Origin of the sequence: Streptomyces prunicolor NBRC 13075, from assembly GCF_000367365.1 — a bacterium.
In the GTDB taxonomy this organism is placed as follows: domain Bacteria; phylum Actinomycetota; class Actinomycetes; order Streptomycetales; family Streptomycetaceae; genus Streptomyces; species Streptomyces prunicolor.
Genome location: NZ_BARF01000038.1, coordinates 55,766 through 111,531, shown reverse-complemented (window position 1 = coordinate 111,531; position 55,766 = coordinate 55,766). Strand labels below are relative to the sequence as shown.

General features: G+C 69.4%; 54 protein-coding genes, 2 tRNA genes and 1 riboswitch (1 of these 57 cut by a window edge). Of the genes, 30 read left to right on the top strand and 26 right to left on the bottom strand.

Annotation, left to right across the window (positions count from 1 at the left end; translation table 11 throughout):
• Window positions 1-128: the end of a class I SAM-dependent methyltransferase gene (locus SPR02S_RS17815; RefSeq protein WP_026150647.1), read on the top strand. The gene continues 493 nt to the left of window position 1, outside the view; only the last 128 of its 621 coding nucleotides appear in the window; its start codon lies off the left edge, out of view; its stop codon occupies window positions 126-128.
• Between the two features lie 95 nt (window positions 129-223).
• Here SPR02S_RS17815 and SPR02S_RS17810 read toward each other — a convergent pair whose 3' ends face one another.
• Window positions 224-481 carry a mycoredoxin gene (locus tag SPR02S_RS17810; RefSeq protein WP_019058343.1) on the bottom strand — a complete coding sequence of 86 codons (258 nt, stop codon included), beginning with the start codon at window positions 479-481 and terminating at the stop codon, window positions 224-226.
• Between the two features lie 184 nt (window positions 482-665).
• Between SPR02S_RS17810 and SPR02S_RS17805 the strand changes: the two genes are divergently transcribed.
• The 5 genes from SPR02S_RS17805 to SPR02S_RS60245 all read left to right on the top strand — a co-directional run bounded on the left by SPR02S_RS17805 (window position 666) and on the right by SPR02S_RS60245 (window position 4,560).
• Window positions 666-2,861 carry an ATP-dependent DNA helicase UvrD2 gene (locus tag SPR02S_RS17805; protein WP_019058342.1) on the top strand — a complete coding sequence of 732 codons (2,196 nt, stop codon included), beginning with the start codon at window positions 666-668 and terminating at the stop codon, window positions 2,859-2,861.
• Between the two features lie 168 nt (window positions 2,862-3,029).
• On the top strand, window positions 3,030-3,347 hold the full coding sequence (locus SPR02S_RS17800) for a hypothetical protein (protein ID WP_019058341.1): 318 nt from the start codon (window positions 3,030-3,032) through the stop codon (window positions 3,345-3,347).
• 173 nt (window positions 3,348-3,520) lie between these two features.
• A complete protein-coding gene (locus SPR02S_RS17795) occupies window positions 3,521-3,889 on the top strand; it encodes a WhiB family transcriptional regulator (RefSeq protein ID WP_019058340.1) in 369 nt (122 codons plus the stop codon).
• Window positions 3,886-4,215, top strand: coding sequence for a putative WhiB-interacting protein (locus SPR02S_RS17790; RefSeq protein WP_019058339.1), 330 nt, complete (start codon window positions 3,886-3,888; stop codon window positions 4,213-4,215). Before SPR02S_RS17795 ends, SPR02S_RS17790 begins: the two co-directional genes overlap by 4 nt.
• Window positions 4,216-4,350: 135 nt before the next feature.
• On the top strand, window positions 4,351-4,560 hold the full coding sequence (locus SPR02S_RS60245) for a hypothetical protein (RefSeq protein ID WP_078622924.1): 210 nt from the start codon (window positions 4,351-4,353) through the stop codon (window positions 4,558-4,560).
• A gap of 75 nt (window positions 4,561-4,635) precedes the next feature.
• On the opposite strand, the gene SPR02S_RS17780 is transcribed toward SPR02S_RS60245, so the two are convergent.
• A complete protein-coding gene (locus SPR02S_RS17780) occupies window positions 4,636-6,024 on the bottom strand; it encodes an ABC1 kinase family protein (protein ID WP_019058337.1) in 1,389 nt (462 codons plus the stop codon).
• A complete protein-coding gene (locus SPR02S_RS17775) occupies window positions 6,017-7,243 on the bottom strand; it encodes a TOMM precursor leader peptide-binding protein (protein ID WP_019058336.1) in 1,227 nt (408 codons plus the stop codon). The genes SPR02S_RS17780 and SPR02S_RS17775 overlap by 8 nt, the downstream gene beginning before the upstream one ends.
• A 218-nt stretch (window positions 7,244-7,461) precedes the next feature.
• On the opposite strand from SPR02S_RS17775, the gene SPR02S_RS55880 reads away from it, so the two are divergent.
• From SPR02S_RS55880 to SPR02S_RS17755, 4 genes are all read left to right on the top strand, one after another.
• Entirely contained in the window at window positions 7,462-8,058 is a 597-nt protein-coding gene (locus SPR02S_RS55880; protein ID WP_043258340.1) for a M48 metallopeptidase family protein, read from the top strand.
• 113 nt (window positions 8,059-8,171) lie between these two features.
• Window positions 8,172-9,827 carry a TerD family protein gene (locus SPR02S_RS17765; RefSeq protein ID WP_019058334.1) on the top strand — a complete coding sequence of 552 codons (1,656 nt, stop codon included), beginning with the start codon at window positions 8,172-8,174 and terminating at the stop codon, window positions 9,825-9,827.
• An 11-nt stretch (window positions 9,828-9,838) separates the two neighbouring features.
• Window positions 9,839-10,519: an AIM24 family protein gene (locus SPR02S_RS17760; RefSeq protein ID WP_019058333.1), complete on the top strand. Its 681-nt coding sequence runs from the start codon at window positions 9,839-9,841 to the stop codon at window positions 10,517-10,519.
• A 16-nt stretch (window positions 10,520-10,535) separates the two neighbouring features.
• Window positions 10,536-11,291 carry an AIM24 family protein gene (locus SPR02S_RS17755; protein WP_019058332.1) on the top strand — a complete coding sequence of 252 codons (756 nt, stop codon included), beginning with the start codon at window positions 10,536-10,538 and terminating at the stop codon, window positions 11,289-11,291.
• 76 nt (window positions 11,292-11,367) lie between these two features.
• Here the strand turns inward: SPR02S_RS17755 and SPR02S_RS17750 are convergent, their stop codons facing one another.
• Entirely contained in the window at window positions 11,368-11,889 is a 522-nt protein-coding gene (locus SPR02S_RS17750; protein WP_019058331.1) for an NUDIX hydrolase, read from the bottom strand.
• A complete protein-coding gene (locus tag SPR02S_RS17745; protein ID WP_019058330.1) occupies window positions 11,886-13,325 on the bottom strand; it encodes a zinc-dependent metalloprotease in 1,440 nt (479 codons plus the stop codon). The genes SPR02S_RS17750 and SPR02S_RS17745 overlap by 4 nt, the downstream gene beginning before the upstream one ends.
• Before the next feature lie 192 nt (window positions 13,326-13,517).
• Between SPR02S_RS17745 and SPR02S_RS17740 the strand changes: the two genes are divergently transcribed.
• From SPR02S_RS17740 to SPR02S_RS17725, 4 genes are all read left to right on the top strand, one after another.
• On the top strand, window positions 13,518-14,630 hold the full coding sequence (locus SPR02S_RS17740) for an SDR family oxidoreductase (RefSeq protein WP_019058329.1): 1,113 nt from the start codon (window positions 13,518-13,520) through the stop codon (window positions 14,628-14,630).
• 114 nt (window positions 14,631-14,744) lie between these two features.
• Window positions 14,745-15,203, top strand: a complete 459-nt coding sequence (locus SPR02S_RS17735) for a molybdenum cofactor biosynthesis protein MoaE (protein WP_019058328.1) — start codon at window positions 14,745-14,747, stop codon at window positions 15,201-15,203.
• Window positions 15,204-15,389: 186 nt separating this feature from the next.
• Window positions 15,390-15,554 (top strand): hypothetical protein, encoded by a 165-nt coding sequence (locus SPR02S_RS63980; protein WP_169389425.1) that lies wholly within the window; start codon window positions 15,390-15,392, stop codon window positions 15,552-15,554.
• 53 nt (window positions 15,555-15,607) lie between these two features.
• Window positions 15,608-16,705, top strand: a complete 1,098-nt coding sequence (locus SPR02S_RS17725; RefSeq protein WP_019058326.1) for a YlbL family protein — start codon at window positions 15,608-15,610, stop codon at window positions 16,703-16,705.
• A gap of 122 nt (window positions 16,706-16,827) precedes the next feature.
• Here SPR02S_RS17725 and SPR02S_RS17720 read toward each other — a convergent pair whose 3' ends face one another.
• The gene (locus SPR02S_RS17720) at window positions 16,828-17,370 is read right to left on the bottom strand and encodes a PPA1309 family protein (RefSeq protein WP_019058325.1); all 543 of its coding nucleotides are present in this window, start codon (window positions 17,368-17,370) and stop codon (window positions 16,828-16,830) included.
• A gap of 153 nt (window positions 17,371-17,523) precedes the next feature.
• On the opposite strand from SPR02S_RS17720, the gene SPR02S_RS17715 reads away from it, so the two are divergent.
• From SPR02S_RS17715 to SPR02S_RS17700, 4 genes are all read left to right on the top strand, one after another.
• On the top strand, window positions 17,524-20,490 hold the full coding sequence (locus tag SPR02S_RS17715; protein ID WP_078622923.1) for a UPF0182 family membrane protein: 2,967 nt from the start codon (window positions 17,524-17,526) through the stop codon (window positions 20,488-20,490).
• Window positions 20,491-20,562: 72 nt separating this feature from the next.
• A tRNA-Met gene (locus SPR02S_RS17710) sits at window positions 20,563-20,636 on the top strand.
• Between the two features lie 205 nt (window positions 20,637-20,841).
• Window positions 20,842-22,692 (top strand): tetratricopeptide repeat protein, encoded by a 1,851-nt coding sequence (locus SPR02S_RS17705; protein WP_019058323.1) that lies wholly within the window; start codon window positions 20,842-20,844, stop codon window positions 22,690-22,692.
• A 319-nt stretch (window positions 22,693-23,011) separates the two neighbouring features.
• A tRNA-Met gene (locus SPR02S_RS17700) sits at window positions 23,012-23,085 on the top strand.
• 50 nt (window positions 23,086-23,135) lie between these two features.
• Here SPR02S_RS17700 and SPR02S_RS17695 read toward each other — a convergent pair.
• The 6 genes from SPR02S_RS17695 to hisN all read right to left on the bottom strand — a co-directional run bounded on the left by SPR02S_RS17695 (window position 23,136) and on the right by hisN (window position 28,016).
• Window positions 23,136-24,281: an ABC transporter substrate-binding protein gene (locus tag SPR02S_RS17695; RefSeq protein WP_026150645.1), complete on the bottom strand. Its 1,146-nt coding sequence runs from the start codon at window positions 24,279-24,281 to the stop codon at window positions 23,136-23,138.
• Window positions 24,278-25,141 (bottom strand): ABC transporter permease, encoded by an 864-nt coding sequence (locus tag SPR02S_RS17690; RefSeq protein ID WP_019058321.1) that lies wholly within the window; start codon window positions 25,139-25,141, stop codon window positions 24,278-24,280. The genes SPR02S_RS17695 and SPR02S_RS17690 overlap by 4 nt, the downstream gene beginning before the upstream one ends.
• On the bottom strand, window positions 25,138-25,905 hold the full coding sequence (locus SPR02S_RS17685; protein ID WP_019058320.1) for an ABC transporter ATP-binding protein: 768 nt from the start codon (window positions 25,903-25,905) through the stop codon (window positions 25,138-25,140). The genes SPR02S_RS17690 and SPR02S_RS17685 overlap by 4 nt, the downstream gene beginning before the upstream one ends.
• 173 nt (window positions 25,906-26,078) lie before the next feature.
• Window positions 26,079-26,495, bottom strand: a complete 417-nt coding sequence (locus tag SPR02S_RS17680; protein WP_019058319.1) for a Fur family transcriptional regulator — start codon at window positions 26,493-26,495, stop codon at window positions 26,079-26,081.
• A 98-nt stretch (window positions 26,496-26,593) separates the two neighbouring features.
• Window positions 26,594-26,986 carry a CBS domain-containing protein gene (locus SPR02S_RS17675; RefSeq protein WP_026150644.1) on the bottom strand — a complete coding sequence of 131 codons (393 nt, stop codon included), beginning with the start codon at window positions 26,984-26,986 and terminating at the stop codon, window positions 26,594-26,596.
• A gap of 229 nt (window positions 26,987-27,215) precedes the next feature.
• The gene (gene hisN, locus SPR02S_RS17670; protein WP_019058317.1) at window positions 27,216-28,016 is read right to left on the bottom strand and encodes a histidinol-phosphatase; all 801 of its coding nucleotides are present in this window, start codon (window positions 28,014-28,016) and stop codon (window positions 27,216-27,218) included.
• A gap of 260 nt (window positions 28,017-28,276) precedes the next feature.
• Here hisN and SPR02S_RS17665 point away from each other — a divergent pair, with 260 nt between their 5' ends.
• The gene (locus SPR02S_RS17665; RefSeq protein WP_019058316.1) at window positions 28,277-28,882 is read left to right on the top strand and encodes a TetR/AcrR family transcriptional regulator; all 606 of its coding nucleotides are present in this window, start codon (window positions 28,277-28,279) and stop codon (window positions 28,880-28,882) included.
• A 67-nt stretch (window positions 28,883-28,949) separates the two neighbouring features.
• Here the strand turns inward: SPR02S_RS17665 and SPR02S_RS17660 are convergent, their stop codons facing one another.
• The 4 genes from SPR02S_RS17660 to SPR02S_RS17645 all read right to left on the bottom strand — a co-directional run bounded on the left by SPR02S_RS17660 (window position 28,950) and on the right by SPR02S_RS17645 (window position 32,560).
• A complete protein-coding gene (locus tag SPR02S_RS17660; RefSeq protein WP_019058315.1) occupies window positions 28,950-29,273 on the bottom strand; it encodes a DMT family transporter in 324 nt (107 codons plus the stop codon).
• Window positions 29,274-29,360: 87 nt separating this feature from the next.
• A complete protein-coding gene (gene rsgA / locus SPR02S_RS17655; protein ID WP_019058314.1) occupies window positions 29,361-30,371 on the bottom strand; it encodes a ribosome small subunit-dependent GTPase A in 1,011 nt (336 codons plus the stop codon).
• A gap of 12 nt (window positions 30,372-30,383) precedes the next feature.
• On the bottom strand, window positions 30,384-31,712 hold the full coding sequence (gene aroA / locus SPR02S_RS17650; RefSeq protein ID WP_019058313.1) for a 3-phosphoshikimate 1-carboxyvinyltransferase: 1,329 nt from the start codon (window positions 31,710-31,712) through the stop codon (window positions 30,384-30,386).
• 125 nt (window positions 31,713-31,837) lie between these two features.
• Window positions 31,838-32,560, bottom strand: a complete 723-nt coding sequence (locus tag SPR02S_RS17645; RefSeq protein ID WP_019058312.1) for a M50 family metallopeptidase — start codon at window positions 32,558-32,560, stop codon at window positions 31,838-31,840.
• Window positions 32,561-32,610: 50 nt separating this feature from the next.
• On the opposite strand from SPR02S_RS17645, the gene SPR02S_RS17640 reads away from it, so the two are divergent.
• The 10 genes from SPR02S_RS17640 to SPR02S_RS17595 all read left to right on the top strand — a co-directional run bounded on the left by SPR02S_RS17640 (window position 32,611) and on the right by SPR02S_RS17595 (window position 42,782).
• A complete protein-coding gene (locus SPR02S_RS17640) occupies window positions 32,611-33,426 on the top strand; it encodes an SOS response-associated peptidase (RefSeq protein WP_026150643.1) in 816 nt (271 codons plus the stop codon).
• Between the two features lie 19 nt (window positions 33,427-33,445).
• Window positions 33,446-34,075 (top strand): alpha/beta hydrolase family protein, encoded by a 630-nt coding sequence (locus tag SPR02S_RS17635; RefSeq protein WP_019058310.1) that lies wholly within the window; start codon window positions 33,446-33,448, stop codon window positions 34,073-34,075.
• 236 nt (window positions 34,076-34,311) lie between these two features.
• Window positions 34,312-34,995: an RNA polymerase sigma factor SigR gene (gene sigR, locus SPR02S_RS17630; protein ID WP_019058309.1), complete on the top strand. Its 684-nt coding sequence runs from the start codon at window positions 34,312-34,314 to the stop codon at window positions 34,993-34,995.
• Entirely contained in the window at window positions 34,992-35,294 is a 303-nt protein-coding gene (rsrA, locus tag SPR02S_RS17625) for a mycothiol system anti-sigma-R factor (RefSeq protein ID WP_019058308.1), read from the top strand. The genes sigR and rsrA overlap by 4 nt, the downstream gene beginning before the upstream one ends.
• A gap of 133 nt (window positions 35,295-35,427) precedes the next feature.
• Window positions 35,428-36,735 (top strand): HD-GYP domain-containing protein, encoded by a 1,308-nt coding sequence (locus tag SPR02S_RS17620; protein WP_019058307.1) that lies wholly within the window; start codon window positions 35,428-35,430, stop codon window positions 36,733-36,735.
• A gap of 4 nt (window positions 36,736-36,739) precedes the next feature.
• Window positions 36,740-37,990, top strand: coding sequence for an HD-GYP domain-containing protein (locus SPR02S_RS17615; protein WP_019058306.1), 1,251 nt, complete (start codon window positions 36,740-36,742; stop codon window positions 37,988-37,990).
• Window positions 37,991-38,094: 104 nt separating this feature from the next.
• Window positions 38,095-39,075: a tetratricopeptide repeat protein gene (locus SPR02S_RS17610; RefSeq protein ID WP_019058305.1), complete on the top strand. Its 981-nt coding sequence runs from the start codon at window positions 38,095-38,097 to the stop codon at window positions 39,073-39,075.
• Window positions 39,076-39,369: 294 nt separating this feature from the next.
• Window positions 39,370-40,020, top strand: coding sequence for a peptide deformylase (gene def, locus SPR02S_RS17605; protein WP_019058304.1), 651 nt, complete (start codon window positions 39,370-39,372; stop codon window positions 40,018-40,020).
• Window positions 40,021-40,317: 297 nt separating this feature from the next.
• On the top strand, window positions 40,318-41,415 hold the full coding sequence (cyc1, locus tag SPR02S_RS17600; protein WP_026150642.1) for an epi-isozizaene synthase: 1,098 nt from the start codon (window positions 40,318-40,320) through the stop codon (window positions 41,413-41,415).
• Window positions 41,412-42,782, top strand: a complete 1,371-nt coding sequence (locus SPR02S_RS17595) for a bifunctional albaflavenone monooxygenase/terpene synthase (RefSeq protein ID WP_019058302.1) — start codon at window positions 41,412-41,414, stop codon at window positions 42,780-42,782. Before cyc1 ends, SPR02S_RS17595 begins: the two co-directional genes overlap by 4 nt.
• Before the next feature lie 16 nt (window positions 42,783-42,798).
• On the opposite strand, the gene SPR02S_RS17590 is transcribed toward SPR02S_RS17595, so the two are convergent.
• Complete coding sequence (locus SPR02S_RS17590; RefSeq protein ID WP_026150641.1) at window positions 42,799-43,761, bottom strand: GlxA family transcriptional regulator; 963 nt, start codon at window positions 43,759-43,761, stop codon at window positions 42,799-42,801.
• An 87-nt stretch (window positions 43,762-43,848) separates the two neighbouring features.
• Here SPR02S_RS17590 and SPR02S_RS63145 point away from each other — a divergent pair, with 87 nt between their 5' ends.
• Window positions 43,849-44,013, top strand: a complete 165-nt coding sequence (locus tag SPR02S_RS63145) for a hypothetical protein (RefSeq protein ID WP_019058300.1) — start codon at window positions 43,849-43,851, stop codon at window positions 44,011-44,013.
• Here SPR02S_RS63145 and SPR02S_RS17580 read toward each other — a convergent pair.
• The 9 genes from SPR02S_RS17580 to SPR02S_RS17540 form a co-directional block, all read right to left on the bottom strand.
• Complete coding sequence (locus SPR02S_RS17580) at window positions 43,991-44,449, bottom strand: hypothetical protein (RefSeq protein WP_019058299.1); 459 nt, start codon at window positions 44,447-44,449, stop codon at window positions 43,991-43,993. The genes SPR02S_RS63145 and SPR02S_RS17580 overlap by 23 nt on opposite strands.
• Before the next feature lie 127 nt (window positions 44,450-44,576).
• Window positions 44,577-46,661 (bottom strand): putative Ig domain-containing protein, encoded by a 2,085-nt coding sequence (locus SPR02S_RS17575; protein ID WP_019058298.1) that lies wholly within the window; start codon window positions 46,659-46,661, stop codon window positions 44,577-44,579.
• Between the two features lie 324 nt (window positions 46,662-46,985).
• Window positions 46,986-47,999, bottom strand: coding sequence for a ribonucleotide-diphosphate reductase subunit beta (locus SPR02S_RS17570; protein WP_019058297.1), 1,014 nt, complete (start codon window positions 47,997-47,999; stop codon window positions 46,986-46,988).
• Window positions 47,999-50,443 carry a ribonucleoside-diphosphate reductase subunit alpha gene (locus SPR02S_RS17565; protein WP_026150640.1) on the bottom strand — a complete coding sequence of 815 codons (2,445 nt, stop codon included), beginning with the start codon at window positions 50,441-50,443 and terminating at the stop codon, window positions 47,999-48,001. The genes SPR02S_RS17570 and SPR02S_RS17565 overlap by 1 nt, the downstream gene beginning before the upstream one ends.
• A 125-nt stretch (window positions 50,444-50,568) precedes the next feature.
• A riboswitch (cobalamin riboswitch) is annotated at window positions 50,569-50,692 on the bottom strand.
• Between the two features lie 52 nt (window positions 50,693-50,744).
• Window positions 50,745-51,251, bottom strand: a complete 507-nt coding sequence (locus tag SPR02S_RS17560; RefSeq protein ID WP_019058295.1) for a GNAT family N-acetyltransferase — start codon at window positions 51,249-51,251, stop codon at window positions 50,745-50,747.
• A 106-nt stretch (window positions 51,252-51,357) separates the two neighbouring features.
• Window positions 51,358-52,968: a monocarboxylate uptake permease MctP gene (mctP, locus tag SPR02S_RS17555; protein WP_019058294.1), complete on the bottom strand. Its 1,611-nt coding sequence runs from the start codon at window positions 52,966-52,968 to the stop codon at window positions 51,358-51,360.
• On the bottom strand, window positions 52,965-53,228 hold the full coding sequence (locus tag SPR02S_RS17550) for a DUF3311 domain-containing protein (protein ID WP_026150639.1): 264 nt from the start codon (window positions 53,226-53,228) through the stop codon (window positions 52,965-52,967). Before SPR02S_RS17550 ends, mctP begins: the two co-directional genes overlap by 4 nt.
• Window positions 53,229-53,377: 149 nt before the next feature.
• Window positions 53,378-53,578 carry a YbdD/YjiX family protein gene (locus SPR02S_RS17545; protein ID WP_019058292.1) on the bottom strand — a complete coding sequence of 67 codons (201 nt, stop codon included), beginning with the start codon at window positions 53,576-53,578 and terminating at the stop codon, window positions 53,378-53,380.
• On the bottom strand, window positions 53,550-55,691 hold the full coding sequence (locus tag SPR02S_RS17540; RefSeq protein ID WP_019058291.1) for a carbon starvation CstA family protein: 2,142 nt from the start codon (window positions 55,689-55,691) through the stop codon (window positions 53,550-53,552). Before SPR02S_RS17540 ends, SPR02S_RS17545 begins: the two co-directional genes overlap by 29 nt.
• Between the last annotated feature and the right edge of the window lie 75 nt (window positions 55,692-55,766).

Sequence of the window (55,766 nt, the reverse complement as noted above, 5' to 3'; positions counted from 1 at the left end):
CGATCGAGGACTCGGCCATGTGCTGGGGAGAGGCCCGCGAAGGCGTCCGGCGCCTGCTGCCCGGGGCCCGGTTCCGGCGTCGGCTGCTGTGGCGCTACGTGGCCGTGTGGGACAAGCCGGTCGCGTGAGGCGAACGAGAAACGAGAAACGTGCTGCGAACGACAAAGAAGGCGGCCCCTGACATCAGGAGCCGCCTTCTGCGGAGTCGCGCGCGGAGCGTCGTTCAGGCGCCGAGTGCCTGCTTCACCTGGGCAAGGCTCGGGTTTGTCATGACTACCTCAGAGCCGCCCTGGGCAGGAACCACCAAAACCGTGGGCACCGTCTGATTCCCGCCATTCGCCTTCTCGACGAAGGCCGCGGAAGCCGGGTCCTGCTCGATGTTGATCTCGTCGTACGCGATTCCCTCGCGGTCCATCTGGCTCTTCAGCCGACGGCAGTAACCGCACCACGTGGTGCTGTACATCGTCACAGTGCCCGACATCTTCTCGCGCTCCTCAACAGCTCAGGGGATGGGTGCTCGCAGAGGTGCGAACGTACGCGACCCGGCCGCCATTCCCGCCGGGGGTATCCCGCAGCACGTGACGCCTGCCGCATTAGTACGACTGCGGGTGCCTCCCTGTGGACAACCGACTCATCCGTCTCCGGCGACCTGGCAGCATGGCCGTGTGACAGCAGCAACGCACTCCTCCCTCTTCCCGCAGGTACCGGACTCGGCCGACGCGGTGCTCGAAGGACTCGACCCCGAGCAGCGCGAGGTGGCCACCGCCCTGCGCGGTCCGGTGTGCGTGCTGGCGGGCGCCGGCACGGGCAAGACACGGGCGATCACCCACCGCATCGCCTACGGAGTACGTGCCGGGGTCCTGCAGTCCTCCAGCGTGCTGGCCGTCACCTTCACCAACCGCGCCGCGGGCGAGATGCGCGGTCGGCTGCGCCAGCTCGGCGCCACCGGAGTGCAGGCACGGACGTTCCACTCGGCCGCGCTGCGCCAGCTCCAGTACTTCTGGCCGAAAGCGATCGGCGGCAGCATGCCCCGGCTCGTCGACCGCAAGATCCAGCTCGTCGCCGACGCGGCGGCCGCCTGCCGCATCCGCCTCGACCGCGGTGAACTGCGGGACGTCACCGCGGAGATCGAGTGGTCCAAGGTCACCCAGACCGTGCCCTCCGACTACGCGGCCGCGGCGGCCAAGGCGGGCCGCGACGTGCCGCGCGCCCCCGCCGAGATCGCCCAGCTCTACGCCACCTACGAGGACGTCAAACGAGACCGCGCGGTCATCGACTTCGAGGACGTCCTGCTGCTGACCGTCGCCGTCCTCCAGGACCGGCACGACATCGCCGAACAGGTCCGCTCGCAGTACCAGCACTTCGTGGTCGACGAGTACCAGGACGTCAGCCCGCTCCAGCAGCGCCTCCTGGAGCTGTGGCTGGGCGACCGCGACAACCTGTGCGTCGTCGGCGACGCCAGCCAGACGATCTACTCCTTCACCGGAGCGACACCGGACCACCTGCTCGACTTCCGCACCCGCCACCCCGGCGCCACCGTCGTCAAGCTGGTCCGCGACTACCGCTCCACACCCCAGGTCGTCCACCTCGCCAACAGCCTGCTCTCCCAGGCCCGCGGCCGGGCCGCCGACCACCGGCTGGAGCTGATCTCCCAGCGCGCCGCGGGCCCCGAGCCCGTCTACGCCGAGTACCCCGACGAGCCCGCCGAGGCCGAGGGCGCCGCCCGCCGCATCCGCGACCTCATGGACGCGGGCGTCCCGGCGAGCGAGATCGCGATTCTGGTCCGCACGAACTCCCAGTCCGAGACCTACGAACAGGCCCTCGCCGACGCCGGGGTCCCCTACCAACTGCGCGGCGCCGAGCGGTTCTTCGACCGCCCCGAGGTCCGCAAGGCCGGCATCGCCCTGCGCGGCGCCGCCCGCTTCGGGGGCAACGACTCCCTCCTCGACGACGTCATCGACCTGCCCTCCCAGGTCCGTGCCGTCCTCTCCGGCGAGGGCTGGACCACCGAGCCCCCGGCCGGCTCCGGCGCCGTCAGAGAGCGCTGGGAGTCGCTGGCGGCCCTGGTCAACCTCGCCCAGGACTTCGCCGCGGCGAAACCCGGAGCCACCCTCGCCGACCTGGTCGCCGAACTCGACGAGCGGGCGAACGCCCAGCACGCCCCGACCGTCCAGGGCGTCACCCTCGCCTCCCTGCACTCGGCCAAGGGCCTGGAGTGGGACGTCGTCTTCCTGGTCGGCGTCGCCGAGGGCATGATGCCCATCACGTACGCGAAGACCGACGAGCAGATCGAGGAGGAGCGCCGCCTCCTCTACGTCGGAGTCACCCGCGCCAGAGAGCGGCTCCACGTCTCCTGGGCCCTCTCCCGCTCACCCGGCGGCCGCCCCAACCGCCGCCCCAGCCGCTTCCTGGACGGCCTGCGCCCCGGCTCGACCGGCGGTGCGGGCAGACCCGGCACGGTCGGTCCCGGAGGCATCGAGCGCGGCTTCACGGGCAGCCCCAAGCCCGTACCGCGCCGGACGCAGCGCACTGTGGCTCGCTGCCGGGTCTGCGGCCGCACGCTCACCGAAGCCGGCGAGATGAAGCTGATGCGCTGCGAGGAGTGCCCCTCGGACATGGACGAGGGCCTCTACGAGCGGTTGCGCGAGTGGCGCGAGGTCCAGGCGCAGCTCAGCGGGCAGCCCGCCTTCTGTGTCTTCACCGACAAGACGCTGATGGCGATCGCCGAGACCGTCCCCGACGACGACGGCGAACTCGCGCGGATCCCCGGGGTCGGCGTCCGCAAGCTCAACCGCTACGGGGCCGATGTCCTGGCCATCTGCGGCGGTCAGGAGCCTGCGGATGGTGTGGGGGAGGACTGATTCAAACTCGTCGAGAAAATAGTTTGCGCATGCCCCAGCAATCCCCATAGGTTCTTAGACACGGGAACAGGGGGCCTTCTCGAAGGCCCTGATTCCGTGCTGTACTTGCATATCCGTAGGACCGGTCTCACCCCCGGTCCCCCGAGACGCCGAGAGGAGGCGATTCCAGTGATCAGCATCAACACCAGCTCCGTCAGCACCGTGAAAATGACCGATCCCTCGGTCGTCTCCCTGTGCATGCTCGGCGTTTCGAACCTGGGCACCGGTCTGTCCGGCATCTCTGCCGCCCGTCCGGCGTCCGCCGTGTCTCTCGCGGTTCTTCCCATCCGTGAGCGCAATGAGCGACCGACCAAGGCACTGGAAGCAGTAGGGGCACAGGCGCAGGCCTATGCCTTTGCACCCGGTGCCGGAAGCCGGAAGCAGACGACGCAGCACCACCAGATGTGGGCCTTCCGTGGGCCAGAACCCTGGAGTGATCCAGCCTGATCGATCAGGCCGGCGCCTTCAGGGCCGCGGAACCCCATCCGGGATCCGCGGCCCTTCTGTTTTCCCCGAACGGGGACGACGGAGCGAAGGGGCCTCGGGACAAGAAAAGAACCCGGTACCAAGCCGACAACCGGCCCAACAGGGCCGGACCGACCAGACGAGGAAGAACAACCGTGCAACTCGAAGCGCACGCCCCGTCCGTACCGCCTTCCGAAACGATCCCCCCGCCCGGCCTCACGGAGGACTCCACCTTGACTCCGCTCACTACGCTCACCGCGCTCGACGACGCCATCGAGAACCTGGGCGTGCCCGTCCCCTGCCGTTCCTACGACCCGGAGGTCTTCTTCGCCGAGTCGCCGGCCGATGTCGAGTACGCCAAGTCCCTCTGCCGCACCTGCCCGCTGATCGAGGCCTGCCTCGCCGGCGCCAAGGAGCGGCGTGAGCCCTGGGGCGTCTGGGGTGGCGAGCTCTTCGTCCAGGGTGTCGTCGTGGCCCGCAAGCGGCCGCGTGGCCGTCCGCGCAAGAACCCGGTCACGGCATGACCATCACCCTCGGAACGATCGACCGCCCCCTCACGCACGACCCCAAGAAGCAGGCCCCGATGAAGCCGTCCACTCCCAGCGAGCCCGTGGGCTCCGCGATCCCAGACTTCACCACTCCGGGTGCGACCGAGTCGCGCCAGAACAGGACCCGAGAGATGCAACTCATTCCAGAAGCCCTGGCCCGTGCGCATATGCACGAGCGCCTGCGGGAGGCCGAGCGGGAACGGCAGGTCACGCGCCTGCTGGCCGCCCGCCGGATGCAGCGCAGGGCCGAGCGTGCCTCGATGCGCGCTCGCCGTGCGCTCGCCATGGCCCTCATGCAGTAACCGATCACACCTGAAGCGGTGGCCTCCCGACCTCGGGAGACGAAAGCTCCTCGCGGGGGCCGGTCCGTCCGAACGGACCGGCCCCCGCGGTGCGTTCTGCCCGCCGATCCCCGGCCGCGGGGATATCGTCGCCGCGTGACGAGTCTTCCCGGAGGCAGCGACACCAGCGCCTCCACCGCGGAGCCCCGACCCCTTGTGTGCGCCCGCTGCGGCACCCGGTCCGAAGGCCCACAGCCCACCTGGACCTGCTCCGTGGAGAACGGAACCCGGCACTACTTCTGCGACACCTGCGCCAGGGAGAACCTCAGGGCGATCGAGGGACGGCTGGACTCCGCCTGGTGGTAGGTCGCACTCGCGCCACCACCGGACCGGACCGACCCGAGCCACCGCCGAACCGACTCGCGCCGTCCGAGTTTCGGCTCACGCCTCCGCCGCGGGTTCCTCCTCGTCCAGGAACTCCTCGTACTCGTCCGGGTCCTCCGGCACGAACCCCGGCAGCCACTCCTCCAGCTCCTCGCGCAGCCGTACCGTCGCGCCCAACTGGCACAGGACGCCGATTGTGCTCAATGTCACTCGGTGTATCAGGAGATACGCCGGGGGCAGGTTGAGCTGCTTGCCCAACTGGTGGGCGGGGGAGCGGGGATCGGCGATGCGGGCGGCCTGGCTGCGCATCCAGCCGCGGCTGAAGGTGAACTCGTCGACCTGGGCCGGTTCGATGATCGGCACGAGGTAGTCGAGGACGGCGTCGGGGTCCAGCTCTATCGAGTCCTTGACAAAGCCCTCCGTGCGCAGCAGTTCGTAGACCGCCTCGGCGTCGCCGTCGAGCGTCATGCGCAGGGAGTCGCCGATGGGCGTCGGCAGACCGCCGGGAAGGCGGTCGACCGTGCCGAAGTCCAGGACGCCCAGACGCCAGTCGCCCTTGCCTTCCGGGTCGGCGGGCAGCAGCCGGAAGTTGCCCGGATGCGGATCGGCGTGGAGGAGACCGGTGCGGGCCGGGCCCGAGAAGAGGAAGCGGGCCAGCAGCTGGCCTGCCCGGTCGCGCTGCTCCTGGGTGCCGTCGGCGATCACCTCCGACAGCGGAATCCCGTCGATCCACTCCGTGACCAGGACTTGGTCGCACTGGTGGACCACGGCGGGCACCATGACATCCGGGTCGCCCTCGAACTCCTCGGCGTGCACCTGCTGGGCCTGTGCCTCCAGGCCGTAGTCCAGCTCCTCGGAGACGCGGTCGCGGAGTTCGGCGATGAGGGGCTTGATGTCCATCCCGGGGATGAGCGGGCCCAACAGGCGGGCGAAACGGCTCAGTTGGGTCAGGTCGGACAGGAGGGCCTCGCCGGCGCCCGGGTACTGCACCTTGACCGCGACCTCGCGGCCGTCGTGCCACACCGCCCGGTGCACCTGGCCGATCGACGCGGCGGCCGAGGGCTTGTCCTCGAACTCCGCGAACAACTCGCGCCAGTCCTCACCGAGCCGCTCCGCCAGCACACCGTGCACGGTGCGCGTCGGCATCGGCGGCGCCGCCTCCTGGAGCTTGGTCAGCGCGGCACGGTAGGGACCGGCGACCTCCTCGGGCAGCGCCGACTCGAAGACGGACAGTGCCTGCCCGAACTTCATCGCACCGCCCTTGAGCTCGCCGAGCACCTTGAACAGCTGCTCCGCCGTGCGCTGTTGCAGCTCGCGGCCGACGATCTCCGCGGACTCGCCCACGATCCGTTTGCCCAGCCCCCAGGTCGCTCTGCCGGCGAAGCCGAGCGGGAGCGCCGCGAGCTTGGCGGTACGGGTGACCGCTTTCCGGGGAAGATCAGACATGCGCCCTCCAAGTCCCAGCCGGCCGGGCCGAGTCTGCCTTACGGCGCACGTCCCTCGACGGCCGGTCCCCTGCCATTGTCGCGTGTCGATCCTCGTCCGTAGAGGTGTGTCCCTCCTTACCTTTCTCCGCACCCTTCTCGGCGGCTCCGCACGGGCAGGCGGAATGCGCCCAGACCGGACGCGCGTGCCAGTGCAGCCCGGGCAGCGAGACCTCCCACCGCGCGCCCGCGCTCGACGGTGACTGCCCGTCCAGGAAGGCGAGCGCGTGCGCGGCAGCCAGCCCGGCGACGGTCGTGGCGAGTGTCAGATCGCAGGGCCGCACCTGTGGCTGTCTGCCGGAGCGCCACTGCGCGACCAGCCGCGGCCAGGTCGGGTCCCGGTCGGTGCGCGCGTGGTGCAGACAGCCCGCGCAGGACGTCTCGCCGGGCAGCACCAGTGGGCCCACGACTCCCGTGCCCTCCACGACACCGGCGTACAGATGAGGTGTCCCCGAGACGATCAGGCCGGTGGCGGCGGCCGGGTCGGGCGCGTGCACGGCGACATCGTCGCGCGGGGCGAGGATCACCAGGGAGAAGCCGGGTTCGCTCTCCTCCGACGTGGCCTGCGAGGTCCTGCGCGGTGGGCGGTCCGGTGCGGCCCGGCGTACCGCGCGGCGTGCTGCCTCGTCCCGGCGTTCGCCGACGGCCTCGGCGGGCAGCCCGCCCGGAGCGACGTCCCAGGGCTCGGTGTGACCGCCGTCGCGTACGTGGACCTCGCCGACCCCCGCGCCCGACAACAGCGCGGCCAGCGCCGCGCCCACCCGGCCCGCGCCCCGCACCTGTACGCGCAGCTCGCGACGCGCCGCCAGACGGCCCATCGACTCGCCCGGCTCGCCGGTGATCAGGGAGAGCGACGCGAGGTCCGGGCGCAGCCGGTCGAGGACGTCCTTCTTCGCCCGGAGGGCATCGGCCGCGGGCCCACCGCCCTTCGCGTCGTCGAGCAGTCCCGCGTGCGTCAGCCCCTTCACCAGCTGGTCGACATGGCCCTCGGGCAGATCCATCCGGTGCCCCTCCTCACGCAGGAGGGGCAGTCCGCGCGTGCCGTTGAGCAGGTCCAGGAAACTGCCCGTCGCCTTGTCCATCGGGCCCAAAGTCATGGCGTGCGCCGGTGTCATCCCGAACTGCACGGTGTGGAGATCACGCCAGCCGCGCCGCAGCGCGGGCTTCACCATCGGATGCATGACAGGCCCCCGTAGCCCTAGGAAGTACGTCCCGTGTGCCGGCGGAACTGGTCGGTGCTCCGTCGGTCATGCCAGCGTGCACGGTCCGGCCGTCGGGTGCCGAAAGTTATCCACAGGGTGTGGGGATTCGTCGTACGAATCAAACGCTTGGTGGGGTATCGACACCGAACCGTCCCAGGGGCGGGACTTCCCGCGTGTGCAGAGGGTAACGTCGTGGCGTGCCCGCCGACCCACTGCACAGCGCCGGAAAACCACAGCGCAGTACGACGAGCCAGCCGCCAAGCGGCTCGGGGGCGAGCGCGATCGAGGTCCGCAGGAGTGCGCGTCGGCGCAGAACGGTCTCCGCGTACCGCGAGGGCGATCGCACCGTCGTGCTCATCCCCGCCCGCATGTCCGAGGCGGAGGAGCAGCGCTGGGTCACCGTCATGCTCGACAAGCTGGCCGCCCAGGAAAGCAAACGCGTGCTCGGTGACGCCGAGCTGTCCGAGCGCGCCGAGCGACTGTCGGCCCAGTACTTCGACGGCCGCGCCCGGCCCACGTCCGTGCGCTGGGTGACCAACCAGAACACGCGCTGGGGCTCCTGCACACCCTCCGAGGGCAGCATCCGTCTCTCGCACCGGCTCCAGGGCATGCCCGAGTACGTCGTCGACTACGTGCTGTTGCATGAGCTGGCGCATCTCCTGGTGCCCGGGCACGGGCCGCGGTTCTGGCGGCTCCTGGAGGCGTATCCGCGCACCGAGCGGGCCAAGGGCTACCTCGAAGGCGTGGTCGCGGCCGAGCGGCTGCCCCATCCGCCGGGCGCCCGCGACGAGTGAGGCCCTCTTGTGGGGGATTGTGTACCGGGTCTGTACCGACTTCCTCCGGTGTCAGTGATTGCCGTTAGCCTGGCGCGACTCACTTGCATCGGGATGGGGGACGGTCGTTACGCATGGCCAGGGAATTCCAACGCGGCCACAAGGCCAAGATCAGTGACCTCACCGCGGGCACGGATCTGTACGTAGGTGTGCAGATCACGGGCCCCGGACTGACGTTCGACATCAGCTGCTTCGGCCTCGACGCCGAGGAGCGGCTCTCGGACGACCGGTACTTCGTCTTCTTCAACCAGCCGAAGTCCCCCGAGGAGTCCATCCAGCTCCTGGGTGCCCAGGCGGGCGACTCGGAGTCCTTCCGGGTCACGCTCGACAAGATCCCGCCGCAGATCCACAAGCTCGCGTTCACGGCGACCCTCGACGGCGCCGGGCAGATGTCCCAGATCGCCCCCGGGTACGTCCGTATCGTCGCCGGCGGCGAGGAGGTGGCCCGCTATTCGTTCAACGGTTCGGAGTTCACCACCGAGCGGGCCGTGATGCTGGGCGACTTCTACCTGAAGGACGTCTGGCGGTTCGCCGCCGTCGGCCAGGGCTTCGACGGTGGCCTCGACGCGCTGCTGAAGAACTTCGGCGGCGAGGTCGCCGAGGAGGAGACGCCCGAGCCGCAGCAGGCGCAGCCCGCGCCGCCGCAGTCCGGTGCCGCCCCCGGCTTCGCCCCGCCCGCGTTCGGCGCCCCCGCGGCCCCGGCACCCGCCCCGGCCCCCCAGCCCGTCGCGCAGGGGTACGCACCCCCGCCGGCGCCCGCGCCCTCGGTGCATGCCGCGCCGACCATCATCGCGCCCATGACCCCGCCCGGGGTGGGCACGGTGCCGCCCCCGGGTCCCGCGCCCGCGCCCTACGGCCAGAGCCCGCCTCCGCCGCCCGGCTACGCGCAGCCCCAGGCTCCGCACGCGCCGGGCCCGCCGCCCGGTTACGGCCAGCCGACTCCGCCCCCCGGCTACGGTCAGCCGCCTGCGCCTCCTGGGTACGGCCAGCAGCCTCCCGCCCCTCCCGGATACGGGCAGGTCCCGGCCCAGGCGGCCGGCTACGGAGTGCCCCAGGGATCTCCCCAGGGCGCCGGTGTGTCGGCCGCGCTGGAGAAGTTCAAGGAGACGCCCACCGGGCAGCGCTGGACGCAGCAGAACAAGAAGCTCATCCGCGTCGACCTCGGCATCGGCGGCCAGCCCGTGCTCGCCCGCCAGGGCAGCATGGTGCTCTACCAGGGCAAGGTCGACTTCGGCTACAAGGGCGCCGGATTCGCCGGGCGGCTCGTCGGCAACGCGACCGGCCAGGAGATGCAGCTGATGCGCTGCACGGGCCAGGGCCAGGTGTTCCTCGCCGAGAACTCCACGCATCTGCACCCCGTCGAGCTCCAGGGGGACGCGATCTGCGTCTCCGCCGAGAACGTCCTCGCCTTCGACGAGAGCCTCCAGTACGAGGTCCGGCGCATCGAGGGACACGGCATCCCCGGGGGCGCGCTGTTCACGATGCAGTTCCAGGGGACCGGCACCATCGTCGTGAAGACGCACGGCTCGCCCGTCGTGCTGCCGGTCACGCCGACCACGTTCGCCGACTGCAACGCGGTCGTCGCCTGGTCCGCGGCAGCCCAGGTGATCGTCTCCAGCCAGGTCCGGATGCGCCGCAACGCCTATCCGGGCGACACCGGGGAGAGCGTCAACCTGCAGTTCCGGGCCGCCCCCGGCAACTTCATCGTCGTCCAGCCGTACGAGGTCTGAGGGAGCCCGTCATGAACCAGCCGCTCGCGGGCTACGCCCCCGCACCCGTCACCGCCCGCATGGAGAACCACGGCAACAACATGCTGAAGGTCGCCATGCAGACCGGAAGTGACCTCTTCGCGCGCGTGGGCTCGATGATCGCCTACGAAGGCTTCATCCAGTACGAGCCCAACCCGCCGGCCGTGCGCCAGATCGCGCGCGACTGGATGACCGGCGAGGGCGCGCCCCTGATGAAGTGCTCCGGGGACGGACTGCTCTACCTCGCCGACTACGGCGCCGACGTCGTCGTGATCAACCTCAACGGCGACGGGATCTCCGTCAACGCCACCAACCTGCTCGCCTTCGACTCCCACCTCACCTGGGGCGTGGAGCGGGTCAAGGGGCTGGCGAAGTTCGCCGGACAGGGCCTGTGGAACACCAAGATCACCGGTCAGGGCTGGGTCGCGCTGACCTCCCGCGGCAAGCCGATCGTGGTCGACTGCGGCGGTGGCGAGGACGAGACGTACGTAGACCCGGACGCGCTCGTCGCCTGGTCCCCGAACCTCAAGGTGAAGGGCAAGCGCAGCTTCAAGGCGCAGTCGCTGATCGGCCGCGGCAGCGGCGAGGCCTACCAGATGGCCTTCTCCGGGCAGGGCATCGTCGTCGTCCAGCCCAGCGAGGACAGCACCGACCGTCTCCGGTTCCGGGGCTGAGGGGGAACACGACACCATGCAGAGCCCGCTTTTCGCGTTCAACGACTCGCAGTCCCAGGACCGCTACAGCCTCCAGAACAAGCAGATGCTGCGCGTCGTCCTGGAGGGCCACGACGACATCCTCGCCCGCAAGGGCACGATGGTCGCCTACCAGGGGCTCGTCGAGTTCGACGCCGAGTACCAGAACACCCAGCAGGCCTACGCGCGTGCGGCCACCGGCGAGGGCCTCAGTCTGATGCGCTGCCACGGGCAGGGCACGGTCTTCCTCGCCAACCTCGCCCAGCACATCCACGTAGTGGATGTGGAACAGGACGGCCTGACCGTCGACAGCAGCTACGTCCTCGCGATGGACTCCTCGCTGCACCACGAGGTCATCGCCGTGGACAGCCAGTACGGCATCTCCGGCTCCGGGAAGTACCAGCTCAACATCACCGGCCGCGGCAAGGTCGCCCTGATGACCTCGGGCGCGCCGCTGATGATGCAGGTCACGCCCGACAAGTACGTCAACTGTGACGCCGACGCGATCGTCGCCTGGTCCACCGGCCTGCGCGTCCAGATGCAGGCCCAGACGCACTCCTCGGGCGTGTGGCGGCGCCGCGGCAATACCGGCGAGGGCTGGGAGCTGAGCTTCATGGGCAGCGGCTACGCGCTCGTCCAGCCCAGCGAACTCCTGCCCCCGCAGAACGCCGCGATCGGCCAGGGACTCGCCGCCCAGTTCGGCATGGGCCAGCAGGGCGTGCACGCCCAGAACCAGGGCAACGCCTGGAGCTGACGGTCCGGAAAACCAACGTAAGGGGCGCCCGCCAGTGCAGGCGCCCCTTACACGTTCAGCACTTCGCGCGACCCGTTCACAGCCTGGCGCGTGTCGCCTCCAGCAACCGCAGCACCGACTCGTCCGCTACGGCCGCCACCTCGTCGTAGGCGAACCAGCGCAGGTCGAGGGACTCGTCGCTGATCTCCTGGACGGCGCCGGGGGGTGCCAGCACCGCGTACTGGACGTCGTAGTGGCAGTGGCACGGCGGGGGGATCGGGTGCCGGTCCAGGCGGACCGGGCCGCCCGGGAGCGGGGTGAGGCCGGTGATGCCGGACTCCTCCGTGGCCTCGCGCAGTGCCGCGGCCTCCAGGGAGGTGTCCTCCGGCTCGCAGTGGCCGCCCATCTGGAGCCACATCCGCAGCTTCTTGTGCAGGGTCAGCAGGACCCTGCCGTGCTCCGGGTCGATCACCAGGCCGCTCGCCGTGACATGCCCGGCGTGGCAGGACTTCCACATGCCGTCCGGGCGTGCGGCCAGGTGGTCCAGGTAGGCCTGGCGCAGGTCCGTCTGGTCCTCGTAGCTCTTCAGTACGAGGACCGCGTCGTCGTACGGGCTCACTCGGTGTCGTCGTCCTTGGAGTCCTCGTCCTTCGTCAGGTTCGGCTTCTCCGTGGTGCCGTTCGCCGCTTCGCCGAGCATCTTGTCCAGCTCGGAGAAGTCCATCTGCTCGCGGTGCACGAAGCCGTCCGGGTCGTCCAGGTCGGAGGCCGTCGGCAGCATGTCGGGGTGGGCCCACAGGCCGTCCCGGCCGTCGACACCGCGCGCGTCAGTGAGCGAGGCCCACAGACGGGAGGCGTCGCGCAGCCGGCGCGGGCGCAGCTCCAGGCCGATCAGCGTGGCGAACGTCTGCTCGGCGGGACCACCCGACGCGCGACGGCGCCGCAGGGTCTCGCGGAGCGCGTCGGCGGACGTCAGACGCGGCTTCGCGGCCGCGTGGACCACCGCGTCCACCCAGCCCTCGACGAGCGCCAGAGCCGTCTCCAGACGGGCCAGGGCGGCCTTCTGCTCCGGGGTGTCCTCCGGCTGGAACATGCCCTGCTGGAGGGCGTCCTGCAGCTGCTCCGGGTTCTGCGGGTCGAACTGGCCGACCACGTCCTCCAGCTTGGCGGTGTCGACCTTGATCCCGCGCGCGTACCCGTCGACCGCGCCGTACAGGTGCGAGCGCAGCCACGGGACGTGCGCGAACAGGCGCTGGTGGGCCGCCTCGCGCAGGGCGAGGTAGAGCCGCACCTCCTCCTGCGGGACGCCCAGGTCCTTGCCGAACGCCTCGATGTTCAGCGGCAGCAGCGCGGCCTTGCCGACCGGGCCGATCGGCAGGCCGATGTCGGTCGAGCCGACGACCTCGCCCGCGAGCACGCCCACGGCCTGCCCGATCTGCGTGCCGAACATGGCGCCGCCCATCGAGCGCATCATGCCGATCAGCGGGCCCGCCATGGCCTGCATCTCCTCCGGCAGGACGTCACCCATGGCCGCGCCGACGCGCTCGGCGACCGGGTCCACGAGCTCCTTCCACGCGGGCAGGGTCGCCTCGACCCACTCCGCGCGGGACCATGCCACGGCGGTGCCGGCGCCGGACGGCAGCGAGGTCGCGTCGTCCAGCCACAGGTCGGCCAGGCGGACGGCCTCCTCGACCGCGCTGCGGTCGGCGGGGCCGATGCTCGCGTCCTTGACGCCGTCCTGGGTGCCCTGGGAGACCGTCTGGCGGGCGATCTGCTTGGCCATGTCCCAGTTCACCGGGCCGCCCTCGTACGAGAGCATCTGGCCCAGCTGCTGGAACGCGGCGCCCAGGTCATTGGGGTTCAGCGAGCCGAACATGGCTGCGAGCGGATTGTCCGCGCCGGGGCCGCCAAAGCCGCCGGCACCGGGCAGGCCGCCAAAACCGAACGGGTTGGCCGGTCCCTGACCACCACCGCTCTCCTGGTCCTTCTTCTTGCCCTCGTCGCCGTCGTCCGGCTCCTCCGGCGGAAGGCCGAATCCGAATGGGGTGTCACTCACGGGATTCCTCGGCTGTTAAGGCCGCCGGTTCTCTCCGACGGCACGACTGCCCTTCAACACCACCCAGCGTAGACACCGCGGGCCGATCGGGCCTCAGTGCTTCGCCGAGACCTGGCCTGCGGCAGGATGGATGCCACCTGGTCCGGACGCGTCACGCGCGTCCGTACTGAAGACAACCGCTGGAGACGCCCGGTGAGTTCCCCAGATCCGCAGGTTCGCGCAGCGCGAAACCACTCAACCAGTCCCGCCGTCCGCGGGCCCGTCGTCGCGGTCACCGGCGCCGCGTCCGGGATCGGGGCGCTGCTGACCGAGCGGCTCGCCGCCTCCGAGGAGATCAAGCAGGTCATCGCCATCGACGAGCGGCGCGGCGAGTGCGCCGCGGCGCAGTGGCACATCCTCGACGTACGGGATCCGGCCATCGCGGAGAAGCTGCGCGGCGCGGACGTCGTCGTCCATCTGGCGCTCGATCTCGACCTGGAGACCGACCCGGCCGCCCGTTCGGCGTACAACGTGCGGGGGACGCAGACCGTGCTGACCGCCGCCGCGGCCGCCGGTGTCCACCGGGTCGTGCTGTGCACCTCGGCGATGGTCTACGGAGCGCTGCCCGACAACGAACTGCCGCTGTCGGAGGACGCCGAACTGCGCGCCACCGCGGAGGCCACCGGTGTCGGCGACCTCCTGGAGGTCGAGCGCCTCGCGCGGCGCGCGCCCCGGGCGCATCCCGGGCTCAACGTCACCGTCGTCCGCCCCGGAGTGCTCGTCGGAGGCACCGACACCGCGCTGACCAGGTACTTCGAGTCACCCCGGCTGCTGGTGGTGGCCGGGTCGCGGCCCGCCTGGCAGTTCTGCCATGTCGAGGACCTGTGCAGCGCCCTGGAGTACGCCGTCCTGGAGAAGGTCGAAGGGGAGCTGGCCGTCGGCTGTGACGGGTGGCTGGAGCAGGAGGAGGTCGAGGAGCTCAGCGGCATCCGCCGCATGGAGCTGCCGTCCGCGGTCGCGCTCGGCGCGGCGGCCCGGCTGCACCGGATCGGGCTCACCCCGTCCCCGGCCGGTGACCTGGCGTACACGATGTATCCCTGGGTGGTGAGCGGGAGCCGGCTGCACGACGCGGGCTGGCGGCCGCAGTGGACCAACGAGGAAGTGCTCGCCGAGCTGCTGGAGGAGGTCGCCGGGCGGCACACGGTCGTCGGACGCCGGCTCGGCCGCAAGGACGCGACGGCGGCGGGAGCCGCGGGCGCGACGGTCGCGCTGCTGGGCGCGGCGGCGGTCGTACGACGGGCGCGGAAGGCCCGACGGCGGATCTGAGCGGCGCGATCCGCAGAAAACGCGCGCTCCTGTAGGACGCTCCAAACAGGCACACGCGCGTGCCTGGTGAAAGTGCTATTCCGCGCTGTCGGCGGGGTGCGGCACGATGGAGGTATGGCACCCACGATCGACCATCCCGGTGAGCAGGCCGCGCAGGATCCCATCAAGCTGATCGGGATCCGGGAGACGCCGCTCTCCGTGGACGAGGTCTTCAAGGCCGTGGGGGATGACGCCGCCGGTGGGATGGTCCTCTTCGTAGGGACCGTGCGCAATCACGACGGCGGCGCCGACGTCGACGAACTCGGGTACTCGTGCCACCCCAGTGCCGAGGCGGAGATGCGACGGATCGCCGAGAAGGTCGTCGCGGACTATCCGGTGCGGGCGCTGGCCGCCGTCCACCGGGTGGGGGATCTCGGTATCGGGGACCTGGCGGTCGTCGTCGGGGTGTCGTGTCCGCACCGGGGTGAGGCCTTCGAGGCGTGCCGGAAGCTGATCGACGACCTCAAGCACGAGGTGCCGATCTGGAAGCATCAGAAGTTCTCCGACGGCACAGATGACTGGGTCGGCGCGTAGCGCCGTCGTTGAGGGGTGGCGGTCGGGCGACGGGAGGGCGGGTCGGCGCTTGTTGATGCGTACTCACGTACTTCTCAGCCGCCCTCCGGTTGCGTAACCGCTCCCCGGGCACGAGCGTTGTCAGTGGGGCTGGCTAATCTGCTGATCAGTCAGTTGAGGTCACTCATGTGGGGTTGGGAGGTCGGCATGGCGGCACTCGCCTGGTTGTTGATTCCGCTGGTGGCTGCGATAGGTGCCGGCCTGTGGGGCAGTTGGGCCAACCGGACCCGCAAGGTACGCAGCGACGGCCCGGAACTGGACGGCTACGCCCGCTTCCGCGAGGCCATGGAGAAGTCCCACTCCGGCACATGATCGGAAGGCGGCCCTGACGGTGCGCTGACAGACGCGTCCCGTACTGTCGTGCCATGCCACGCCGCACCGCGACGATGCTCGCCTCCACCCTGATGCTGATCGCGCTCCTGTGCGCGGGAGTCCTCATCAACGTCCCGTACGCGGAGATGTCGCCGGGCCCGACGGTGAACACGCTCGGGGACCACGACGGCGAGCCGGTGCTGCAGATCACCGGGCGGAAGACCTACCCGACGACCGGTCACCTGAACATGACGACGGTCCGGGTCACCAGCGCCGACTACAACATGAACCTCATCGAGGCCGTGTACGGCTGGCTCGCCCACGACGACAAGATCGTCCCGCACGACACGCTGTACCCGGACGGCAAGACGGAGCAGCAGTCGACCCAGGAGAACGCCGAGGAGTTCAGCCAGTCCCAGGAGAGCGCCAAGGTCGCCGCCTTGGACCAGCTGGGCGTCCCGGTGAAGTCCTGGGTGATCGTCTCGACGGTCGTCAAGGGCACCCCGGCCGAGAACAAGCTGCACGCCGGTGACGTGATCAAGGCGGTCGACGGTACGACGGTGAAGCAGCCCGACGACGTCGCGAAGCTGGTCACCAAGCACAAGCCGGGCGAGAAGGTCGTGTTCACGATCGTGCCCGCCAAGGAGCAGGCCGCCGCCGTGAAGGCGAACAAGACGGCGACCGCGACGAAGAGCATCACGATCACCACCGCGACCTCCGACGACACCGGCACCAAGCGCGCCATCGTCGGTATCTCCGCCGGAACCGATCACACGTTCCCGTTCACCATCGACATCAAGCTCGCCGACGTCGGCGGCCCGAGCGCCGGCCTGATGTTCGCGCTCGGCATCTACGACAAGCTCACCCCGGGCGACCTCACCGGCGGCAAGTTCGTGGCCGGCACCGGCACGATCGACGACGACGGCAAGGTCGGCCCGATCGGCGGCATCTCGATGAAGACGGTCGGCGCGCGCAGCAAGGGCGCCCAGTACTTCCTGACGCCCGCCGACAACTGCGCCGAAGCCGCCAAGGACACCCCCAGTGGCCTCAGGCTCGTCAAGGTCAACACCATCAAGGACGCGATCAGCGACCTCAAGCTGATCAACAGCGGCAAGACCGACGACCTCCCGAAGTGCAGCACCAAGAGCTGAACAAGTCTCTTCCTAAAACAGGCCTCTTCTTAAGAAGACCTTGCCTACGACTCCGGGGGCGCCCTCACACAGAGGGCGCCCCCGGAGTCGTAGGCAAGGAACCGGAGTCGTAGCGGACGACGTCAGTCCTCGAAGGTCGCGGACAGGGCCTCGGCGAGGCCGGGAACCAGGGCGCCGCCCGTGAGGACCTCCGTGGGGGAGTCCTTCTCGCGCAGGCGCAGGGCCGAGTCGCGGGTGCCGTCGCGCAGGACCGCGACCGTCATGCGGACCTCCTGGCGGTCGGGGTGCTGGGCGACCCACTCGGTGAGCTTCTTCTCGCTGAGGCCGTCCGGGACGGAGGCCTCGGCGGACGGCGGCAGCATCAGGCGCTCGACCGTGAGCGCGCAGCCGGCCACCGCGTCGGGCCAGGCGATCGTGCCGAGGAACTCGTCCAGCGGCTTTCCAGCCGGGATTTCCTCCTGCTCGATCGGGGTGAGACCGACGGTCGCGGACTCTTCCTGAAGGCCGAGTTGGGCCGCGAGGCCGGGTTCCTGGGCCCGCAGCCGCGCGGTGTCTACCAGGGCGAAGAGGCGAGCGGGCTGGTCCCAGCCGAGCCCGGCGGCGTACTCGTCGATCTCGAGTACGGCCCGGGTGAGGGGGTTCGCTGCCATGGGAGTGTTGGACATGGTCACAATCCTGCCTCGTTCATGGCCGGAATCGGGAACCGAGTAAACGGTGAGTAAGTTGCATAGGTGTGGGCCCGCGATCACGCGGGGCTACGGAGGGTCCCCGAAACCGGGAACCTGACGCAACGACAGCGACCAACAGCGAACTTCGAGGTGCGCACCTTGGCTTTCCAGATGCCGGACCGCGGCGGAGGCCCGCAAGGGCCGCGGATCAGAGTGGGCCGCCCGTCCCGGCGCGTCCGGACTTTGCTCATGACACTGGGCGTCCTTGCCGTACTCGGCATGGCGTTCACGATGTTCGCGGGCTTCTGGACGGACTGGCTCTGGTACCGGTCGGTGCATTACTCGTCCGTGTTCACGACGACCCTGACGACGAAGATCGGCCTGTTCTTCGTCTTCGGCCTCCTGATGGCGGCCGCGGTCGGTGTGAACATCTGGCTGGCGCACCGCCTGCGCCCGCCACTCAGCGCCATGTCGATGGAGCAGCAGAGCCTCGACCGCTACCGCATGGGCATCGCGCCCTACAAGAAGTGGCTGCTTCTGGCGATCACCGCCCTGGTCGGGCTGATCGCGGGGGCGTCCGCGTCCAGTCAGTGGCGGGTCTGGCTGATGTGGGTCAACGGCGTGCCCTTCCACCAGAAGGACCCGCAGTTCCACCTCGACGTGTCCTTCTACGCGTTCGACCTGCCCTGGTACCGCTTCCTGCTCGGCTTCGGCTTCGCCGCCGCGATCCTCTCGCTGCTCGCCGCCGCGCTGACGCACTACCTGTACGGCGGCCTGCGCATCACCAGCCCGGGCGCGCGTGCCACGGCCGCGGCCACCGGACATCTGTCGGTACTGCTCGGCATCTTCGTCGCCCTCAAGGCGGTGGCCTACTGGCTCGACAGGTACGGACTCGCGGTCAAATCCAGCGACTTCAAGGCGACCGGTGATTGGACGGGCCTCAGATACGTCGACGCGAACGCGTATCTGCCGGCCAAGACGATCCTGTTCTGCATCGCCGTCATCTGCGCGCTGCTGTTCTTCGCCACCCTGTGGCGGCGCACCTGGCAACTGCCCGTCATCGGCTTCGGCCTGATGGTGCTCTCCGCGATCCTCATCGGTGGCCTGTACCCGGCGATCGTCCAGAAGTTCACGGTCCAGCCGAACGAGCAGGCCAAGGAAGCCCCGTACGTCCAGAAGAACCTGAAGGCGACGCGCGAGGCCTACGGCATCGACGACACCAAGGTCACGGAGTACTCGGGCACGAGCACCACCAAGGACAAGACCAAGCTGCGGTCCGACGTCGACTCCACGGCGAGCATCCGGATCGTGGACCCGAACGTCGTGTCGCCCACGTTCCAGCAGCTCCAGCAGATCAGGAACTACTACGCGTTCCCGACCAACCTGGATGTCGACCGCTACAGCGAGGACGGCAAGGACCAGGACACGGTCATCGGTCTGCGTGAGCTGAACCTCAACGGCATTCCGAAGAACAACTGGATCAACGACCACTTCCGCTACACGCACGGCTACGGCGTGGTCGCGGCCAAGGGCACCGCGGTCGACTCCGAGGGCCGCCCGGTCTTCACCGAGTCCGATCTGCCGTCCACGGGTGACCTCGGCAAGTACGAGCAGCAGATCTACTACGGCGAGAAGACCACCACGTACTCGATCGTCGGCGGTCCCCAGAAGGAGATCGACTACTCCGACGACAGCGGTGAGAAGACCACCAGCTACACCGGCAAGAGCGGGGTCAACCTCTCCAACCCGCTCAACCGGGCGGCGTACGCGGTGGCGTTCAACGAGCCGCAGATCCTCTACTCCGGTGCGATCGGCGAGGGTTCGCGGATCCTGTACAACCGCACGCCCAAGGACCGCGTCGAGGCAGTGGCGCCCTGGCTGACCATCGACGGCGACGCCTACCCGGCGGTCGTGGACGGCCGTATCCAGTGGATCGTCGACGCGTACACGACGAGCAACGGATACCCGTACGCCTCGCGTACGACCCTGGGTGACACCACGGCCGACTCGCTGACCGCGACCAACAACAACCGCACGGTGGTGGCCCAGCAGAACCAGGTCAACTACATCCGCAACTCGGTGAAGGCGACCGTCGACGCGTACACCGGTGCCGTCAAGCTCTACCAGTGGGACACCAAGGACCCGGTCCTGAAGACCTGGATGAAGGCGTTCCCGAACACGGTCGAGCCCAAGAAGGACATCTCGTCCTCGCTGATGGCCCATCTCCGGTACCCGCAGGACCTGTTCAAGGTCCAGCGCGAACTCCTCACCCGCTACCACGTGACGGACGCGCAGACGTTCCTCAGCGGCAGCGAGGTGTGGCAGGTCCCGAACGACCCGACGAACCAGTCCAACAGTGCGGTGCCGCCGTACTACTTGAGCATGAAGATGCCGGACCAGTCCGCGCAGGCCTTCTCGTTGACGACGACGTTCACACCGAACGGCAGAGACAACCTCAGCGCCTTCATGGCCGTCGACTCCGAGGCAGGCACCCCGGACTACGGCAAGATCAGAATCCTGAAGCTGCCGACCAGCACGACCGTCGGCGGGCCTAAACAGGTGCAGAGCGCCTTCAACTCCCAACAGGACATCGCCGAATCCATCAAGCTGCTCAAGGGCGGCGACTCCGACATCGAGTACGGCAACCTGCTGACGGTGCCGCTCGACGGGGGACTGCTCTACGTAGAGCCCGTCTACGTACGCGGTGGTGGACTCAAGTACCCGCTCTTGCGCAAGGTGTTGGTGGCCTACGGGAACAAGACCGCCTTCGAGGACACGCTGGACGAGGGGCTCAACAAGGTCTTCGGGGCGGAGAGCAGTACGACTACGCCACCGGACGAGAGCACCAGTCCACCGACATCCAGCAACCCGACGGTCCAGGCGGCGTTGAGCGACGCCCAGAAGGCGTTCGACGCCGGGCAGACGGCGCTCAAGAAGGGCGACTGGGAGGCGTACGGGCAGGCGCAGAAGGATCTTCAGGCCGCGCTGAAGCGGGCCGAGGAAGCGCAGGCCGCCGCAAGCAAGTCCAGCGGCAGTGGCAAGAGCAGCGCGAGTCCCAGCAGCAGTCCGAGCAGTGGTCCCAGTGCGTCGAGCAGTCCGAGCAGTTCGAGTGGTTAGCGCAGCTCAGACGGCAGTTGATCACTAGGTCAGAGGTCCGTCCCGCGCCGTGGTACGGTTGCAACACAACGGCGCGGGGTGGAGCAGCTCGGTAGCTCGCTGGGCTCATAACCCAGAGGTCGCAGGTTCAAATCCTGTCCCCGCTACTGATCGCGAAGGCCCGGATCCTCCAAGGATCCGGGCCTTCGCGCTGTGCGAACGCATGTGCCGACGAGGGTGACGGCCGTGCCGCCGGGGGGACTTGGTGAAACCGTGTTTGTGTTGTCTCTCTGTGGGCATGTCGACAAAACGCTGTAGAGACCTCACTGGCTGCGGTATACCAGGTGTACCCAGGTTGCAGGTGGTGCGACGATGGACGTTATGGGGGACAAGGCAACTCTGTTGGATACAGGGCGTTTTGTGCAGCCTTCCGACCGGGACGAGTCCGGTGACGGGGAGGTTGTCGACGAGGCACGTACACGGCTCGCCGCGCAGGCCGGCGACGTCGAGGCGACGAGTGTCCTCGGAGCGATGCTGCTGCGCCGCGGTGATCTCGACGGAGCCGAGCCCCTGCTGCGTGCCGCCACCGCCGAGGGCGACCGGGCCGCGGCCAACAACCTCGGCGTTCTCCTGCACCAGCGCGGATACACCGACGACGCCGCCGGCTGGTGGCGGATCGCGGCCGTGGCCGGTTCCGCCGCCGCCGCGCACGCGCTCGGCCGGTACCACCGCGAGCGCGGCGACGAGCCCGCCGCCGAGTACTGGCTGCGCCAGTCCGCCGAACAGGGCCACGCGCTGGGCGCGTACGCCCTCGCCGATCTGCTGGAGCACCGCGGGGACGCCCTGGCCGAGCAGTGGATGCGCTCCGCCGCCGAGCGCGGGCACCGCGAGGCCGCGTACCGGCTGGCGCGGGCGCTTGATCGCCGTACGCCGCACGAGGACGAGTACGAGTACGACGGTGGGGCTGACAACGGTGTCGCCTCGGCCTCCGGAACCTCTGATTCCGCCGGGGATCCCGGGAACGAGGCCGAGCAGTGGTACCGGCAGGCCGCCGCGCGTGGGCATCAGCGGGCCGCGCTGCAGCTCGGGGCGATCCTGGAGAAGCGGGGCGAGCTCAAGGAGGCCGGGCGCTGGTATCTGACGTCCGCCAAGGACGGGGAGGCGCGGGCCGCCTGCGCGCTCGGGTTCCTGCTGCGCGACGCCGGCGACACCGAGAGCGCCGCCGTGTGGTGGCTCCGTGCTGCCCAGGACGGTGACGGCAACGCGGCCAACGCGCTGGGCGCGCTGCACGCCGAGCGCGGCGAGACACAGACCGCCGAGCGGTGGTACCGGGCCGCGATGGACGCCGGTGATGTGAACGGCGCTTACAACCTTGGGCTGTTGTGTGCCGAGCAGGCGCGTACCGCGCAGGCCGAGCAGTGGTACCGGCGGGCGGCCTACGCCGGGCACCGCGAGGCGGCGAACGCGCTGGCCGTGCTGCTGCTCCAGGGCGGCGACGCGACCGGGGCCGAGCCGTGGTTCTCCAAGGCGGCCGAGGCCGGGAGCGTGGACGCGGCGTTCAACCTCGGGATTCTCTTCGCGGGGCGGGGTGAGGAGGGCGTCGCGCTGCCCTGGTACGAGCGGGCCGCTGCTGCCGGGCACACGGAGGCGGCGTTGCAGGTCGGGATCGCTCGGCTGCGGGACGGGGACGAGCGGGAGGCCGAGCGGCATCTGCGGTGTGCCGCGGGTGGGGGGAGTGCGGAGGCGGCTTATCGGTTGGCCTCGGTGCTCGATGCTCGGCGGCCGCCTGCGCCTGCGCATGAGCTGGGTGAGCAGGTGCATGAGAAGACCGAGTGTGAGGAGTGGTACGAGCGGGCGGCTTCTCAGGGGCATCGGCGGGCGCAGGTTCGGGTCGGGATGCTGGCCGCTGCGCGGGGCGATGTCGTCGAGGCGGCTCGGTGGTATCGGGAGGCTGCCGAGGCCGGGTCTCGTAACGGGGCTTTCAATCTTGGGCTGTTGCTGGCTCGGGAGGGGAGTGAGCCGGAGGCTGCGGTGTGGTGGGCTCGGGCCGCTGATGCGGGGCATGGGCGGGCTGCGTTGCGGTTGGCTCTGGTTTACGCGCGTCGAGGTGAGCTGGCAGAGGGGCAGCGGTGGGCTGATCGGGCGGTGACGCTTGGGCCTCGGGAGGTTTCTGAGCGGGCGGCTCGGTTGCGGGATGCGTTGCGGCAGGAGCTGACGGCGTAGTTTTTCGCCCCCGCCGCCCCTACCCGTCCCATCCCTGGGGGCTGCCGCCCCTTCCGCCCCGCCTGGGGGCTCCGCCCCCAGACCCCCTTCGGCCTGGACGGCCTCGTCCTCAAACGCCGGACGGGCTGAGTGGTGGCGGCCTGTGCTGAAAGGTGGGGGCCGGGCGGGCTGAGTGGTGGCGGCCCGCGCTGAAAGGTGGAGGCCGGATGGGCTGGAGGTAGGCGGCTCGCGTTGGAACGTCTCCGCTGTGTGGCTCTGACCTGCGGTGTTAAACGATTTGCTTCTCTGCGTACGGCTGACGTAGTGTTGTGTTTACCGACGCGGGGTGGAGCAGCTCGGTAGCTCGCTGGGCTCATAACCCAGAGGTCGCAGGTTCAAATCCTGTCCCCGCTACTGAAGGCCGAGGGCCGGAATCCAGAAATGGGTTCCGGCCCTCGGTGTTTCTATGGCTGGTGGCCCACCGCCTCCTCGTACAGGGAGCGGTTCACCGTCCTGGATTCCGGCAGTGCGGCCCCCTTTGACACGCCCGCCGCCTTGTACGCGGCCTGCAACCGCGTCGTCGTGCCCGCGCGGATCTCCCAGTCCATGGTGAGGGACGGGGTTGATTTCAGGACCGCCTCGTCCGTCTTCAGGAGTTTCGCCAGGTAGGCGACGAAGGACGGGTCCTTCTTGTAGTCGCCGGCGAAGTACGTGTTCACCGTGCGGATGTAGGCGCGGAGGAGGGCCACGCCGGCGTCCACGTCGTCGTTCAGGAGGCTGGGGCCGTACAGCATGCCGCCCAGGGGCTCACCCTGTGGTTGGCCGCCCAGGAAGGCGTACTGGGGGTTGTCGTCGACCTTGCGCCAGACCGGGTCCAGGAGCCAGGCGGAGTCGACGCCGCCGTTCTGGAGGGCGGTGAGGACGTCGGCCGAGCCGAGCTGCTGGTACTGGATCTTGTCGAGGCCGCCGCCGTGGGTCGCGAGAGCCTTCTGCATGGGGTACGCGATCACCGAGCCCTTGCCGATCATCGTGCCCATCCTGCGGCCCGCCATCCGGACGTCGGCCGCCGCCTCGCCCTTCTTCAGCTTCACCCACAGGCCGCTCTTCGACTCGGGGTCGGGCGAGAAGTTCCCGGCGACCCACTTGATGTCGAAACCGCCCTTGACGCCGTTCATGACGGCCGCCTCCGGAGCCGCCCACATCGCGTCGATGTCCCCCTTCGCGAGGAGGGGGAGCGCGTCCGGGGTCGGGAGCACCTTGAGCCTGACGTCCAGGCCCTCCTTCTTGAACTCGCCCTTGGCGACGGCGACTTCGAGCGGGGCCACGTACTCCGCGCTCAGCGTTCCCGTCGCGATCGTCACCTTCCGCGTCTTGGGGAGGGGCCGCGGGGCGGGGGTAAGTGGCTTGCAGCGGGCCGGGGTTCGGGTGGGGGAGAGGTCCGCCGGGTCCGTCCAGGACGACGTGCCGCAGCCGGTCACGGGTTCGACCGTGCGGTTGCCGGCGGTCGCCGTGCCCGAACTCCCGGAGCCGTCCGCGTACTTCGACGAACAGCCCGCCGACGCCAGCACCGCCGCCACGACGACCGCCACACCGTACGCACGCCGTCTCACGACTGCCCCCGTCCTCGGTCCCGCGGTGCCCACGGGGTGAGTAACCGGCCTGCCACCCGCACCAGTTCGGAGAAGACGACGCCCAGGACCGCCACGCACACGATGCCCACGAACATCACGTCGTTCTCGAACAGGGCGCGGGAGTCGAAGATCAGGTGGCCCAGGCCGTTCGTTGCCGCGATCTGTTCCGAGGCGACGATGACCAGGACGGCCACGCCCGCCGCGATCCGCGCGCCCACCAGGACCGCGGGGAGCGAGGCGGGCAGGAGGACGTGGCGGAACATCTGCCACGGGGTGGCGCCGAAGACCCGGCCCGCGTCGCGGTGGCCGGAGGGGATCGCGAGGACCGCCGACATCGTCGAGATCCACACGAAGAAGAAGACCGTGGCGGCCACCAGGGCTATCTGCGGGCCTTCGCCCAGGCCGAACATGTTCAGGAAGACGGGCAGCAGGGCCAGTTTCGGTACGACGTACAGGGCGTCCAGCAGTGGTTCCAGTGCCGCCCGGACCAGGGACAGCGAGCCCATCAGCAGGCCCAGGGCGTAGCCGGTTGCCGTGCCGATCGCGTAGCCGCCCAGGACGCGTTTCGTGGTGGCCCAGACGTCCGGCCACAGGTCGCCCGCGGCGGCTCGGGTCCAGCCGTCGGAGAAGATCGTGGACGGGGCCGGGTAGACGCGGGGGTCGATCCAGCCCTGGGTGGCGGCCAGTTGCCACCACAGGACCAGGGCGAGGGGTACGGCGACGGCGAGGGACAGTTCCAGTGCGCGCCGGCGCCGGTGGGTGCGTACGGGATGGAGTTCGTGCGGGCCGGGGCGGCGGACCAGGACCGATTCCTCGCGGCCGGGGGCGATGGTGGTCATGCGGGTACCGCCTCCTTGCGCAGCAGCTCCCACAACTCGCCCTTCAGGGCGGTGAATTCGGGGGTGTCGCGGATGTCGCCGGTGCGGGGGCGGGGGAACGGCGGACGGTGTTCGGCGATGATCCTGCCCGGGCGCGCGGACATCACCAGCACACGGTCACCGAGCACGAGCGCCTCCTCCAGGCTGTGTGTGATGAAGAGGGTGGTGGTGTGCAACGTCTGTGTCAGGTCGAGGAGTTCGTCCTGGAGGATCGTCCGGAGCTGGGCGTCCAGGGCGGCGAACGGCTCGTCCATCAGCAGGAGTTCGGGTTCTACGGCGAGTGCGCGGGCGATGGCGACGCGTTGCCGCATGCCGCCGGAGAGGGTCGCGGGGTAGGCGTGTGCGAAGTCGGCGAGGCCCATGCGGGTCAGCCACTCGTCGGCGCGGGCGTTGGCCGTGCGGCGCGAGACGCGCTGGATGTCCAGGCCGAAGCGGACGTTGGCGCGGACCGACTTCCAGTCGTAGATGCCGTAGTCCTGGAAGATCATGGCCGCCGGGCGGAGGCTCCGTGTGCAGATCTCCAGGGTGCCTGTGGTGGGGCGCAGCAGGCCCGCGGCGATGCGGAGGAGGGTGGATTTGCCGCAACCCGACGGGCCTACCAGGCAGACGAACTCGCCCGGGGCGACGCTGAGTTCGAGGGGGCCGAGGGCGTCCACCTGGTGCGGGGCACGGCCGAAGGTGCGGGTCAGCTGGGTGGCGTGGAGTTTTGGGTGCGGGTCTCCCACGAGTGCTCCTTGCGGAGGGCGGTACGTCTGTCGGTACGGGTGGGGGGTGCCGCACGACGATATGACGGACCGTCAGATTCGGGAAGCCCGTGCGCAGCACAAAGCCCCCCTGTAGGCAGCACAAAGCCCCGGCGTCCGTGTCGAACGGATGCCGGGGCCTGTGAAGGGACTTGCTACGCGCTCGCGCAGTTCGGGCAGAGCCCGCGGTACGTCACCTCGACGTCCGAGACCGTGAAGCCGAAGCGCTCCGAGTCGGGGAGGTCGGCGAGGGGGTTGCCGCCCGGGTGGACGTCGCGGATCTGGCCGCAGTTGGCGCAGACCAGGTGGTGGTGCGGGCTGTGCGCGTTCGGGTCGTAGCGCTTGGCTCGCTTGTCCGTGGAGACTTCCAGGACCTCGCCGAGCGAGACCAGCTCGCCCAGCGTGTTGTAGACCGTCGCCCGGGAGATCTCGGGCAGCTTGGCCACGGCACGGGAGTGGACCTCGTCGGCGGTCAGGTGGACATGGTCGCCGTCGAGTACTTCGGCCACGACGCGCCGCTGTGCGGTCATCCGCCATCCGCGTCCGCGCAGCCGCTCCAGAAGGTCACTCATGCCGGCCAGCTTAACAGCAGGCTGACCAGTTCCCGAATAGGTGTGACTTTGGAGGGCTGCTGGACTTGGACTGAGTCCAACCGCGATTCCGCCCGGTTTCAGGCGGGAACCTGCTGTCGTGCCGGTGCCCAGCAGCGGATGATGTCGCGGACCGAGACGATGCCGGCCGGCTCGGAGCGGTCGAGGACGATGAGGTGGCGGAAGCCGCCGTGGGCCATCGCGCTCGCCGCGTCCTCCAGGGTCCAGGCCGGGGTGGCGAAGACGACGTCGGTGGTGGTGTGGGCGTGGGCGCGCTCGGTGTCCGGGTTCTGGCCCCGGCCCAGCGAGTTGAGGATGTCGCGTTCGGTGAGGATGCCGATGCCGCCGGCGTCCGGGTCGAGGACCACGGCCGCGCCGACATGGCGCGAGGACATGAGGGCGGCTGCCTGGCGGAGGGTGTGGGCGGGGCCGATGGTGAGGACCACCGTGCTCATGGCGTCGCGGACCAGCATGGATTGCGGCAAGGGGAGTGGGTGCGGGTGCGGCATGGGATGAGGTCACCTCCTGGGGAATCCGTGGTGCCGTGCGGGCCTCGGTCCGTTGCTTGCCGGGCCTCGGGTCCGCTAGTTAACGGATTCACAAGTTCACAAGTGGGGGCGCTCTCAGAGTGGCAGGTAAAGCACGGGTCAACAAGAGGGCGCGCGCGGCCGGTTGGGGGCGTGTGCGGGTGTCCTGTGGTGGTCAGTAGCGCATGTTGAGATAGCCCAGGAACTCGTCGTGCAGGATGCCGTTCGACGCGGCCGCGTTGCCGCTGTGCGGGCCCGGGCGGCCGTCGAGGCCCGTGAAGGTGCCGCCTGCCTCGGTGACGATGATCGCGGTCGCCGCCATGTCCCAGAGGGAGAGCTCCGGTTCGGCGCAGATGTCGACCGAGCCCTCGGCGACCATCATGTACGGCCAGAAGTCGCCGTACGCGCGCGTGCGCCACACCTCGCGGGTCAGGTCCAGGAAGCCGCCCAGGCGGCCCTGGTCCTCCCAGCCGGTGAGCGAGGAGTACGCGAAGGAGGCGTCCGTCAGCTTCGAGACCTGGGAGACGCGCAGCCGGGACGCGGAGGACAGACTGCGGCCGGTGTAGGCGCCGTGGCCCTTCGCGGCCCACCAGCGGCGGCCCAGCGCGGGCGCGGAGACCAGGCCGACGACGGGCTGGTAGCCGCCCTCCGCCGCCTCCGTCAGTGAGATCAGCGTGGCCCACACCGGGACACCGCGTACGTAGTTCTTGGTGCCGTCGATCGGGTCGATCACCCAGCGGCGGGGGCCGGTGCCCTCGATGCCGAACTCCTCGCCGAGGACCGCGTCACGCGGGCGTGCGCGCTGCAGATGACCGCGGATGACTTCCTCGGCCGCCTTGTCCGCCTCGGTCACCGGAGTCATGTCCGGCTTGGTCTCGACCTTGAGATCGAGCGCCTTGAACCGCGCGGTCGTCGCGGCGTCGGCGGCGTCCGCGAGGACGTGGGCGAGGCGCAGGTCATCGTGATAGTCGGCCATGCGTGAACCGTATCTTCAGGGGTCGCGCCGGGGCTACAGGGTCCGGTGGGCGAAACGGGAGGTGGACGGGAGGTCGGGGACCCCGGGGAGATCATCAAGAGGGAAACTCCGCTCCGGCCCCCGCCCGGATCCCGCCCCGGCCCCGCCCCAACTCCCGCGCGCAATGGCCGAAGTGCGCCCCCTGGCGCCGCCGCGAACCCTTGACAGTGCCCCCGTGCGCGTCAAATCTGGGCGCAGAGCCGCTCGCCCCAGGGAGGCGAATGATGCCTGCAGCCCGGGAATCCCTGCTGGACGCCGCCTATACGGCGCTGGCGCGCCGGTCGTGGTCCACCGTACGGATGGTGGACGTGGCCGCCGCCGCCGGAGTGTCCCGGCAGACGCTGTACAACGAGTTCGGGAGCAAGGAGGGGCTCGCGCGGGCGCTGGTCAGAAGGGAGGCCGACGGGTATCTCGTCGGCGTCGACCGGGCGCTCGGCGCCCATGTGGACGCCCGCGAGCGACTGACCGCGACCGCCGAGTGGACCACGTCCGCGGCCCGCGAGAACGCGCTGGTACGGGCGATGCTCACCGGCTGCTGGAGCGAACGGCTGCCCTCGCCCACCCTGTCCGCGGTGCCGTCCTCCTCCGCCGTACCGGCACAGCGCCGGGCCGACGGGCCGCTGCCCTCACCCGGTGACTTCGTGGCCGTCGTCCGCGACCGTGCGGTGGCCGCGCTCGCCGGACCCGGGGCTGCCAAGCCGGACACCGCCGACCTGGCACGGTCCTGCGAACTCGTCGTACGGCTGGCGCTGTCCTGTGTGGCGGCGCCGCCGGGGGAGGGGGGCGTGGGCGAACTGGTGCGCAGCGCGCTGGGCCCGCCTCAGTAAATTGCCCGCCTCAGCAGAAGCCAGCCTCAGCAGATGCCCGCCTCAACGGATGCCCGCCTCGACAGATTCAGTGCGCGGAACCGGACAACTGGAGCCCGATGACCCCGACGATGACGAGGCTGATCGACACGAGCTTCAGCGTCGAGACCAGGTCGCCGAGGAAGACCATGCCGTAGATCGCGGTGCCGGCCGCGCCGATGCCGGTCCACACGGCGTACGCGGGGCCCACGTCGAGTTTCTTCAGGGAGAGGGTCAGCAGGCCGAAGCTGCCCAGTGCGAAGGAGCAGAAGGCGACCGTCGGCCACAGGCGCGTGAAGCCGTGGGACAGCTTCAGGCACACGGCGAACCCGGTCTCCAGAATTCCGGCCACGACAACCAGCAGCCACGCCATTGTGCTGTCCTCCCGTTTGTCCGGCTCGGTGCGATTATGCACTTACCGAACTTGAGTCCCCACAAACACGCGGTGGTCAGACGGTGATCAGTCGCCCTCGGTTCGCTCGCGGGTGGCCAGCAGTCGCCGTAGCGAGTACAGCCGCTGCGGGTCCGCGTGACCGTCGGCCACCCACTGGTCCAGGGCGCAGTCCGGCTCGTCGTGGCTGCACGCGCGCGGGCAGTTCTCCGTGCCGGGCTCCAGGTCGGGGAAGGCCTTGATCACCCGGGACGGGTCCACGTGGTGCAGGCCGAAGGAACGGACGCCCGGGGTGTCGACGACCCAGCCCGAGTCGTCCGGCAGCGGGATCGCGCGGGCCGAGGTCGTGGTGTGCCGGCCGCGGCCGGTGACGGCGTTGACGATGCCGGTGCTGCGCCGCCGCTCCAGCGAGACCAGCGCGTTGACGAGGGTCGTCTTGCCGACACCGGAGTGCCCGACGAACGCGGTGATCTTGCCGTCGAGCTGCTTGCGGACCCGCTCCACCGCGGTGCCGTTCTCCAGCTCCTCGCGGCTCGTGACGACGTAGGGGACGCCCAACGCGCCGTACATCTCCAGGAGTTGGTCGGGCGAGGCGAGGTCCGACTTGGTGAGGACGAGGAGTGGGTCGAGGCCGCCGTCGTAGGCCGCGACCAGGCAGCGGTCGATCAGGCGGGGGCGCGGCTCGGGGTCGGCGAGGGCGGTGACGATGGCGAGCTGGTCGGCGTTGGCGACGACCACGCGCTCGTACGGGTCGTCGTCGTCGGCCGTGCGGCGCAGCACCGAGGTGCGCGGCTCGATGCGGATGATGCGGGCGAGGGTGTCCTTGTCGCCGGAGAGGTCGCCGATGATGCCGACGCGGTCGCCGACCACCGCCGCCTTCCGGCCCAGTTCGCGGGCCTTGACGGCCATCACGACCCGGTCCTCGACCAGGCAGGTCAGGCGGCCCCGGTCGACGGTGAGGACCATGCCCTCGACCGCTTCCTCGTGCTTGGGGCGGATGTTGGTGCGCGGCCGGTTGCCCTTGCGGTTCGGGCGCTGGCGGATGTCGTCCTCGTCGGTGTTCTTGCCGTAGCGACGCATGGCGTGTGTCCCCTACGCCCCATCGCTCCCGAGCATTCCGGCCCACAGGTCGGGGAAGTCCGGAAGGGTCTTCGCGGTCGTCGCCACGTTCTCGATCTGCACGCCCTCGACCGCGAGGCCGATGATCGCGCCCGCGGTGGCCATGCGGTGGTCCTCGTAGGTGTGGAAGATCCCGCCGTGCAGGCGGCGCGGGCGGATGTGCAGACCGTCGGCGGTCTCGGTCACGTCACCGCCCAGCTCGTTGATCTCCTTGGTGAGCGCGGCCAGCCGGTCCGTCTCGTGCAGGCGCAGGTGGGAAACGCCCCGAAGGGTCGAGGGGGAGTCGGCGAGGGCGGCCACGGCCGCGATACCCGGAGTCAGTTCGCCGACCTCGCCCAGGTCCACGTCGATGCCGTGGATCGCACCCGAACCGGTGAACTCCAGCCCGTACTCGGTGAGTTCGCAGGAACCGCCCATCTCGGTGAAGATCTCCCGCAGCCGGTCACCGGGCTGGGTGGTACGGGCCGGCCAGTCCGGTACGACGACCTTGCCGCCGGCCACGAGCGCCGCGGCGAGGAAGGGCTGGGCGTTCGACAGATCCGGCTCGACCGTCAGGTCCCGGCCGAGCAGTGCGCCCGGGGTCACCCGCCAGACGTTGGGCTCGCCGCCCGACTCCGGGGTGTCCACCTGGGCGCCGACCGCGCGCAGCATGTCGACCGTCATCCGGATGTGCGGCATCGAGGGGAGGGAGGAGCCGGTGTGGCGGACCTCTACGCCCTGGTTGAAGCGCGGGCCGGAGAGGAGGAGGGCGCTCACGAACTGGGACGAGGAGGACGCGTCGATCTCCACCGGGCCGCCGTCCAGCGCGCCCCCGCCGTGCACGGTCAGGGGCAGCGCGCCTCGGCCGTCGTCGTCGATGCGGGCGCCGAGGACGCGGAGGGCGTCGATCACGCCGTGCAGGGGGCGTTCGTACGAGCGCGGGTCGCCGTCGAAGCGGATGGGGCCGTTGGCCAGGGCAGCGACGGGGGGGAGGAAACGCATCACGGTGCCGGCGTTGCCTACGTCGATCGTGGCCGGGCCGTGGAGGCCCGAGGGGATGACTCGCCAGAACTCGCCGGAGCCCGTCTCCGTGCCTACGCCCTCCTCGATGCCTACGCCCATTGCGCGGAGGGCGCCGGCCATCAGGAGGGTGTCTCGGGAGCGGAGGGGGCGGCGTAGCCAGCCGGGTTCGCTGGCGAGGGCTGCTAGGACGAGGGCGCGGTTGGTGACGGACTTGGACCCCGGGACGTGGACCGTCGCGTTGACGGCTCCGCGGGCGTGGGGAGCGGGCCAGAGGGCGGTTTGGTCGTTGTTCGGGGCCATGTGACCCACTGTATAAGTAGGCCGTCTTTCGGGTGCTGCGCCGTCGTGGCTGGTCGCGCCCGCGCGGCGGAGCCGCAAATAGATACAGCCCCGCGCCCCTAGTGACTCGCCCCTTCGGGGCTTTGTCACAGCTCAAGCAGCCAGCGTCCCCCGCCTATCAGCGAGCACAGTGACACCAAGTGGAAGAGGAACAGCCACAACCCTGCCGGTACGTGCGTCAGGCGCGCCAACTGGTCTGCGTCCGAGTCGCCCGCTCCGCCCCTTGACCTCTTCGCCTGGAGCTCGAACGCGGGGCGTACGCCTCCCAACAACAGGAACCACACCACCGCGTACGCGAAAGCCGCCTGCACCTGGGGGCCCGTCAGCCAGGAGACGAGGAGGAAGGCTGCTCCGCTGAGGATGACCGTGAGGGCGCCGTAGGCGTTGCGGATCATTACCAGCATGGCTATCAGCAACAGGGTCGACAGCCACAGGAGGAGGGTGATGTGGCCGGCGCCCAGGAGGGCCGCGCCGCCCAGGCCCAGGAGTGGGGGAGCGGTGTAGCCGGCGGCTGCTGTGAGGATCATGCCGAGGCCGTGCGGCTTGCCGCGGCTGACCGTGAGGCCGCTGGTGTCGGAGTGCAGGCGGATGCCGGTGAGGGTGCGGCCGGTGAGCAGGGCCACCAGGCCGTGGCCGCCCTCGTGGGCGATGGTGATGGCATTGCGGGAGAGGCGCCACAGGCTGTGTGGGACCACCACGGCCAGGGCGGCGGCCATGGTGGCGATCACCACCCACAGGTCGGGGTCCGGCTGGTTGCCGAAGACCTCGTCCCAGAGGGTGGGTATCGAGGCGATTGCGGTGCTGTCCATTGGTGGCGGAGGCTCCCGTGGGTGTCGTCGAATCTGGCAGTGTGGCACGTATGTGCGGACGGTATGCAGCGAGTCGTGGGCCCGAGGATCTCGCAGGAGTCTTTGAGATCGAGAAGTGGGAGCCCGAGGAGGCTTTGGCCCCCGACTACAACGTGGCCCCGACCAAAGAGGTCTATGCAGTCCTCGACCGTCCACTTAAGGACGCGGACAGCCCGAAGCCGGTTCGCCAGCTGCGTCGGCTCAAGTGGGGACTCGTGCCGAGCTGGTCGAAGACCCCCGAGGGCGGGGCACGGATGATCAACGCCCGCGCGGAGACCGTGCACGAGAAGCCTTCGTACCGTCGCGCCTTCTCCACCCGGCGCTGCATCATCCCCGCCGACGGCTACTACGAGTGGGTCACCGCCAAGGACGAGCGGGAGTTGGAGGTCGAGGGCAAGAAGAAGCGGCAGCGCAAGCAGCCGTACTTCGTGCTGCCCGCCGACGGGTCGGTGTTCGCGATGGCCGGGCTGTACGAGTTCTGGCGGGACCGGACTCTGCCCGACGACCACCCGCTGGCCTGGTGGGTCACCTGCTCGGTGATCACGACCGAGGCGGAGACGACCCCGCTGGCGATCGCCCCGGACGACGGGCCGCACGCGCTGGCCGACATCCATCCCCGGATGCCGCTGATGCTCACCCCGGACCGCTGGGACTCCTGGCTCGACCCCTCCCGCACCGACCCGGACGACCTGCGCGAGCTGCTCGACCCGCCGCCGGCCGGGCTGATGCGCGCGTACCCGGTGTCCACGGCCGTCAGCAACGTCCGCAACAACGGGCCGGAGCTGCTGAAGGAGCTGGAGGGGCCCGAGGAGGGCACACTCTTCTGATGTGACGGATGCGACAGGCGTGACTACAGAGACCATCGAGACCGACGCGGGGACCGCCCGCGTCACCTGGCACACGGCCAAGAAGGCGCGGCTCGTCCTCGCCGTCAGCCATGGCGCCGGTGGCGGTGTCGACGCCCGGGATCTGCAGGCCCTTGCCGCCGTGCTTCCCGGGCACGGGGTGAGCGTGGCCCTGGTCGAGCAGCCGTGGCGGGTCGCCGGGAAGAAGGTGGCGCCCGCGCCGAAGACGCTGGACGTGGGATGGCGGGGGATCTGGGCGGCCGTCGCGAAGCCGGGGCTGCCGGTGATCTCCGGGGGCCGTAGCGCCGGGGCCCGCGTGGCCTGTCGTACGGCTACGGAGCTGGGTGCCGCCGCCGTTCTCGCGCTGAGTTTTCCGCTGCATCCGCCCGGCAAGCCCGAGAAGTCACGGGCCGACGAACTGCTGGGCGCCGGGGTGCCCACGCTCGTCGTGCAGGGCGGGAACGATCCCTTCGGGAAGCCGGCGGAGTTCCCCGAGGGGGACTTCGAGCTGGTCGAGGTGCCGTACGGCGATCATGGGTTCGCGGTGCCGAAGCGGGCGGAGATCGGGCAGGAGGCGGCCCTGGAGATCATCGCGGGGCGCGTGGTGGAGTGGACTCGAACACTTGGGTAAAGGGCGGGAATGCCGGGACCCTTACCACTGTTGAGGCGGACATAGAGAGTCGTAGAAAGGAAGTCCGCCGCATGGGTTCGACCTTCTGCCCGGCCCGTAGCAGCCGCTCCGACCTGGACTGGTCGGTGCTGCACGCGACCAAGGCCACCCCTATTGGGGCGGCGGGCGGACCGGATCGTCGTCTATCCTCCGATTCTGGTGGCATCGGCTTCGATGCTGCCCGGAGTCTTGAGGAGGTGGGTCCGGTTCCCGGTACCGACGCAGGGACCGAACACGGCCAGGCGGAGCAGCCCGAGGGCCAGGGCACGAGCACGGAGTCCACGACGGAGCGCAGTGCGCGCTTCGAACGGGACGCGCTCGAATTCCTCGACCAGATGTACTCGGCCGCGCTGCGCATGACGCGGAACCCGGCCGACGCCGAGGACCTGGTGCAGGAGACGTACGCGAAGGCGTACGCGTCCTTCCACCAGTTCCGCGAGGGCACCAACCTCAAGGCGTGGCTGTACCGGATTCTCACCAACACGTTCATCAACTCGTACCGCAAGAAGCAGCGTGAACCCCAGCGCTCCGCGGCCGAGGAGATCGAGGACTGGCAGCTCGCCCGTGCCGAGTCGCACATGTCGACGGGTCTGCGCTCCGCCGAGTCGCAGGCGCTCGACCACCTGCCCGACTCGGACGTGAAGGAAGCGCTCCAGGCGATCCCCGAGGAATTCCGCATCGCCGTCTATCTCGCGGACGTCGAGGGCTTTGCGTACAAGGAGATCGCGGACATCATGGGGACACCCATCGGTACGGTGATGTCCCGGCTGCACCGGGGCCGCCGTCAACTGCGCGGCATGCTCGAGGACTACGCGCGTGACCGCGGACTGGTCCCGGCCGGTGCCGGAGAGTCGAACGAAGCGAAAGGCTCGGGCTCATGAGCTGCGGAGAGCCGCACGAAACGGACTGCAGTGAGGTCCTCGACCATCTCTACGAGTTCCTCGACAGAGAGATGCCGGACGCGGACTGCACCAAGTTCGAGGTGCACTTCGAGGAATGCTCGCCGTGCCTGGAGAAGTACGGCCTGGAGCAGGCCGTGAAGAAGCTCGTCAAGCGGTGCTGCGGGCAGGACGACGTGCCGTCGGATCTGCGCTCCAAGGTGATGGGACGCCTGGAGATGATCCGGTCCGGACAGGCCGTGCCCGAGCATGACGTGGCGGCCTCTCCTCAAGAGTCCTGACTCTCCGCAGGAGTCCTGAACGGACTGTCGTCACTCGAACGTGCTAATCCGCGGGTGATACGCCCGCGTCCCTCCCCCGACCGCCCTAGGCTCCTCGGCCTGGACAGGCATGGTCGGGGGAAGGGCAGCAGCCATGGAGGCGACACCGGCACGGGCACGTGCGTACGTCGTCTGTGCCGTCGCCGGCGCCCTGTGGTGTCTGCTTCCGCTGCCGACCGTCCACACACCCTGGTGGGCGGTCGCGCTGTTGGCCGCGCTCTACGCCGGCTGCGAGCAGGTCGCCCGGCGCCGGTTCGCGGGCACCTTCTACCCGGTGCTGCTCGCCGCGGCCTTTCTCCTCCCACCGCCCGCCGCCGCGCTCGTACCGCTGCCGGGGGCGCTGTTCTCCCACGTCGAGCAGGGCTCGCCCTGGCTGCGGCGCGGCTGGCGGGCCGCGCAGCTCGCGCTGGGCGTGTGGGCGGCGGCGCGTGTGCACTGGGCGCTGGGCGGGCGGAACGCCGTCGTCGCCTCCGACTTCCCGTACGCGCTGGTGCCCGCCCTGGCCGCCGTCCTCGCCTTCTGCCTGGTCCTCACCGCGCTCGACGGCGGGATCCTCGCGCTGGCCGAGCGGGTGCCCGTACGCCGGGCCTGGCGAGGGCTGTTCCTACGGTCCCTGGCGCCCATCGGCGTGCACGGGCTCGCCGGGCTGATGATGGCCGTCCTGTGGCGCAGTCCCTACGGCCCCGTCGCCGCGCTGCTCGTGCTGTTGCCGATGGGGGTGTCCTGGTGGGTGTTCGCCCAGTACCACCAGGAGCGTGCCGCGCATCAGGCCACGATCCGTGCCCTTGTCCAGGCCGTCGACATCAAGGACGGGTACACCCGCGGGCACAGTGAGCGGGTCGGGCAGGCCTCGATGATGATCGCGCGGGAACTGGGCATGGACGATTCCCGGGTGGAAGTGCTCCGCTTCGCCGGGATCCTGCACGACGTCGGGAAGCTGGGCGTCCCTACGCGCTTGCTGCGCAAGGACGGGCCGCTGACTCCCGAGGAGCGGCGGGTGATCGAACTGCATCCCGAGTACGGGCACGAGATGGTGCGCGGCATTGGTTTCCTGGGGGAGGCTCGTGCGGCGGTCCTGCACCATCACGAACGGTTGGACGGGAGTGGGTATCCGTACGGGCTGTTGGGGAGTCAGATCCCGGAGTCTGCACGGGTAGTTGCCGTCGCCGATGCCTTCGACGCGATGACGTCTACCCGGTCCTACCGTCGCGCTCGGCCGGTGTCTGTCGCGCTGGAGGAGTTGTCGCGCTGTGCCGGTACGCAGTTCGACCCGTTGATGGTTCGGGCGTTGGTGCGGGCGCTGGGGCGGTGTGGGTGGCATCCGGCGGTGACCGCTGACGAGGTCCAGTCGTCCATTGTTTTCCCACCCAGCCCGACCGTTTCCACTGGGATGAGGGGTTGACGAAATGCCTTTGCCTCGCCCCCCTCTCATCCTCGCCGCCATCCACACCTCCGCCGCCCTCCTCGCCACCACCTCCCTCGCCCTCACCCTCTGGACCGGCCTCGAAGAACCCGGAGTCGCCCTCGCCTTCGGAGTCCTCGTCGCGGTAGGGGAGTTGAGCCGCTGGAACGGCACCACCGGCCTCCGCGAAACCGCCCCCCTCGGCGCCGCAGGCGCCCTCTCCTACGCCCTCCTCGGCGCCGACGCCGGCCACTCCACCCACCACGGCGTCTTCCAGACCGTCGCTGTAGTGGTCGCCGCCGCCCTCGTCGGCTGCGTCCCGCACATCGCGCGCGGCCACAGCCGTACCCCCGACCACATGGCCCGCCGCATCCTGACCGTCGGTTTCGCGGCCGTCTGCTTCCAACCCCTGTACAACCAGGGCGTGTTCCGGCACTGGGGCGGCCCCGCCTACGCCCTGCTCCTCCTCGCGCTGCTCTCCCTCACCGCGCTCTGCGACGCCGTGCTCGCCGCCGCGCTCGCGCACTCGCGGACCCGGTGGCCGTTCGGGCCGCTGCTGCGGGACGAGCTGCGGGGGATGCTCGGGGTCGGGTCCGCCGTGTGCGCGACCGGCGCGGTGATGGCGCTCGCGGTCGCCGTTGTGGGGCTGTGGGCGCTGCCCGTGTTCTCGCTGCCGCTGCTGCTGACCCAGCTGTCCTTCCGGCGGTACGCGGCCGTACGGGACACCTACCGGCAGACCATCGCCTCCCTCGCCCGGTCCACCGAGATCGCCGGATACACGCCTGCCGGGCACGCCCGCCGGGTCGCCGCGCTGTGTCAGGCGGTCGGGCGGGACCTGGGGCTGTCCGAACCCGACCTCACCGTCCTGGAGTACGCCGCCCTGATGCACGACATCGGCCAGCTCAGCCTCGTCGACCCGGTACCGGCCGGCGCCACCGCCGTACTCCCGCCGGAGGAGCAGCGGCGGATAGCGCTGCTCGGCGGGGCCGTCGTACGGCAGACCGGGGTGAGTCCTCAGGTGGCGGCCGTCGTGGAGCGGCAGGCCGACCCGTGCCGGGAGCAGCCGGTGTCCGCGCGGATCGTCCGGGCCGTGAACGCGTACGAGGAGAAAACCCGGGCAGGCGGCCCCGGCGGGCCTCTTCAGGCGCTGGAGGAGCTGCGCCTGGGGACCGCCGGGGACTACGCTCCCGAGGTCGTGGAAGCACTGGCCCGGGTACTGTCCCGGGACTGTCTGACCTTGCCTTCGGCTGGGTAACCCATGGGTAATGAGCGCCCTCCCAGCCGTACGTGGTTGGATGCGAAGAAGAGGGTGTCCGGGGGCACAGCCAGCCCAACGAACGGAACTGGCAGGCGGGAATCGTGAGGATCTTCGGCAAGGGACGGCACCGGCCCTCCGCCTCTTGGCGGCAGGCCACAGACCGCGCGTTCACGCTGATCGGCGACGGTCGGTACGAGGACGCGGGCGCGCTGCTGACGCGGGCCGCCGATCTGGAGCCCTGGCTGTCCGAGTCCTGGTTCAATCTCGCCCTGCTGCACAAGTTCCGGCACGACTGGGAGCAGGCGCGGGCGGCCGGGCTGCGGGCCGTCGCGCTGCTCGACCGGGAGGCCGGCGCGCCTGACTGGTGGAACGTGGGTATCGCGGCCACCGGGCTCCAGGACTGGCCGCTGGCTCGGCGGGCCTGGCAGGCGTACGGGCTGCGGGTACCGGGTGGGGTCACCGGGGCGGGTGAGCCGGCCGGGATGGATCTCGGCAGTGCGGCTGTACGGCTGTCTCCGGAAGGTGAGGCCGAGGTGGTGTGGGGGCGGCGGCTGGATCCCGCCCGTATCGAGGTGCTTTCTATTCCGCTTCCCTCGTCCGGGCGGCGGTGGGGTGAGGTTGTGCTCCACGACGGGGTGCCGCACGGGGAGCGGACGACTGCCGCCGGGCACTCGTATCCCGTCTTCGACGAGATCGAGTTGTGGGCGCCGTCTCCTGTGCCTACGTGGGTCGTGCTGCTGGAGGCTGCTGCCGAGGCTGATCGGGATGCGTTGGAGCAGTTGGCGGCGGATGCGGGGTTTGCGGCGGAGGACTGGTCGTCTTCCGTGCGGTTGCTCTGTCGGATGTGTTCTGAGTCCCGGATGCCTTCTGATGAGGGTGATGGGGAGCATCTTGATCCGCATGATCACAGTGAGCCGGGGCATCCTGGGCCGCTGGGGCATCGGACGGATGGGCAGTTGTGGGTGCCTGAGCGGGAGTGTGGGTTGGCTGCGCCGGCGTCGCTTGTTCGGGGGTTGTTGGACGGGTGGGTTGCCGATAGCCCTGACTCTCGGGACTGGCGGGACTTGGAAGAGGTCTGCTGAGGTCGGTGGTCGGGTGCGGGTCCGTTGTGGCTGGTCGCGCAGTTCCCCGCGCCCCTAAAAGACCGGGCGCGCTCGCGCGGCGGAGCCGCACATTGGCACAGCCCCGTGCCCCTAAAAGACCGGGCGCGCTCGCGCGGGGGAGCCGCACATTGGCACAGCCCCGCAGCCCTTAAAGACGGGCGTTGTCGCTGGCGGAGCCGCCCGTTGACGCAGCCCCGCGCCCCTCGAAGAACTCCACGTACCCTGTATCAGCAACTTCTCCCCCCTCTTGGCTTTAGGAAGGCGTTCGTCGGCATGGCGCAGCAGGACACCGATCAGCAGCACGTGGGCGTGCTCCCCGTGGATGACGAGGGGTTTGTCGTCGACACCGAGGGGACCGAGGAGCGTGAGGCGGCCTGGCGGGAGCGGGGGAGTTCGCGGGCCATCACGGTCGTCGGGAATCCGGTGCTGCACAAGGAGTGCAAGGACGTCACCGACTTCGGCGCGGAGCTGGAGACGCTGGTGGCGGACATGTTCGCCTCGCAGCGCACCGCCGAGGGCGTCGGTCTCGCCGCCAACCAGGTCGGCGTCGACCTGAAGGTCTTCGTCTACGACTGCATGGACGACGAGGGCAAGCGGCACGTCGGTGTCGTCTGCAATCCGAAGTTGGTCGACCTGCCTGCCGACAAGCGGCATCTCGACGAGAGCAATGAGGGGTGCTTGTCGGTGCCCACCGCGTATGCGCCGCTCGCGCGGCCCGACTACGCCGAGGTGACCGGGCAGGACGAGCGCGGCAACCCGATCAAGGTTCGAGGCACCGGGTACTTCGCTCGGTGTTTGCAGCACGAGACCGATCACCTCTACGGCTACCTGTACATCGACCGGCTCTCCAAGCGCGACCGCAAGGACGCGCTGCGGCAGATGGCCGAGAACGAGCCCCGTTACCCCGTGGTCGCCAACGACTGATCCGGCCGACCCCAGCGGTCGACACATCTCCCTTACGTACGGCGTCTGTTCAGGTGCAACTCCCTGACCAGGCGCCGTTCGTCTGTCCCTCGCACATTCGATCGTTTTCGCTCGTGTAGTGATCCAGAATCGGTCACACAAGGGGGGATTCTCGGCGCTTGGGGGTAGTGAAGGGAGCAAATCCGTTCCCAGAACGGTCAGTTGTGGTGCTGAATAGTAAGTGCGGGGATACGCAACGGCGCACGCCCGGCACAGCGGGAGGGGCGTACGCAACTGGCGGCTGAGAGGGGTTTGTTCGTGCCTGCTTTCTCACACAGCACCACATCGGCAACGGCAACGGTAACGACGGCGATCGCGGTTCCACCGTCGCTCTCTCTCCCGGTGATCGAGACGGCGTTTCCCCGGCAACTGCATCCGTATTGGCCGAGGCTCCAGGAGAAGACACGTGTCTGGCTGCTGGAAAAGCGCCTCATGTCGGGGGACAAGGTAAGAGAATATGCCGACGGTCTTTGCTACACGGACCTGATGGCCGGGTATTACCTGGGCGCACCGGACGAGGTGCTCCAGGCGATAGCGGACTACAGCGCGTGGTTCTTCGTCTGGGACGACCGCCACGACCGGGACATCGTGCACCAACGCCCCGACGCCTGGCGGCGGTTGAGGTTCCGGTTGCACGCGGCACTGGATTCACCACGGCACCATCTGCTCCACCCGGATCCCCTGGTCGTCGGGTTCGCCGACAGCATGATGCGGATCTACTCGTTCCTGCCCGACACCTGGAACGCGCGGTTCGCCCGGCATTTCCACGCGGTCATCGAGGCCTACGACCGTGAATTCCGCAACCGCACCGAGGGGACCGTCCCCACGGTCGAGGAATACCTCGCACTGCGCCGGCTCACCTTCGCGCACTGGATCTGGACCGATCTGCTGGAGGCGAGCGCGGGACTCGAACTCCCGGACTCCGTAAGGAAACACCCGGGATATCGCCGGGCGGCACTGCTCAGTCAGGAATTCGCCGCCTGGTACAACGACCTCTGCTCGTTGCCCAAAGAGCTCGCGGGCGACGAGGTCCACAATCTCGGAATCAGCCTCATCACACACGAGGGGCTGACACTTGAGGAGACGGTCGCTGAAGTAAGGCGCCGGGTCGAGGAATGCATCGCCGAATTCCTCGTCGCGGAACAGGACACCTTACGTCTCGCCGACCGGCTCGACGACGGCACGGTGCGCGGAATGGAATTGAGTGCCGCGGTACGGACCTGCCTCGGCAATATGCGGAACTGGTTCAGCACCGTCTACTGGTTCCACCACGAGTCCGGCCGTTACATGGTCGACAGCTGGGACGACCGGTCCACACCCCCGTACGTCAACAACGAAGCGGCAGGTGAGAAATGACCGTCGAGTCTGTGCGGCCCGCGGCACCCGAGGTGCCGGAGCTGCTCGAACCGCCCGTCGCGGGCGGCCGGGTCCCGCTTCTCGGCCACGGCTGGAAGCTGGTCCGCGACCCGCTGGCCTTCATGGCCCAACTCCGCGACCACGGCGACGTCGTGAGGCTCCGCCTCGGCCCCAAGACGGTCTACGCCGTCACCGCGCCCGCCCTCACCGGCGCCCTGGCGCTGAACCCCGAGTTCATCATCGCGGGCCCGCTGTGGGAGTCCCTGGAGGGACTGCTCGGCAAGGAGGGCGTGGCCACCGCCAACGGGTCCCTGCACCGGCGCCAACGGCGCATCATCCAGCCCGCGTTCCGGCTCGACGCGATCCCCGGCTACGGGCCGATCATGGAGGAGGAGGCGCACGCGCTCACCGAGCGGTGGAAGTCCGGCGAGACGATCGACTGCACCTCCGAGTCCTTCCGGGTCGCCGTGCGGATCGCGGCCCGCTGTCTGCTGCGCGGCGACTTCATGGACGAGCGCGCCGAGCGGCTGTGCGTCGCGCTCGCCACCGTCTTCCGGGGCATGTACCGGCGGATGGTGGTACCGGCCGGACCGCTCTACCGGCTGCCCCTCCCGGCCAACCGCCAATTCAACCGGGCATTGGCCGATTTGCATCTCCTGGTCGACGAGATCGTCGCCGAGCGGCGCGCATCCGGTCAAAAGCCGGACGATTTGCTGACCGCCTTGCTGGAGGCGACGGACGACAATGGCGACCCGATCGGGGAACAGGAGATCCACGACCAGGTCGTCGCGATCCTCACCCCCGGAAGCGAGACAATCGCGTCCACGATCATGTCGCTGCTCCAGGTCCTCACCGAACACCCGGAACACGCCGACAAGGTACGCGAAGAGGTTGAATCCGTAACGGGCGGCCGCCCGGTGGCATTCGACGACGTCCGCAAGCTCACGTACACGAACAATGTCGTCGTCGAGACGCTGCGGCTGCTTCCCGCCGTATGGATATTGACGCGGCGGGCGGTCGCCGACACCGAACTGGGCGGCTATCGGATTCCGGCCGGGGCCGACATCATCTACAGCCCCTACGCCATCCAGCGCGACCCGCGTTCGTATGACCGAAACGAGGACTTCGACCCCGACCGCTGGCTTCCGGAACGGTCCAAGGACGTACCGAAGTTCGCCATGAGCCCGTTCAGCAACGGCAACCGGAAGTGTCCCAGCGACCACTTCTCGATGGCCCTGCTGAGCCTGCTCACGGCGGCGGTGGCGACGAGGTACCGCTTCGAGCAGGTGTCCGGCTCGAACGACGCCACCCGCATCGGCATCACCCTCCACCCGCACCGGCTGCTGCTCAGGCCCCTGCCGAGGTGAGGTGACGGGCGTACGTTCAGGCGGCTTCCGGGCCCCTGAACGTGCGCCGGTAGGCGTTCGGGGTGGTGCCCAGCGCCCGGACGAACTGGTGGCGCAGGGCGGGTGCGGTGCCGAAGCCGGCGCGCCAGGCGATCGCGTCCATCGTCTCGTCCGTCCCCTCCAGCAACTGCTGGGCCAGCAGCACCCGTTGACGCAGGATCCAGCGGTACGGCGTGGTCCCGGTCTCCTGCTGGAAGCGGCGGGCGAAGGTGCGCGGTGACATGTGGGCACGGGCGGCGAGCTGTTCGACGGTGACCTCCTGGTCGAGGTGCTCCGCCATCCACACCAGCACCTCGCCCACCGTGTCGCACTGCGAGCGCGGCAACGGCCGCTCGATGTACTGGGCCTGGCCGCCGTCACGGTGCGGCGGTACGACCATCCGCCGCGCGATGGCGTTGGCGACCTCCGGCCCCTGCTCCTTGCGCACGATGTGCAGACAGGCGTCGATGCCGGCGGCGGTACCGGCGGACGTGATCACCGGGTCCTCGTCGACGTACAGCACGTCCGGTTCCACGACGACCTTCGGATACCGCCGGGCGAGCAGCTCCGCGTGATGCCAGTGCACCGCGCACCGCCGCCCGTCCAGCAGCCCGGCGGCGGCCAGCACGAACACGCCCGAGCAGACGCTGAGCACCCGGGCACCCCGGTCCACGGCCCGTCGCAGTGCGTCGAGGAGTTCCTCCGGGTACTCCCGGGCCGTGTAGGTCGCACCGGCCGGTACGGCGATGAGGTCCGCGCTCTCCAGACGCTCCAGGCCGTGGTCGACGGTCAGGGAGAAGCCCGCGTGGGTGGTGAGGGTCGGCCCCTCGGCCGAGGCGACGGCGAAGTCGTAGACCGGCAGCCCCTCGTCGCTGCGGTCGAGGCCGAACACCTCGCAGACGACGCCGAGTTCGAAGGGGGCGACTCCGTCGAGCAGGACCACGGCCACGTTTCTCAGCATGCTGCCAGTGTGCCCCCGGAATGGCAGTAAATCGAGGGTGTGCGGCAGTCCTGCCACTCACGGTAAGGAGTCAAAAGGACGAGACTCATGTCCATGAACGCAGCCGTGGACAACCTCATCGCCCTTCTCGCCGTCGCCGCCGCCCTCGTGGCCGTGGCCTTCCCGTCGCTGCTCGGCATCGCGCACGACCGGCGCATCGACCGTCAGATCAGGACCGCCCACCGGATGATCACTTCGACACCACGACGGTGACCGACCATTCCTGAATGCCCTTGCACGAGATCTTGTGCGCGGCGGTCGCACACAGCGGCCGGGACGACGTGAGCTTCACAGTCCCGGCCGAGACCGCCTCGTACGCGTTGCTCGCGTCGCCGGGCCGGATCAGGATCCCGCTGTTGGTGGCCTTCAAACCGCTGCCCACCGTCTTGACCGGCGCCCAGGGGCGGGTGGTCGTCCCGTCCAGCAGGATGCGGACGGTGTTGCCGGTCGTCACACAGAACGTGCCGTTCGTGTCGGTCGCGGCGAGAGTCTCCTTCGCCGTACAGGCCGACCGGCTCTTGCTCGGCGTGGGGGAGGACGACGGCGACACACTGCCGCTGCCGGTGTCGGACTTCGTACCGCCGCAGCCAGTGAGGGCGAGCGCCAGGGTGGCGACGGCGAGGGACGGACCGAGAATCGATCGGCGCATGGGGGGCCTCCTTTGCCCCTTTGACGTGTCACGGACGCATCCGGATCCCTCGTGAACTGTGAATTATCCGTGGACATGACAGAACCCCGGCCGCTGCGAGACGGCCGGGGTCCAGCTCATGAAGGGGTCAGCTGGTCGTCACCGCGGTGTCGTCGACGACGAAGCTGGTCTGGAGGGAGGAGTCCTCGACGCCGCTGAACTTCAGCGTCACGGTGGAGCCGGCGTACGCGGAGAGGCTGATGCTCTTCTGTACGTACCCGGTGGCCGCGTTGAGGTTGGAGTAGGTGGCCAGGGTGGTCGATCCGGCGGTGACCGTCAGCTTGTCGTAAGCCGTGCTGGTGCTGGTCTCCGCCGTGTCGACGTGCAGGTAGAAGGTGAAGGTCGTGCCCGTGCAGCCGGACGGGATCGTCACCGACTGGGACAGTGTGTCGGTGTGGGTCGAGCCGTAGCCGTCGAGCCACGCGTAGTACGAACCGGCGTGTGCCGACTCACCGCTGTCGTTGGTGATGACCCCGCTGGTCGCGGTCCAGGTGGTGTTCCCGGACTCGAAGCCCGCGTTGCCCAGGAGCTGGGACGAGGTGCAGCTGCCGCCGCCGGAGGTGCTGACCGTCCAGGTGAAGGAGGCCGAGCCGGAGGCGCCGGTGGAGTCGGTCGCGGTCACCGTGACGGCGTAGGTGCCGGCGGTGGACGCGGTGCCGGAGATCAGCCCGGTCGAGCTACTGATCGACAGGCCGGTCGGCAGCCCGCTCGCGCTGTAGGTGAGGGTCGCGCTCGCGCTGTCGGTGGCCGAGATCTGCAGGCTGGCCGTGGAGCCGGTCACCGTGGACTGGCTGCCCGGGTTGGTGACGGTCACCGTGTTGCCCGTGGTGGTGCCGGAGGTGAAGGCGGCGGTGCCGTCCGGGGTGCCCCAGCCGGTCGGGCCGTCGTAGCCGGTGCCCGCGGTGCAGAAGTAACTCGTCGAGCAGGTGCCGTTGTTGCCGCTCGTGACGTCGTACAGGTTGCTGGTGTGGGAGTAGGGGTACTTCGCCGGGTAGTCGCTGGAGCCCGGGGTGCCGGCCAGCGCGTAGACGCCCGCGATGATCGGGGACGAGGCGCTGGTGCCGCCGTAGACCGCCCAGCCGGAGCCGCCGTAGGTGTCGTAGACGGCCACGCCGGTGGCGGGGTCGGCCACGGCGGAGACGTCGGCCTCCATGCGCTTGGTGCAGCCGGTGTCGGTCTGCCAGCTCGGCTTCGCGTCGTACGAGGAGCAGCCGGAGCCGGTTCCCTCGGTGCTGCTTGTCTTCCACACGGACTCGGTCCAGCCGCGGGTGCTGGAGGACGTGGAGAGCGCGGTGCCGCCGACGGCGGTCACGTACTGGGACGTGGCCGGGTACTCGGCGCCGTAGCCCTCGTCACCCGAGGAGACGGTGATCGCGACGCCCGGGTGCTTGAAGTACGAGGTGTCCTCGCTGGTCTGCGAGGAGGACTCGGAGCCGCCCCAGCTGTTGGACACGAACTTCGCGCCCAGGGCCACGGCCTCGTTCTCGGCGGTGCCGAGGTCGGAGTCGGTCGCCGAACTGGCCTCGACCAGGATGATGTTGCAGTTCGGGCAGACCGCGCTGACCATGTCGATGTCGAGCGCTTCCTCGCCCGCCCAGCCGGTGTCGTTGGTCGGCAGTGAGGTGGTCGAGCCGGTCTGGCTGACCTGCTTGAAGCATCCGCTGGCCACGGTGCAGGCCGACAGACCGAAGTTGGAGCGGTAAGTGGCCAGGTCCGAGGCCGCGTTGGGGTCGTTGTACGCGTCGACCACCGCGACCGTCAGGCCGGAGCCGCCGGTCGAGGGAAGCGCGTACGCGCTGTGCAGGTTGGCCGGGCTCAGCCCGGACACCGCGGCTGCGGCGTCCGCGTGCACGGCGGAGGCCAGTTGCTGCTTGATGTCGGTGCGCCGCTGGGCGAAGCAGGACGCCGAACCGGGGGCCGCGGCGGCACACAGGTGCTCGGTCGGCACCTTCTGCCCGGCCTTGCCGGTCGAGTGGACGGCCTGGGCCGCGGGGGAGGTCAGGGCCTTGGAGTTCTGGGTGACCTTGGAGACCGTGGCGGACTGGACGGCTGCCTGGGGGGCGGGCTGCGCGTCGGCGGGGGAGGCCGCCACGAGCCCGAAGACGCTGAGAGTGAGGGCGGGGATGGCGGCGGTCAGCAGTCTTCGCAGACTCCGTCTGGGCTTTTCACGCATGGGGGTACTGCCTCCATCGTGGGAGTGGGGTTCCTCGGCGTGGTGGCAGGCCTGTGACGCGCGTAGCGGCGGCAGTTGACGTCGTCATGGGCATGACACTTTGAGCGTCCTGTGGGGCCACTGATGAATGACATGAACAGGACGGGTGGAACGTAGCCGGGGCGACGAGACCGCGAACAGACGCACCCCATGAACTTTGCCGCTCCATAGAAACTCCATGGACGGCCCATGGAAGCTCCATGGGCCGTCCGCGAAGTAAGAGGCAGATAAAGGGGACCGAGGGTCCTCTACGGGAGTTCTCTAGGGGAGTCCTCTGGCGGGGTCCTAGAAGTCCTCGTCCAGGTCGACCGTGCCCTCCACGGCCACCTGGTACGCCGACGGGCGGCGCTCGAAGAAGTTGGTCAGCTCCTGGACGCCCTGCAACTCCATGAAGGAGAAGGGGTTCTCGGAGCCGTAGACCGGGGCGAAGCCCAGCCGCTGGAGGCGCTGGTCCGCGACGCACTCCAGGTACTGGCGCATCGAGTCGGTGTTCATGCCCGGCAGACCCTCACCGCACAGGTCGCGCCCGAACTGCAGCTCCGCCTCGACGGCTTCGCGCAGCATGTCGGTCACCTCCTGCTGGAGCTGGTCGTCGAACAGCTCCGGCTCCTCCTTGCGGACGGTGTCGACCACCTCGAAGGCGAAGCTCATGTGCATGGTCTCGTCGCGGAACACCCAGTTGGTGCCGGTGGCGAGACCGTGCAGGAGGCCTCGGCTGCGGAACCAGTAGACGTACGCGAACGCGCCGTAGAAGAAAAGCCCCTCGATGCACGCGGCGAAGCAGATCAGGTTGAGGAGGAAGCGGCGGCGGTCGGCCTGGGTCTGGAGGCTGTCCAGCTTCTCTACCTCGTTGATCCACTTGAAGCAGAACTCGGCCTTCTCGCGGATGGAGGGGATGTTCTCCACCGCGTCGAAGGCGGCGGCCCTGTCCGCCGGGTCGGGGAGGTAGGTGTCCAGCAGCGTCAAGTAGAACTGGACGTGCACAGCCTCCTCGAAGAGCTGACGGCTCAAGTACAGCCGCGCCTCGGGGGAGTTGATGTGCTTGTACAGCGTCAGCACGAGGTTGTTCGCCACGATCGAGTCGCCCGTCGCGAAGAACGCGACCAGCCGGCCGATCATGTGCTGCTCACCCGGCGTCAGCTTCGCGAGGTCGGCGACGTCCGAGTGGAGGTCGACCTCCTCGACGGTCCAGGTGTTCTTGATCGCGTCCCGGTAGCGCTCGTAGAAGTCCGGGTAGCGCATGGGGCGGAGGGTCAGCTCGAAGCCCGGGTCGAGGAGGTTCTTTTCGGTGGAGCTCATTACTGGCAGGCCTCGCAGGACTCGGGGTTCTCAAGGGAGCAGGCGACCGCGTCTTCGTCGGGGGTCAACTGCTGTACGGGGATGGGGGTTTGGGCTTGCGCCTGGGCGGCGCGGGCGATGCGGGTCGCCGGGCGGGAGCGCAGGTAGTACGTCGTCTTCAGGCCCTGCTTCCAGGCGTACGCGTACATCGAGGAGAGCTTGCCGATCGTCGGCGTCTCCAGGAACAGGTTCAGGGACTGGGACTGGTCCAGGTACGGGGTGCGGGCGGCGGCCATGTCGATCAGGCCGCGCTGCGGGATCTCCCACGCCGTGCGGTACAGGGCGCGCACGTCTTCCGGGATCCAACTGAAGGCCTGCACCGAGCCGTTGGCCTCGCGCAGGGCCTCACGGGTGCGGGCGTCCCACACGCCGAGCTGCTTCAACTCGTCGACCAGGTAGGAGTTGACCTGGAGGAACTCGCCGGAGAGCGTCTCGCGCTTGAAGAGGTTCGAGACCTGCGGCTCGATGCACTCGTACACGCCCGCGATGGACGCGATGGTGGCCGTGGGGGCGATCGCCAGCAACAGGCTGTTGCGCATGCCGGTTCGGGCGATACGTTCCCGCAGTGCCGACCAGCGCTCCGGCCAGGTCGGTTCCACGTCGTAGTGGTCGGGGTGCAGGACGCCGCGGGCGGTGCGGGTCTTCTCCCAGGCGGGCAACGGGCCGTTGCGCTCGGCGAGTTCGGCGGAGGCCTCGTACGCGGCGAGCATGATGCGCTCGGCGATACGGGTGGAGAGGGCCTTGGCCTGCGGGGAGTCGAAGGGGACGCGGAGTTTGAAGAAGACGTCCTGGAGACCCATCGCGCCCAGGCCGACCGGACGCCAGCGGGCGTTGGAACGGCCCGCCTGCTCGGTCGGGTAGAAGTTGATGTCGACCACGCGGTCCAGGAAGGTGACGGCCGTACGGACCGTCTCGTCCAGCCGCTCCCAGTCGATGTCACCCTTCGCTCGGTCCACGAACGCGCCCAGGTTCACCGAACCGAGGTTGCAGACCGCCGTCTCGCCGTCGTCCGTGACCTCCAGGATCTCCGTGCAGAGGTTCGAGGAGTGGACCGTGTGGCCCGGCTCGGCGGTCTGGTTGGCGGTGCGGTTGGCCGCGTCCTTGAAGGTCATCCAGCCGTTGCCGGTCTGCGCGAGGGTGCGCATCATGCGGCCGTAGAGGTCACGGGCCGGGATGGTCTTGCGCGCGAGCCCCTCGGCCTCCGCCTTGCGGTACGCGGCGTCGAACTCCGCGCCCCACAGGTCGACCAGCTCGGGCACGTCGGCGGGGGAGAAGAGCGACCAGTCGCCGTTCTCGTTCACCCGGCGCATGAACTCGTCCGGGATCCAGTGCGCCAGGTTCAGGTTGTGCGTACGGCGGGCGTCCTCACCGGTGTTGTCCCGCAGTTCCAGGAACTCCTCGATGTCGGAGTGCCAGGTCTCCAGGTACACCGCGGCGGCACCCTTGCGCCGGCCGCCCTGGTTCACCGCGGCGACCGAGGCGTCCAGCGTCTTCAGGAACGGGACGATGCCGTTCGAGTGCCCGTTCGTACCCCGGATCAGCGAACCGCGGCTGCGGATGCGGGAGTACGACAGTCCGATGCCACCCGCGTGCTTCGAGAGGCGGGCGACCTGGTGGTAGCGGTCGTAGATGGAGTCCAACTCGTCCAGCGGGGAGTCGAGGAGGTAGCAGGACGACATCTGGGGGTGCCGGGTGCCGGAGTTGAAGAGCGTGGGGGAGGACGGGAGGTAGTCCAGGCGGCTCATCAGGCGGTAGAGCGCGGCCACTTCGTCCAGGGCGCGGGTCGAATCGTCCTCGGCCAGGCCGGCCGCCACGCGCAGCATGAAGTGCTGGGGCGTCTCGATGACCTTGCGGGTGATCGGGTGGCGGAGCAGGTAGCGGCTGTACAGGGTGCGGAGCCCGAAGTAGCCGAAGCGGTCGTCGGCCTCCGTGTCGATCAGCGCGTCCAGACGGGCCGCGTGCAGCGTCGCGAACTCGGCGGTGCGGTCCGCGATGAGGCCCTCGCGGTGGCCCACGGCGACGGACCCGGTGAACGTCGTGACGCCCTGGGAGGCGGCCTCGGCGGCGATGCTGATCGTCAGCAGCCGGGCGGCGAGGCGGGAGTAGACGGGGTCCTCGGAGATGAGGCCGGCGGCCGCCTCCGTGGCCAGTTCGCGCAGTTCCGCCACGTCCGCGTGCGCGGACCGGCCGCGCAACGTGGCGGCGGCGACCCGGCCGGGGTCGGCGTCGGGGAGGTCGGCGGTCAGCTCGGTCAGGGTCCGCAGGATCGCGGTACCGGGGCCGTCGGCTCCGGGAACGGTCGCTCCGGGAACGGCCGTACCGGGAACGTCGGTCCCGGTCGCGGTCGCTACGGTCGCCTCGTTCACCTGGGTCGCTGATGCCGGCTCTGCTGGCGCGATGGTCACGGTGGGGCTCTCCCTCGCTCGGCACGGGGCCTCGCCGAGGGCAGGCGGCAGTACACGAGCGCACGGGGCGTCGCGTCCACCGGCCCACTCCACGAGGCCCGGACGTCATGCGTCCCGGCCGGGTGGCCGGACGCGCGCCGTCGGCAGGTCCTCGGACTGACCATGCGTGCATACGCACGCAAGTACACCGTTGCGGGACAGTTCCGGATTTGCACCGGATTCCCCTGCGGCGACAGCGAGCATGAGCATACATCTTGTGCCGGGCTGTCGTAGCAACCCCAGATGTTGTGTCGCGGCGGTTTCAGAGCGTCAGTTGATAGGTGAGCAGAGTGAGATCGTCCAGGTGTGGCACGGGATTCCAGTCGCGGTCGGGGGTGCGGACGAAACCGAGGCGTTCGTAGATGCGGTGGGCTGCGTGCATGGAGCGTTGGGTCGACAGGACGATGGTTGTGCAGGCTTCTGTGGCTCGGGCGCGGTCGATGCAGGCGCGGACGAGGGCCTCGCCGGCGCCTCGGCCTCGGGCGGTGCGGGTGATTGCCAGTGCGCGGATTTCTGCCTCGCCGGGGCGGGCGATGTCGGCGACTGGGCCGGGGCCTTGGACGAAGGTGACTCCGCCGAGGAGGTGGTCGCCGTCCACCGCGACGAGGACCTCGGCTGCTGCGGCTCGGCTTGCTACGTCCTTGAGCACGGGGAGGTACGGGTCGGTCTCGCCGTAGTCGAGTAGGCCGTCGTCCAGGTACGCGTGGGCTGTGAGGGTGCCGAGGTCTTCGTATTCGGTGGGGAGTGCTCGGCGGATGAGGAAGTCCATGCGGGTGAGTGTGTACGACAGCGGGCCGCCGAGTAACTTGCTTTTCGGTGGCCCGCTGCGGGTTCGTCGTGGCTGGTCGCGCAGTTCCCCGCGCCCCTAGGTGGGCTCAGTGGGCGGCGCCAGCGGTCGCCGGAGGCAGCTCCACCTCTACGCCCGGGTCGCCCGCGTCCGCCGTGTAGTCGGCGGGGCTTGTTTCGTCCACGCCCTCTGGCGCCTTGAACGCCTTCAAGGCGAACGTGAGGACCACGGTCACTACGACGTTCAGTACGAACGCCGTCAGGCCGATGTAGCCGATCTCGCCGATGCCGGGGATCTCCTTGGACGAGCCGCCGAAGTGGTCCTGGGTCGGGGAGGCTACGCCGTAGGCCGCGAGGGTGCCGTAGATCATGCCGGCCGCCCAGCCCGTGAGGAGGGCCCAGCGGTGGGGCCAGCGGGTGAAGAGGCCGCCTACCAGGGACGGGAAGGTCTGGAGGATCCAGATGCCGCCCAGGAGCTGGAAGTTGATGGCGACCGTCTTGTCCATGGTGAGGACGAAGGCCAGGGCGCCGACCTTCACCAGCAGCGAGACGATTTTGGAGACCTTGGTCTCCTGGGCCGGGGTCGCGTCGGGCTTGATGAAGTCCTTGTAGATGTTGCGGGTGAAGAGGTTCGCCGCCGCGATGGACATGATCGCGGCCGGGACGAGGGCGCCGATGCCGATCGCGGCGAAGGCCACGCCCGCGAACCAGTCCGGGAACATGTTCTCGAAGAGCTGCGGGATCGCCAACTGGCCGTTGGTGACCTTGACTCCGGCCGCGATCGCCATGAAGCCGAGCAGCGCGAGCAGGCCCAGCATCAGTGAATACAGCGGCAGGATCGTGGTGTTGCGGCGGATCACGTTGCGGCTCTTGGAGGAGAGGGTCGCGGTGATCGAGTGCGGGTACATGAACAGGGCCAGTGCCGAGCCCAACGCCAGTGTGGCGTACGTCCATTGGCCCGCCGGGGCGGGGACCAGGCCGCCCGCTCCCGCCGCCTTGAACTTGGCGCCCGCCGCGCTGAAGATGTCGTCGAAGCCGCCGAGCTTGATCGGGATGTAGATGATCGCCACCGTGATGACGATGTAGATCAGGCCGTCCTTCACGAACGCGATCAGCGCGGGGGCGCGGAGGCCGGAGGAGTAGGTGTACGCCGCCAGCACCGCGAACGCGATCAGCAGCGGCAGGTCCTTCACGAACCAGTTGGAACTCGCGCTGCCACCCACCCCCATGACGTCCAACACGGCCTGGATGCCGACCAGTTGGAGCGCGATGTACGGCATCGTCGCGAGGATGCCGGTGACCGCCACCGCCAGGGACAGGCCCTTCGAGCCGAAGCGGCCGCGCACGAAGTCGGACGTCGTCACGTATCCGTGCTTGTGCGACACCGACCAGAGGCGGGGCAGGAACGTGAAGATGAGGGGGTACACGAGGATCGTGTAGGGCACCGCGAAGAAGCCGGCCGCGCCCGCCGCGTAGACCGCCGCCGGGACCGCGACGAACGTATACGCCGTGTAGAGGTCGCCGCCGAGCAGGAACCAGGTGACCCAGGTGCCGAACGACCGTCCGCCCAGGCCCCATTCGTCGAGGCTCTGCTCGTTGTCGGCCCGGCGCCAGCGCGCGGCCAGGAAGCCCAGGACCGTGACGGCCAGGAAGAAGAAGATGAAGACGCCGAGGGCGACGCCGTTCACGCCGTCGTTCACCGGTTACCTCCATGGCGGGCCCGCTGGTCGCGCTGCCACAGTTTGTAGGCGGTCATCGTCAGCGCCGTCGAGATCAGCACCCAGAGCATCTGGTACCAGTAGAAGAACGGGATGCCGATGAACGTGGGGTCCGTCTTGGCGTAGGAGCTGACCCAGAGGAGCGCGACGAAGGGTGCGAACAGGCAGACGGCGATGACGACGCGTGTCGGTGTCACCACCGGTGCTGCCGCTTCGGGCGGGACTTCCGGTACATCTGACATATCGCGGCTCCGTCACCTTCGATGATCGCCTGTGTAATGCGCAGGCAATCTAGGTCACGGCATCGCGCGAGCGGAAGACCTCGTCCGCATATCGGCATGTCGATTCCGTGAAGGCGTGACATCGGTGTCAGGGACAGGCCGGGACAGGGTCAACAGCAGCGGAAGCCCTGGCGCGGGTCGGCCTCCTGGCGGTCCGTCCGCATGCGTTCGAAGTCGCGGCGGTTCGGGACCTCCGCGTCGGGGTGATTCCGGCGTACGTGCGCCACATAGCGGTCGTACGCCGACTCGTCCATCAACTCCCGGACGTACCAACGCACCCCGCTAATCGCCCGCTGGAGCGCCGACCGCATCCCGTGTCGCCTCCTCCTTCTCCTCCCGGGTCGGGATCAGCCCGGCCGGTGCCACGATGTTCGACTCGACGTACGGCGTCTCGCTCAGCGTGGAGAGCGCGGGGCGGCGGATGTGTCGAACGCAGACGCGAAGGGCGTCCGCGATGACGACCACGACCAGCACCGCGAGAATGGCCGAAAGTACCCCGTCCACCGTGGAGTTGGTGACGACGGTGTGCATGTCGTCCATGGACTTGGCGGGCGGCAGGACCTTGCCCGCGTCGATCGCGTCCTGGAAGACGGATCGCTGCTTGAAGAAGCCGACCTTGGGGTCGCTGGAGAAGGCTTTCTGCCAGCTCGCCGTCAAGGTGACCGTCGCGTCCCAAGCGAGTGGAATCCCGGTGATCCAGGCCCACTTGAGGCGGCCGGACTTCACCAGGAGGGTGGTGCAGACGGCCAGGGCGACGGCCGCGAGGAGCTGGTTGGAGATGCCGAAGATCGGGAAGAGCTGGTTGATTCCGCCGAGCGGTTCGTGGACGCCTACCCAGAGGAAGTAGCCCCAGAGTGCGCACACGATCGCGCTCGTCAGGGCCAGGCCCGGCTTCCAACTCACGTTCTTGAACGGCCGGTAGACGTTCCCCAGCATGTCCTGGAGCATGAACCGGCCCACGCGCGTGCCCGCGTCCAGCGCGGTCAGGATGAACAGCGCCTCGAACATGATCGCGAAGTGGTACCAGAAGGCGCGCAGACTCCCGCCGGTCACCTTGGAGAAGATCTCCGAGACGCCGACCGCGAGGGTCGGTGCACCGCCGGTGCGGGACAGCAGACTCGCCTCGTCGACGTTCTTCGCGGCCTGCGCGAGGTCGGCGGGGGAGATGTGATAGCCCCAACTGCTCACCACCTGCGAGGCGTTCTGCACCGTCGTGCCGATCGCGCCCGACGGGGCGTTCATCGCGAAGTAGAGACCCGGGTCGATGATGCTCGCGGCGACCAGGGCCATCACGGCGACCGACGACTCCATCAGCATCGCGCCGTAGCCGATCATGCGGATCTGGGTTTCCTTCTGGATCATCTTCGGCGTCGTACCGCTGGAGATGAGCGAGTGGAAGCCGGACAGGGCGCCGCAGGCGATCGTGATGAAGACGAAGGGGAAGAGTGAGCCGGCGAAGACCGGGCCGTTGCCGTGCTTGGCGAAGTCGGTGACGGCGGGCATCTTCAGGGCGGGCAGGGCGACCACGACGCCGATCGCCAGCAGGGCGATGGTGCCGATCTTCATGAAGGTGGAGAGGTAGTCGCGCGGGGCGAGCAGGGTCCAGACGGGGAGGATCGAGGCGACGAAGCCGTAGCCCACCAGCCAGATCACCAGCGTCGAGGGCGCGAGGGTGAAAGTGCCGGCCCAGGACGACTCGGCGACCCAGCGGCCCGCGACCAGGGCGAGCAGCAGCAGGGCCACACCGATCAGGGAGACCTCGGAGACGCGGCCGGGGCGAAGTACCCGTAGGTAGAAGCCCATCAGCAGGGCGATTGGGATGGTCATGCCGATGGAGAAGGTGCCCCAGGGGGAGGAGGCCAGCGCGTTCACGACGACCAGGGCCAGCACGCCGAGCAGGATGATCATGATGGCGAAGGTGGCGAGCAGGGCCGCCGCGCCGCCGAAGGGGCCGATCTCCTCGCGGGCCATCTGCCCAAGTGACTTGCCGTCGCGGCGGGTTGAGAAGAACAGCACCACCATGTCCTGGACCGCGCCCGCGAAGATGACGCCGACGACGATCCAGATCGTGCCGGGCAAGTAGCCCATCTGTGCGGCGAGTACGGGTCCGACGAGCGGGCCCGCGCCGGCGATCGCGGCGAAGTGGTGGCCCAGCAGCACGCGGCGGTCGGTGGGGTGGTAGTCGATGCCGTTGTCGAGGCGTTCGGCCGGGGTGGCCCGGGTGCCGTCGACCTTGAGCACCTTGTACACGATGAACTTCGCGTAGAAGCGGTAGGCGATGGCGTACGAGCCGAGCGCGGCGGCGACCATCCAGGCGGCCGACACGTTCTCGCCCCGCGCCAGCGCGAGTACGGACCAGCCCGCCGCGCCGACGAGCGCGACGAGGGTCCAGACGACGATGGTTCGGACGTTCGCGGTACGCACCGGGTGGTCCTCCCGTCCATGCGGCGACGGGAGGAACGTAGAGCAACCCGGGTAACTCCGTAAGTCCCCTAGTCC

What these genes read in the sequence shown, in the direction of transcription:
- SPR02S_RS17810 (WP_019058343.1), bottom strand. Translation starts at nt 481, where the DNA reads ATGTCGGGCACTGTGACGATGTACAGCACCACGTGGTGCGGTTACTGC.
- SPR02S_RS17790 (WP_019058339.1), top strand. Translation starts at nt 3,886, where the DNA reads ATGACCATCACCCTCGGAACGATCGACCGCCCCCTCACGCACGACCCC.
- SPR02S_RS17780 (WP_019058337.1), bottom strand. Translation starts at nt 6,024, where the DNA reads ATGTCTGATCTTCCCCGGAAAGCGGTCACCCGTACCGCCAAGCTCGCG.
- SPR02S_RS17775 (WP_019058336.1), bottom strand. Translation starts at nt 7,243, where the DNA reads ATGCATCCGATGGTGAAGCCCGCGCTGCGGCGCGGCTGGCGTGATCTC.
- SPR02S_RS17765 (WP_019058334.1), top strand. Translation starts at nt 8,172, where the DNA reads ATGGCCAGGGAATTCCAACGCGGCCACAAGGCCAAGATCAGTGACCTC.
- SPR02S_RS17760 (WP_019058333.1), top strand. Translation starts at nt 9,839, where the DNA reads ATGAACCAGCCGCTCGCGGGCTACGCCCCCGCACCCGTCACCGCCCGC.
- SPR02S_RS17755 (WP_019058332.1), top strand. Translation starts at nt 10,536, where the DNA reads ATGCAGAGCCCGCTTTTCGCGTTCAACGACTCGCAGTCCCAGGACCGC.
- SPR02S_RS17735 (WP_019058328.1), top strand. Translation starts at nt 14,745, where the DNA reads ATGGCACCCACGATCGACCATCCCGGTGAGCAGGCCGCGCAGGATCCC.
- SPR02S_RS63980 (WP_169389425.1), top strand. Translation starts at nt 15,390, where the DNA reads ATGGCGGCACTCGCCTGGTTGTTGATTCCGCTGGTGGCTGCGATAGGT.
- SPR02S_RS17725 (WP_019058326.1), top strand. Translation starts at nt 15,608, where the DNA reads ATGCCACGCCGCACCGCGACGATGCTCGCCTCCACCCTGATGCTGATC.
- SPR02S_RS17720 (WP_019058325.1), bottom strand. Translation starts at nt 17,370, where the DNA reads ATGTCCAACACTCCCATGGCAGCGAACCCCCTCACCCGGGCCGTACTC.
- SPR02S_RS17705 (WP_019058323.1), top strand. Translation starts at nt 20,842, where the DNA reads ATGGACGTTATGGGGGACAAGGCAACTCTGTTGGATACAGGGCGTTTT.
- SPR02S_RS17690 (WP_019058321.1), bottom strand. Translation starts at nt 25,141, where the DNA reads ATGACCACCATCGCCCCCGGCCGCGAGGAATCGGTCCTGGTCCGCCGC.
- SPR02S_RS17680 (WP_019058319.1), bottom strand. Translation starts at nt 26,495, where the DNA reads ATGAGTGACCTTCTGGAGCGGCTGCGCGGACGCGGATGGCGGATGACC.
- SPR02S_RS17675 (WP_026150644.1), bottom strand. Translation starts at nt 26,986, where the DNA reads ATGCTGGTCCGCGACGCCATGAGCACGGTGGTCCTCACCATCGGCCCC.
- hisN (WP_019058317.1), bottom strand. Translation starts at nt 28,016, where the DNA reads ATGGCCGACTATCACGATGACCTGCGCCTCGCCCACGTCCTCGCGGAC.
- SPR02S_RS17665 (WP_019058316.1), top strand. Translation starts at nt 28,277, where the DNA reads ATGATGCCTGCAGCCCGGGAATCCCTGCTGGACGCCGCCTATACGGCG.
- SPR02S_RS17660 (WP_019058315.1), bottom strand. Translation starts at nt 29,273, where the DNA reads ATGGCGTGGCTGCTGGTTGTCGTGGCCGGAATTCTGGAGACCGGGTTC.
- rsgA (WP_019058314.1), bottom strand. Translation starts at nt 30,371, where the DNA reads ATGCGTCGCTACGGCAAGAACACCGACGAGGACGACATCCGCCAGCGC.
- aroA (WP_019058313.1), bottom strand. Translation starts at nt 31,712, where the DNA reads ATGGCCCCGAACAACGACCAAACCGCCCTCTGGCCCGCTCCCCACGCC.
- SPR02S_RS17645 (WP_019058312.1), bottom strand. Translation starts at nt 32,560, where the DNA reads ATGGACAGCACCGCAATCGCCTCGATACCCACCCTCTGGGACGAGGTC.
- SPR02S_RS17640 (WP_026150643.1), top strand. Translation starts at nt 32,611, where the DNA reads ATGTGCGGACGGTATGCAGCGAGTCGTGGGCCCGAGGATCTCGCAGGA.
- rsrA (WP_019058308.1), top strand. Translation starts at nt 34,992, where the DNA reads ATGAGCTGCGGAGAGCCGCACGAAACGGACTGCAGTGAGGTCCTCGAC.
- SPR02S_RS17620 (WP_019058307.1), top strand. Translation starts at nt 35,428, where the DNA reads ATGGAGGCGACACCGGCACGGGCACGTGCGTACGTCGTCTGTGCCGTC.
- SPR02S_RS17615 (WP_019058306.1), top strand. Translation starts at nt 36,740, where the DNA reads ATGCCTTTGCCTCGCCCCCCTCTCATCCTCGCCGCCATCCACACCTCC.
- def (WP_019058304.1), top strand. Translation starts at nt 39,370, where the DNA reads ATGGCGCAGCAGGACACCGATCAGCAGCACGTGGGCGTGCTCCCCGTG.
- SPR02S_RS17595 (WP_019058302.1), top strand. Translation starts at nt 41,412, where the DNA reads ATGACCGTCGAGTCTGTGCGGCCCGCGGCACCCGAGGTGCCGGAGCTG.
- SPR02S_RS17590 (WP_026150641.1), bottom strand. Translation starts at nt 43,761, where the DNA reads ATGCTGAGAAACGTGGCCGTGGTCCTGCTCGACGGAGTCGCCCCCTTC.
- SPR02S_RS63145 (WP_019058300.1), top strand. Translation starts at nt 43,849, where the DNA reads ATGTCCATGAACGCAGCCGTGGACAACCTCATCGCCCTTCTCGCCGTC.
- SPR02S_RS17580 (WP_019058299.1), bottom strand. Translation starts at nt 44,449, where the DNA reads ATGCGCCGATCGATTCTCGGTCCGTCCCTCGCCGTCGCCACCCTGGCG.
- SPR02S_RS17575 (WP_019058298.1), bottom strand. Translation starts at nt 46,661, where the DNA reads ATGCGTGAAAAGCCCAGACGGAGTCTGCGAAGACTGCTGACCGCCGCC.
- SPR02S_RS17570 (WP_019058297.1), bottom strand. Translation starts at nt 47,999, where the DNA reads ATGAGCTCCACCGAAAAGAACCTCCTCGACCCGGGCTTCGAGCTGACC.
- SPR02S_RS17560 (WP_019058295.1), bottom strand. Translation starts at nt 51,251, where the DNA reads ATGGACTTCCTCATCCGCCGAGCACTCCCCACCGAATACGAAGACCTC.
- SPR02S_RS17550 (WP_026150639.1), bottom strand. Translation starts at nt 53,228, where the DNA reads ATGTCAGATGTACCGGAAGTCCCGCCCGAAGCGGCAGCACCGGTGGTG.
- SPR02S_RS17545 (WP_019058292.1), bottom strand. Translation starts at nt 53,578, where the DNA reads ATGCGGTCGGCGCTCCAGCGGGCGATTAGCGGGGTGCGTTGGTACGTC.